Here is a 49477-nt window from a genome sequence, read left to right as displayed (position 1 = left end):
TCTGGGGGTGAGCCTGACGGGGGCGGTCGCCGAGGGCGTGCGGCTGTCGGTGGGCTACACCGGCGACGTCCGCCCGGGCGCCACCGCCCAGGTGTTCACCGCAGGCCTCCAGGCCGCGTGGTGAGGGCCTCTTGAGCCACGCTCCCCGTCGCGGCCGGGTCGCTCCCGGCACCCGTGCCGAGCCCGCAGCATCACGCCGCGCACGCCGGCGTGGTCGGCGCGCTTCCGCCGCCTCGCCATCCGCTCCGGGCGGCGCGACGATCTCCGCGCGCCTTCGCCCATCCCGTCTGCGCCCTCGTCCGCCGGACCCGGGCCAGAGGGTCGTGTGGCCGACTCTGCGTCAGAGGCGTCGGTGAGGAGCCAACTCGAGAGCGGACGCGCCGCGAACCGGCGTGGCAGTCTGATCCGTCGCGGCCGAGTAGGTTTCAGCCGTCCCCTTCTGCTTACGCTTCGCGGCGTAGAGGGCCGCGTCGGCGTGGCGCAGCAGCACGTCGCGGTCCTGTCCGGCCTCTCGTGACCGCGCGAGGCCGATCGTTCCCGTCACCCGCGCGATCTGACCCTGCCCTTTCACGACCATCTCGAGGTCGTGCAGGAGGCGCCGCACCATCGCCTGCACGCCCGCGCCATCGCAGCCGGCAGGCACCAGGATCGCGAATTCGTCGCCCCCCAACCGTGCCGGGAAGCAACCGGCGTAGCAGGGCGCGCGCAACCGCTCGGCTACGCAACGCAGAACCTCGTCGCCGGCCGCGTGCCCGAGGCGATCGTTCACGCCCTTGAAGCCGTCGAGGTCGATCAGGAGGACAGCCACAGCGTCGTCGGAAGCGCGCGCCTCGCGCAGCCGCGCGTCGAGCGCGCGGTGGAATTCGGCTCGGTTGGCGAGTTGCGTCAGGTCATCGGTGCGCGCCTGATGGCGAAGACGCTGCTCCAAGCTGTGCCGTTCGGTGATGTCCTGGATCAGGCCGATGAGGGCGACGGGCTTACCCTTGACCAATTCGATCTCGCAGGAGCACCGCACGCGCCGGGCATTGCCCTTGGCGGTCACGAAATCGGCGTCCATCTCGAACGGCTCGCCCGTGTCCAGCACGCGCCTGACGGCCGCGCGGAAGAGGGCGCGATCGGGCTCGGGAAAGAAGTTCATGATCGCGCCAATCGGCACACCGCCGCTGACGGGCAGCTCGTGAATGACGAAGACGCCGTCCGACCAGGAGGTCGACCGCGTCTCGATATCGTAGCGGTACGAGCCCATCTCGGCCATGCGCTCCACCTGCTTGAACTGGCGGCGCTCACGCTCCAGGCCCTCGACGGCCATCCGGCGCTCTTCGGCAGCCTCGGCTGCGCGCAGGGCCACGGCGCGCGCCTCGATCAGCGCCTCCGCGACGCAGGCCAGCTCTTCGAGCACCTCTAGGTCTGTCGCCGTCGGCTCGCGGGGCTGTTCGTCGAGGACGCAGAGCGTGCCGATCGTGATCTTGTCGCCGTCGGCTTGCCGGACGCGGACCGGCACGCCCGCGTAGTAGCGGATGTACGGGGCGTTCGTGACGAAGGGGCTGGCCACGAAGCGAGGGTCGAGGCTGGCATCCGCCACGATCAGCGGAGCCTCCGTCTCGAACACGACGGGGCAGAACGCCTGGGCACGCGGCGTCTCGGCCGCCAAGGGACCGCAACGCGCCTTGAACCACTGGCGCTCCGGGTCGATCAGGGTGATCGAGGACATGCCGGTGCCGAGCATGCGCTGCGCGAGCCTGGCGAGTGCGTCGAACTCGCGCTCCGGCGGCGTGTCGAGGAGGGCGATCTCGGTCAGCGCCTGCTGGCGGAGTGCCTCGCGCTGGGTATTCGATATGGTCCCCTGCAGCACTGTTCGACCTCGCCGGAGCCAAGAGGGTATCCGGGGGATACGACGAGAAGGTTTAATCGAGGGTGCGATGGCCTGACCTTTCGTCGAGGCCCGGCTTCGTCCTGGGACTGGCGCTGTCCGGCACGCGCGCAGGGGCCGCTCTCACCGCTCTTCTCCCGCGAGCCGGCTGGCAGCTTCCGAGCGGGGGCGATCCGGCAGCGACCCGGGGTAGCCGTTCCGACGAACATGGCCCCTCCCGGGGGAAACAGCCGAGTGTCCGGCGATGCGGGCTTCGGCCGGCGCTGGGGCCTCCCGGGCCTGGATCGCTGACCCGTGCGGGAAGCCGCGCGGCGGCGCGCGCGCGTCAGGTGGCTGCCCGCAGGGTGATCCGCGTCAGCTCCGACGGACGCCCGAGCCGGAGGGCGAAGCCGGGCCAGAGCCCGGTGCCGTTGCTGACGTAGAGCCGCATGGCCCCGACCCGGTACGCCCCCGAGACGAACCCGGAATTGCCGCGCGCCACCAGCCGGTCCAGGCCGCGGATCATGCCGCCGTGGGTGTGGCCGGAGAGTTGGAGCGCGACGCCGCGCGCCGCGGCCCGCGCGGCGTTGGCCGGCTGGTGGTCCAGCAGAACGATCGGCGCGCCCGGCGGTGCGCCCGCCAGGGCCGCGTCGAGGTCGGGCCCCGGATGTCCCGTGGCGGGCGCGGAGCGGTCGGTGACGCCGGCCAGCACCAGCGCGTCGCCCCCGCGCCTCAGGATCGTGTGGGCGTTGGCGAGGACGCGGATCCCCAGGCCCGCGAGATGGCGCATCCAGGCGTCGTGGTCGAAGAAGTACTCGTGGTTGCCGGGCACGGCCCAGACACCGTCGCGCGCGCGCAGGGCCCGCAGCGGCGCGACGTCGTCTCGCCGGGCCTCCAGCGAACCGTCGATGAAGTCGCCGGTCACGACGATCAGGTCGGCCTGGAGGGCGTCGGCCCGCGCGACGACGGCCCGCGCCCAGGCGGCCGGGAACAGGCGACTGATATGCAGGTCGGTCAGGTGCAGGATCGTGTAGCCGTCGAGGCCGGGGCGCAGGTCCGCGATCGCGACCGGGACGTCCTTCAGGGGCGGCACGCGCACGGCCTGCCACACGGCGAGGGCCGAGAGGCCGGCGGCCGTCGAGGCCACCGCGATGCGCCAGGCGGTCGGGATCGCCCAGCCGCCCCCGGGCAGCGCCAGCGAGATCAGCGCGACGGCATCGAGGGCGAGCTGCATCACCGCCGCCAGCGCGATCGCACCGAACGCCCAGTTGAACAGGATCACGATCGGGCGCGGGAATTCGGGCGCGAAGACCGACCCGGAGGAGAGGCGGCTCCACAGGTGGTACTGGGAGGCGACCAGGAGGAGCCCGGCGAGGCCGAGCCTGAGCGCGAGCGGCACCGGCTGGGGCCACACCACCCGCGCGATGACGTAGGCCGCGGGCAGGCTGGGGATGAGGCGGATCATGGGCGGCTACATGGACCGGGCGACGGCCGAAAGGCAAAGCTCGCGCCGAGCCGCCCGGTGCGCGGCGGCACATGCGGTCGCCTCGCGTGAGTCGGGAGGTGCCCTCGGCCGGCCCGTCGCCCGCCCCGCCTTCCCCCCACCGCGCCCGGAGATTGTCGGCGTCAGCGCGCGCCCGGATCGAACCAGGCGCGCAGGGGATCCAGGGTGGTCTCGTGCGCCAGCGGAGGCGACGCGCCGTCCGGGGCCGCCATGCCCACGCGGTCGTGCCAGTACGTCGCCAGCCCCACCCGCGCCGTGCCCACGAGGTCGAAGGCCGAGCCCGCGACGAACAGGCAGCGCGCCGGCTCGACCCCGAGGGCCTGCAGTCCCAGCCGGTAGGGACGCGGATCGGGCTTGTAGAACCCGGCGCGCTCCGCCGTGACGACCGCGTCGAGCTCGACCCCCAGGCAGCCGGCGGCGATGCGACCCAGACGTTCGGAGCAGTTGGTCACGACGCCGAGCCGCACGGAGCGCGCCGCGAGCGCCTGCAGGGTCTCCGTCACGCCGGGCCAGGGCCGGAGCTCGCCGTAGCGGTCCTCGAGGTCCGCCGCGAGGCGGCGCGGCAGGCCCACCGCCGCGGCGGCCTCGGCGACGAGATCCTCGTAGGGCCGGTACGCCCCCGTCCGGTAGGTGATCCGCAGGTACTCCGCCCGCCACCGGCGGCCGGCTTCCGTGCTGCCGGCGACCGAGTCCCACAGGGACCAGCTGTCGAGCAGGGCCGTCAGGAGGTCGAACAGGACGGCGTCGAACCGATGGGCTGTCATGATGGGCTTCTCCTTCCGTATCGGGCGCCGCATCGGGCGGCGTCGGTGCCGGGGGCCTCGGGCCGCGCCGAGAAGGGCGGCGGTCACGCGCCTCGCGGTGTCCGGGATGGCTCCCGCCGCGTCCGGCGCCGCCGGGCGCTCGCGAGGCGCCCGATCCGCGACGTCACGGTCGGCGCCGCCTACCAGCCATTGATGCGCGGCCAGACGGCGGCGACCCGCCCGTCGGCGTCGAGGACGTGATAGCGGTCGTACTGGGCGCCCGTCGCGCAGGCGTGGTTCGGCAGGACGCGCACACGGTCGCCGATGGCCAGGTCGGGGAGGGCGGCGCGGGAGCCCGGGCGCAGGGCGAGGATGCCGTGCTCCTGGTTGGCGTCGGCGACGATCAGGTCCGGGTAGGGGCGGCCGGCGCGGTCGCAGACCACGCCGTAGCCCTGATCGACCGCCTGCCGGGCCGTGCCCCGGTCGCGCGACAGCGCCATCCAGCCGGCATCGGTGATGATCCAGCCCTTGTCGCGGCGGTGCCCGATCACGGTGGCGAGCACGCTCACCGCGATGTCGTCGACCGCGACGGAGCCGACGCCGGCCTGGAACAGGTCGCCGAACATGAACACGCCGGCACGGACCTCGGTGATCCCGTCGAGGTTCCGGGCGTAGCGCGCGGTCGGCGTAGAGCCGACGCTCACCACCGGGCACGGCAGGCCCGCCGCGCGCAGGAGGGTGGCCGCCGTCACCGCCGCCGCGCGCTCGCCCTCCGCCGCCGCGGCGAGATCCTCGGGATCGCTGAGGCCGTAGCTGTCGCCGGCGTGGAGCAGCACGCCGCGCAGGTCCGCCCCCGCGCCGAGCGCGCGCCCGATCGCCACCAGCAGCGCCGCGTCGGCCGGCTTCACGCCTGAGCGATGCCCGTCGGCGTCGACCTCGATCAGGACCGGCAGACGGTCGCCGGTCCGCGCGGCCCAGGCGGCGACCGCGTCCGCCTGCTCGATCGAGTCGAGCACCACGGCGAGGTCCGCACCCCAGCGGCGCCGGACCGCTCCGACGCGGTCGAGCTTCTGCGGGGCGATGCCGACGCCGTAGATCATGTCCCGGACCCCGCCCTCGGCGAAGTACTCGGCCTCGCGCAGGGTCGAGACGATCGCCGGGCCGGCCGGACCGGTCATCGCCAGGCGGGCGACGTCGATCGACTTCGCCGTCTTCAGGTGCGGCCGGAAGGCGACGCCCAGCCGGTCCAGGTGCGCCCGCAGCCCCGCGAGGTTCGCGCGCAGCCGCGCCTCGTCCAGGAGAAGGCACGGTGTCTGAAGAGGACCCGACGCCCCGTCGGCCTCCGCTGACGGCACCTGCGCCCCGACTCCGGTGTCCGGCATGTCCACGCCTCCCTGTCTCGCTGCCGGGTGACAGATCATGCCGGACCGGCAGACGCCATTAATCTGTTCGGCATTCTGGATTAAGGTCGGCCTTAATGCTCGACACCGACGATCTCCGCTTCTTCGTCGCGGTCGCGGCCAGCCCGTCCCTGGCCGCCGCGGCGCGCAGCCTGAACGTGTCGCCCCCCGCCGTGACGCAGCGGCTGCGCAGCCTGGAGAAGCGGCTGCGGGTCCATCTGGTGGACCGGTCCGGCCGCGGCCTCACGCTGACCGACGAGGGGGAGCTGCTGGCCGAGCGCGGTCGCGACCTCCTCGGCGCCTTCGACGATCTCGCCGACGCCCTGGCCGAGCGCGTCGGCGCGGTGACCGGACATCTGCGCGTCGTCGCCCCGCTCGGCTTCGGGCGCCGCTACGTGGCCCCGGTCGTGACGGCGTTCCGGCTGCGGCATCCGGGCGTGCGGATCGACCTGCTACTCTCGGATCGCCTGGGCCGCATCCCGTCCGAGACCTGGGACCTCGCGATCCACGTCGGTGAGATCAGGGAGGCGACCCCGAGCCTGACCGTGCGCGCCCTCGCGCCGAACGACCGGATCCTCTGCGCGGCGCCCGCCTACCTGGCCCGGCATCCGGCCCCGCGCGTGCCGGCCGACCTGCGGGATCACACCTGCATCGCGCTGCGCGAGAACGACGAGGACGTGACGCTCTGGCGCTTCCGCGCGGCGGAGGGCGCCGAGGTCCGCGTCAGGGTGGATGCGGCCTTGGTCAGCAACGACGGCGACGTGGTGCGGGGCTGGGCCCTCGCGGGCCTCGGCGTGATCGTGCGCTCGGAATGGGATGTCGCCGACGACCTGCGCGCGGGGCGGCTGGCGCGCCTGCTCGAAGGCTACGCCCTGCCGTCGGCGCCGGTCGTCGCCCTGCTCGGCTCGGAACGGCGGTCGCGCGCGGCCCGGACGGAGCGGTTCCTCGAGGCGCTCCGGCGCTCGTTCGATCCGCTCCCGTGGCGCCCGCCCGCGGGGCCGGGCGCGGCCGCCGGGGATGCGGGGCCTTGAGGTGCCCCGGCCGCGCGCCGTCCGGCCCCGAACGCTCCGCCCGGCGACGCCCGATCCCGCTCAGCTCCGGATCTCGATCGGCGTGCCGACCTCGACCCGCGCGTAGATCGCGCGGGCCTCGGCGTTGGTCACGCCCACGCATCCATCCGTCCAGTCGATCAGACGATGCAGGCGGCCGACCCAGGAGAAGCCGTTCCTCAGACCGTGGATCATGATGTCCCCGCCGGGCGGCACGCCGGCCGCGGACGCCGCGGCGCGGTCGGCGGCGTCCGGATAGGAGATCCGCAGCGCGAGGTGGGCGATGCTGTCCGGGTTCTTGCCCGCGATGCGGTAGCGGCCCTCGGGTGTTCGGCCGTCGCCCTCCATCGCCTTCGGGCCGACCGGCGCGAAGGCCAGCGAGACGCGGTAGACCGCCAGGACGCGTCCGCCGCGCAGCAGCGTCAGGCGCCGCTGCGCCTTCTCCACGCGGACGAGATCCGCGCGCTCGGCTTGCGGCACCAGGCCGGGGGCCGCGGAGCCCGCGGGACCGTCGGCCGTCCCGAAGAGGAGGGCGAGCGGCGCGACGCAGAGGATCGGTCCGACGAGGTGGCGGCGTCTCATCGGCCGATCCTACGGGGCAGGCGCTTCACGGCCAAACGACCGGGCCCGGATCGCCGCCGGTCAGGGTCGATCCCGGAGTCAGGCGGCCCATCGCAGGGCGTCGCGGCCGGCGTGCTTCGCCTCGTACAGAGCGCTGTCGGCCCGCTGAGCCAGCGCTTCGTAGCCCTCGCCCACGCGCGCGACGGCCAAGCCCATGCTCAGGCTGACCGGCGCTTCGGTCCCGGCACCGGTCGAGAACGGCAAGGCGCGTGCGCTCGCGCGGATCCGCTCGCACACCGCCCTGGCGCGCTCGAGGTCGCTCTCGCGGAGAAGGATCACGAACTCGTCGCCGCCGAGGCGCGCGACCAGATCCCCCGGGCGGATCTGCGACGCGAGCAGCAATCCGAGAGTCTCGAGCGCGCGATCGCCCGCCGGATGCCCCCAGCGGTCGTTGATCTGCTTGAAGTGATCGATGTCGATCGCGATCAGGCTGACGGGCGGGAGTGCCCTGACGGGCAGGATGGTCTCGATCTGATGCTCGAAGCCCGCACGGTTGAGCAGTCCTGTCAGGGAATCGGTGAAGGCGCTCCTCGTCATCTCCCGATCGTGCGCGGCCAGCTCGGCCGTCAGCCGCGCCCGCGCGGAGACCTCCGCCGCGACGGGCAGGCATGTCAGCAGGATGAAGGCCAGGAACGCCTGGAACGCCTGCGCCTGCGTGACGGCGTCGGCCGCGATCAGGACCATCGGCCCGCGACCGTACATCGTGGCGACGCCTCCGATGACGGCCACGACCATCACGGCCGCGGTGACACCCAGGCGGCCCAGCCGGAAAGCGATCAGGATGAGAGGCGGGAAGATCAGGAACAGCAAGGGGCGGCTGGTGCAGAAGAAGGTCGCGTACGCGACCGAGCCTGCGAGGACGAGCAAGGCGGCCGCTTCGAGCCGGTCCCGCCAGCTCCGCTCCGCGAGCGCACGCGCGTAATCGCCTCGGAACAGTGAGAGCAGGAAGGGCGTGAAGACGATGAGTCCCAGGCCGTCGCTCGCGACCCAGGTGCCGAACGAGCGCAACAGGGGCTCGCCGAAGACGAGATGCGCCGTCAAGCCTCCCAGGACGCCGCTCGCGGCCGGTGCCAGCAATCCCGCGATCGCGAGGAACCGCAGGGCGGATCTCGTGGATTGCAGCAGGGCGTCCTGCTCGTAGGTCCTTCGCAGGAGACGGACGGCCAACATCACCTCGGCGAGGTTGGCGAGACTGTACAGGAAGGGGCCGAGCACAGTGCCACGCGTCAGGACATTGGCCGCGATGTTCGCGGCCAATCCGGCGCTCAGCACCGTGCCCGACCGGACCCTGTCATGGGAGAGCAGCAGGGCGACCAGAATGGCATTGGCCGGCCATAGGGCAGCGATGTCGTGTCCGCTCCTGGCCAGGCTCAGTGTCGAAGCTGCGGTGCAGAAATAGAGAAACGCTGTCGTCAACCATAGATAGAGTGCCGGCTTCTCGTCGCTCTCGTCGTCGGATCGCTCTCGGATCATGGTCTCGATAGACATGAAAATTTATAACGAACAGATAATATTGTGCAACTATTGGTATGCTACTCGTCTATAATACAACTGCTGGGGATGGAGACAGCAATCGTCATGATCGGCGATCGGCGCAGCGAGCATTGCGCCGACTCGCATGATCGGAGATCGGAGCCGTTACGGGGTGCCGCTGAGGCGTCCGTCGCGCGGTTGACCGCGCGTCCCCGCGGCGGACCCGGTCTCGCGCGGGAGCGGCGGGCGTGCCGCTTCACGCCTGCCGTCCGCGATCCCGCCGGACCGAGCCGGCGCCGTCGAGTCCGTGGAGGTCGAGGGTCAGGGCAGCCGCCGGGGCGTCGGCGGGCCTCTCGTCCGAAGAGGCCCGCCTCGCAAGCAAAGGTGGCTAAAAGGCCGGCATTAACCAAAGCTTAATTATCTGAGGAGGGCCGCTCCGGCTGCCTAGCTCCGCAACGCCGGCTGAGATACGGTTAAGGATCACTTAACGGATCCGAATACGATGGCGTCTATTACAGGTCTCGCCAAAGACTTGGTGCCATACCCTGGTCCTGTGCCGCTGCGACGGCGTCCGACGGCCGCGCGGCGGCCGAGCGAGAAGCGGATCGCGCCGACCGTCTCGTCTCCCGACCACGGCCTTTCCGAACTCGCTCAGATCGAAGTCAATCTCGAAACCGACACCAGCACCCTGTGGGCCTTCATGCGCCCGCAGGGCCGCCCGTGCCAGAATCCCGAGATGCTGGCCGACTTCAGCCGCCTGCAGGATGGCATCGAGCGCGGTTTCGGCAACGGCAGCCTCGCCCTGAACTACTTTGTATTCGGTTCACGATTTCCCGGCGTGTTCAGTCTCGGCGGTGATCTGAGCCTGTTCGCGAGCAAGATCCGCGCGGGCGACGAGGCCGCGCTGGTCGGTTACGGCAACGCGTGCGTCGATGTTCTTCATCGCAACATGAACGCGCTGAACCTGCCGATCATCACGATCGGCCTCGTTCAGGGCGACGCGCTGGGCGGGGGGTTCGAGGGCCTGCTCTCGTTCGACGTGATCATCGCCGAGAAGGGCACCAAGTTCGGCTTCCCGGAGATCCTCTTCGGGCTCTTCCCCGGTATGGGGGCCTACAGCTTCCTCGCCCGGCGTCTGGGGACCATCAGGGCTCAGGAGATGATCCTCGATGGGAGAACCTACACCGCGGAGGAGATGCACGAACTGGGGATCGTTCACGTCCTCGCCGAGCGCGGCCAGGGCGAGGCGGCCGTGCGCGCGTACATCGCCGGCAACCACCGGCGCCGCAACGGGCAGCAGGCGATCTATCGAGCCGCCCGGGAGGTCAATCGCATATCGTTGGAGGAGCTGAGAAAGATCGTCTCGGTCTGGGCGGCCGCCGCGATGAATCTCACGGACAGGGATCTGAGCATCATGGAGCGGCTCGTCCTGGCGCAGGACAGGCTCAGGGGAAAAGCCCAGGCCGCTCAGGCCCGCACGGTGACCGCGCGGGGGCTGGCGGCGTCAGCTCGCTAGCTTCGTCACGGGCTCCGCGGCCGCGAGCATGGCCCGGATCTGGGGTGCGGCGACCGGACGACTGAACACGTAGCCCTGGATCAGATCGCAGCCCTCGGCCCGGAGGATGGAGAGCTGCGTCTCCGTCTCGACGCCCTCGACGACGATGGCCATCCCGATGCTCCTACCCATCCCGACGATCGCCCGGATGATCGCGGTCGACTCGGCTTTCCTGTCCAGGTCCCACACGAACGACCGGTCGATCTTCAGCTTGTCGAAGGCGAAGTTTCTCAGGGAGCTCAGGGACGAGTAACCGGTTCCGAAATCGTCGATCGACAGGCGGATCCCGAGCTGACGGAGCGTGTGGATGGTCTCGACGATCTTGTGCGTCGCGCCCAGCGTCACGCTCTCCGTGATCTCGAGCTCCAGGCGATGCGCCGGGAGGCCGGAGCGGTTCAGCGCGCCGATGACGTGGAAGGCCAGCTGGGGATCACCGAACTGACGCGGCGACATGTTGACCGCGACGCTCACGGTCGACGGCCAGTTCCGGGCCTCGCGGCACGCTTCGTTCAGAACCCAGTCGCCCAGCTGGACGATGAGCCCCGTGTCCTCGGCCACCGGGATGAAGTCCGACGGCGGGATGTAGCCGGAGACGGGGTGCTGCCACCGTAGCAGGGCCTCGCAGCTCACGATCGCCCCGGTGCTCGCGTCGACGATCGGCTGATAGTGCAGCTCCAGTTCGCCGTTGGTCAGGGCGGCCCGAAGATCGGACTCGAGGGCGTGCCGCGCGCGCGTGGCCGCTTCCATCTCGTGCTGGAAGATCTTGAACCCGCTCCTGCCGGCCCCCTTGATGGCGTAGAGGGCGATATCGGCGCATTTCAGCAGCCTGTCCTCGTCGTTGGCATGGAACGGGGCGATCGCGATGCCGATCGAGGCGCCGACCGTGACGTGAGTGCCGTCGATATCGAAAGGTCGTTCGAGCTCGTGCAGGACGCGCTGCGCGAGATCCTCCGCGACGGCCGGCGACGTGACGGATTGCTGGACGATGACGAACTCGTCGCCGCCGAGGCGGGCGACCGATCCGGACAGCGCCCCGATCCCGCGCAGCCGGTCCGCCACCATCTGCAACAATCTGTCTCCGGCCGGATGCCCCAGCGTGTCGTTGATGACCTTGAAGTGGTCGAGATCGAGCAGATGGACCGCGAAATCGCCCTTGCTGCTGGCGCTGGCTTTCAGCGCCTGGGAGACCTTGGCCTTGAAGCTGCTGCGATTGAGCAGGCCCGTCAGATCGTCGTAACGCGCCATCTGCTGGATGCGGGCTTCGCTCCGACGCCGCTCGGTGATGTCCTCGAAGATGATCACGTAGCCCTTCTCGGCGGTCCGCCGCTGCATCAGGGAGACCACGCGATCGTCGGGCAGGATCAGGACCAGGTTTCCCGACCTCAACGCGTTCGACGCCGCCGAGAATGTCGAGAGCGTCGCGCCGCGCCCCGCGGTTCGCTCATCGATGATGGCGCGGCTCAATGCGTACAGCGATTTGGCCGTCGAATTGGTATGGATGCGGTTCGAGGGAATGCCCGATATCGAGAGGAACTGGTCGTTCCAGACCTGGAGCCGGCCGCGCGCGTCGAACATGCACAGCCCGTGCGACATGTTGCGCAACGCGATGTCGAAGAGATTGGCCTGGGCCTGGAATTTCTCGGCGAGCGCCTCCTTCTCGCGCGTCGTCACCAGGGCCGACACGATGATCTCGCGCGTGCTGAGCGTGATGTCGATCATGCCGTAGGCGAACAGGAGCGAGAGGATGCCGAGCGAGGCCCGCTCGCCGTCGCCGGACACGAGCAGACCCGCCGACAGCGGCATCGCCGACAGGAGCACCTGCGCGATGGCCAGCAGGGGGCGGCCCGCATTGCGGCCCGAGATGCCCGCGGCGTAACCGATCGTGAACGTGGGGGTGATGACCTGGAGCGCGAGGTTGGACGACCGCGTCGTGATGAGGAACGACAGGATGCCGAGCGACGCGGCGTAGGCGAACGCGCCGAGGGAGAAGTAGGTCTCCCAGAGCTCGTAACGATCGTGCTTCTGCGGCCCCTTCGTCAGGTAGATCCGAGCGAGCACGATGCGGGTGAGGCCGATCAGGCCGACCGCGAACGCGGTCACCGTGATCGCGCGATCGTCGGACCAGAACGCCGCGGCCGTGGCGACGATCGTCCCGGACGCGGCGCCGACCGCGAGCGAAGCGAAGGGCTGATACAGCCCGTCGACGAGCGAGCGCTTCACGCCGCGCGCGAGGAGGGCATCTTCAGCGAGTGCGGCCCGCAGCTTGGAATACAGTCCCAACGCGGCGTCTCGCTACTTTGCTCTCGTCGAGGGGGTCATCATTGTAGCAGTTCAATCCCAGGTTATATCCGCATATTAGCGGCCTGGAATTTCAGAAATATTGAAAACCGTGGTTAACGGCGCGCGCGGGGCAAAACTCTGCTTCGAATATTTGTCTCCTGTGCGCAAATGTTCGGTGATCTCCGTCGTTCGCGAGGCCGAATATCGGCGCTGCGCCGGGCAGTCCGGCGCATGTATGGACGGGACGGGCGCGGAGGGTTCACTCATATCCCGTCGGGCGTTGCGCCGCGGACACCCCATATCCGGAGCTGTCGTCTTGCTCGGCCGCGTTCGGCGCGAAGACGTCGGCCTGTTCGTCAGACGTCGCGGCGATCGCGCGATCCTGCCCCGGCGGCATCGTGGCACCGCCGATCCCGTTGCGCGCTCAACGTCCGCATCGGCGCCCGGATGATGTCGTCTCGTCGGGGACTTTCACGCTCCCGGGCGCGCGACATCGCTGTCCGCCGTACGCGACCGCCACCGTTGCGTGTGAGCCGCTTCCCCGGCGCGATCGCGCTCGCGGAGCCTGGGCCACCCGCGCGTGGACGCCGGCGGGTGCGGCGCGCCGCCGGCGACCGGCTCAGCCGATCCCGAGGCCGCGGATGAGCAGGACGGCGATGGCCAGCAGCACGCCGAGCGAGGCGGTGACCGCCATCGTCACCCGGCCGCCGACCTGGGCCAGCACGCGTACGTCCACCCCGAGGCCGAGCGCGGCCATCGACACGATGGTGAGGAAGCCGGCGAGGCGGGAGATCGGCGCGACCCAGGCGTTCGGGATCAGCCCGAGCGAGCGCAGGCTCGCCAGGGCCAGGAAGCCGAGGATGAACCACGGGACCAGCTTGAAGAAGCCGGGCCGGCGCCGGGCGCTCCCGGGGGCGCTCCCCGCACGGGGCTTGGCGCTCGCTCCCGCCGCCGGCAGGCGCGGGGCGAGGAGCGAGAGGGCCAGCACCACCGGCCCGAGCATCAGCACCCGGACCAGCTTGACCAGCGTGCCCACCTGCGTGGCGAGCGGGCCCACCGGCACGGTCGCGGCCAGCACCTGCGGCACCGCGTAGACGGTCAGGCCCGCGAGCACGCCGTACTGGTGCTCGCTGAAGCCGACGAGCGGCACGAACAGCGGCAGGCCCAGCACCATCAGCACGCCCAGCACCGCCGTGAAGGCGATGGCCGCCGCCACGTCCCGGCTGTCCGCCCCGATCACCGGCGCCACCGCGGCGATCGCCGAGTTGCCGCAGATGGCGTTGCCGCAGGCGATCAGCAGCGCCATGCGCACCGGCAGGCCCAGGGCGCGGCAGAGCGCGCAGCTCGCCAGGATGGTCAGCGTCACCGCCCCGACGATGCCGGCCAGCAGCGCCGGGCCCGAGGCGACGATCGCCCCGAGGCTGACCGCGGCGCCGAGCAGCGTGACGGCCACTTCCAGCACCTGCTTGGCCGAGAAGGCGATCCCGGCCTTGAAGCGCGCGCCCGGCACCCAGGCGGTCCGCACGGCCGTCCCCAGCAGGATGGCCAGCACCAGGGCCTCGACGTAGGGATGGCCGGTCAGGTGCTCCTCGCCGGCCTGCAGAGCCTGCGCCACCGCGGTGATGCCCAGGCACAGGAGCAGGCCCGGGAGCAGGGTGCCGGCCGCCCCGGCCCAGGCGGAGGCCCCCCGCGACCCGGTCGGCGCGGCCTCGGACCGGTCCGGCACGGCGGTTCTGACGATCATCGCGCGGCCTCCTGCCCGGTCTCGGCGCTCAGTAGGCCGCGCCGAGATAGCCGGCGATGGCCCGGGCCTGGTCCTCCGTGATCGGCGCCCGGTAGACCTTGATCATCTTGGCGACCTCGGCGTCCCAGAACGCCTGCCCCTTCCGGGGCGGCTGCATGGCGACGTAGTCGGCCGAGTGGCAGGTCAGGCAGTTCTCCTGCGCGGCCTGGAAGCCGGCCGCGTGCGCGGCATCCGGGGCCGGCCGGAACTGCGCCGTCGGCTCCGGCAGCGCGTAGGTCTCGGGCGCGGCCAGCGCGGGTGTCGCGGCCAGCGCGGCGGCGATCGCGACGACCGACGCGCGGAGCGGGCGGGTGCTGAACATGCCGATCCTCCCTCTAGGCCGCGCGCACGCGGGTCGTCTCGACGACGTTGCGCATGTAGCCGGCGGGGTTCCAGCGCGGCTCCATCGGCTGGGTCGCGCCGTCGTTGCCCGTGGCCCGCACGCGCAGGGCGTGGGCGCCCGGCGCGAGATCGACCTCCGCGGTCCAGGTGCGGAAGGCGTAGGGGCCGAGATCCTGGCCGAGCCGGGCCGCGCTCCAGGTCCGGCCGTCGTCGGCCGAGACCGCGACGTCCCGGATGCCCGAGCCGCCGTCGAACGCGATGCCCCGCAGGGCGACCGGACCCGCCTTCACCGGCGCGCCGTCGGTCAGGTTCGTCAGGAAGGAGCGGACGTTGAGGCGGCCGATCGGGACGGTCCTGTCCGGCGCCTTGCCGGGCTCGGTGCAGGCGCAGGCATTGTCGGGGATGCGGTAGGCCGTCTTCATCCAGAAGCCCTCGAAGGGGTGATCGAGGACGGCGATGCTGTCGAGGTGCTTGACCCAGTAGGTGCCGTAGTAGCCCGGCACCACGAGGCGGAGCGGGAAGCCGTTGAGCCAGGGCAGGTCCTGCCCGTTCATGCCCCAGGCGAGCAGCACCGCGCCGTCCCGGGCGTGGTCGAGGGTCAGCGCCTTGGCGAAGTCCGGCGTCTCGGGCAGGACCGGCCCGTCGAGGCCGTTGAAGGCGACCTGCACGGCGCCCGCCTTCACGCCGGCGCGGTCGAGCACCGTCTTGAGCGGCACGCCGGTCCAGCGGGCGCAGCCCATGGCGCCGTTGGCGAGCTGGCCGCCGGCGATGCGCGGCTCGAAGAAGCCGCGGGAATTGCCCGAGCACTGGTTGACCGCGACGATCTCGGTCTGCGGCATCGCCTTGAGGTCGGCGAGCGACAGGGAGAGCGGGCGCTCGACCTGCCCGGTCACGGCGACGCGGAAGGCCTGCGGGTCGATCTCGGTCGGGATGTCGGCGAGGTGGTAGCGGACGAAGAACGCGTCGTTCGGCGTGATCGCGCCCCCGTCGAAGACCGCGAACGGCGTCTCCAGCTGCGGCGGGCGCGCGGTCATCTGCAGGAGCGGCCGCTTGCCCGGATAGGCCACGAGCGGCCGCTCGCCGTTGCCGAAGGGCAGCGTCGCGCCGTCGGCCGCCCGTGCGCGCGGCACGCCTCCGAGCGCGGCGAGGGCGCCGAGGGCGCTCAGCCGCATGAAGTCCCGTCTTCCGCGATCCGTCATCGCGCGCTCCCCGTTCAGGCTGTGGCAGCGGAGGTCCAGTTCGGCGCGCCCCGCCTTCGACTGCGGGGCGGCGCGTCGGGGGGATCCCGGTCAGCGAAGGACCGAGAGGTAGTGGATGTCCTGCGTCAGGCAGGTCGAGAGGCGCCACTCGACCGGCCGCTCCTCGAGGTCGATGGCGACGCGGTCGATCTCGAGGGCGGGGGTTCCGGCGGGCACCTGGAGCAGCTCCGCCTCGCGGGGCCCGATCGCCACGGCCTTCAGGCGCTCGTTGGCGGTGGCGATCGTGATGCCGTAGCGGGTGGCGTAGAGGCTGTAGAGGGTGTTGGGCAGCTCGATCTGGGCGATGCCCGGGAACAGGCCGGCGGGCACGCTGATCGTCTCGACCACGCACAGCTTGGCGTCGACGGCGCGTACGCGCTCGATCCGGACCACGCGGGCGGACCGCACGAGGTCGAGCCGCCCGCGCTCGTCGGCGCTGGCGGCCGCCTCCGCGATCCCGGTGACCCGGCTCGTGGGCATGCCGGTGCCGTCGCCGTCCGGCCGCAGCTTCAGGAAGCGGAAGACGCTCTGCTTGTCGTCGTGGTCGGCCACGAACGTCCCGCGGCCCTGGCGGCGCACCAGCAGGCTGTCGGCGGTGAGCGCGTCGAGGGCCTTGCGCACCGTCCCCTGGCTGACGCCCAGCTCGGCGGCGAGCTGCCCCTCGCTCGGCAGGATCTGGCCGGGCTGCCAGACCGCGTCGGCCAGGCGCTTCAGCAGCGTGTCGTAGACCTGCCGGTAGAGCGGGCGGAAGCCGACCGCGCCGGCGCGCCCCGAACCTGCCTGCCCTTCGCCTGACCGTTCCATCGCGTGACGACGCAGAGCCCCATCCGTGGGTAGAGCGTCGAAGGTTGTGTCCAGCACCTCTCCCTCCTCTCGCTTACGTCGCCCTGCCGACGGGAGCAATCACGGGTTCTTCCTCCGCACAGGCGTTACGCCTCACAGCGCCCGGATCTCGGCCACGAGGGCTTCGGCCACGTCGAGGCCCGCCTCGGCGGCCCGGCGGCGGAGCCCGAGCCGGCGGCGGCCGGGGAGCCGGGCGCCGTCCTGCGCCTCGATCGCGCCGGCCAGCGCCGCGAAGCGCTCCGGCGCGTCCGGGCTGAGCGCCGCCGCGTCGAGGGCGAGGATCAGCTGTCCGGTCCCCGGCGGGTCGCCCGCGGCGTCGAGGAACGAGGAGACTTCGCCGGCGAAGCGCGCGCCGACGAGGCCGGCGGCGAGCAGCTCGACCATCAGGGCGAGCGCCGTGCCTTTGGCGTCGCCCAGCGGCACCATGGTGCCGTCGAGGGCGGCCTCGGCGTCGGTCGTCGGGCGTCCCTCCACGTCGAGGGCCCAGCCCTCGGGGATCGGCTCGCCGCGCTTGGCCGCCCCGACGATGTTGGCGCGGGCCACCTTCGACAGGGCGAGGTCGACCACGATCGGCGCGCGGCCCGGCAGCGGGCAGGCGAAGGCCAGCGGGTTGGTGCCGAACACCGCCTGCCGCCCGCCCCAGGGCGCCATCGCGGCGGGCGTGTTGGCGAACAGCAGGGCGACGCAGCCCTGCTCGGCCAGTCGCTCCACCGGGCGTCCGGCCGCGCCGCAATGGTGCGAGCGGCGGATGCCCGCCGCCGCCACGCCCTGCTGGCGCGCGACGCCCGGCAGCGCCTCCAGGGCGAGATCGATCGCCGGGTAGGCGAAGCCGTGGGCGGCGTCGATCGCGAGCAGGCCCGGCCGCGGGCGCGACGCAAGCGGGACCGCGTCGCCCACGACCTTCCCGGCCCGGACCTGCGCGGCATAGGGCGCGACCCGCGACAGGCCGTGGCCCTTGAGCCCGTCCGCCTCGGCGCCGACCAGGGCGCGGGCGACGCTCCGGGCCGCGGCCTCGGCCGTGCCGCAGCGGACGAGGGCGTCGGCGGCGAGGGCCTCGGCCTCCGACAGGGTCAGGTTCGGCATCGGCTCAGCGCTCCGTGAGATGGCGTCGCACGGCCGCGGCGGTGACGGCGGAGACGCGCACGTTCGACTCCTGCGTCACCCCGGCGATGTGCGGGGTCAGGATCAGGTTCGGCACGTCGGCGAAGACGGCGCCCGCCGCCGCGTCGAGGGGCTCCCGGTCGAACACGTCCAGCGCCGCGCCGCCGAGATGGCCGGAGCGCAGGGCTTGCGCCACGGCCGCCTCGTCCACCACCCCGCCCCTTGCCGCGTTGATCAGGATCGCGCCCGCAGGCATCCGGGCCAGCGCTGCCGCGTCGATCAACCCGCGGGTCTGATCGGTGAGCGGCACGTGCAGCGAGAGCACGTCGCTCTGCGCGATCAGCGCGTCGAGCGCCTGGCTCTGCACGGGGCCGGTGGCCGGGTTCCAGGCCGGGTCGCCCGCGGCCACGAAGGGGTCGTGGGCGGCGACCGTCATGCCGAGGGCCGCCGCCCTCCGGGCAGTCTCGCGGGCGATCGACCCGAAGCCGACGAGGCCGAGGCGCTTGCCGGCGATCTCGCGGCCCATCAGGGCGTTGCGCGGCCACGTCCCGGCCGCCACGCGGGCCGTGGCCCCGTAGGCGCCGCGCAGGAGCAGCAGCGCGGTGGCGACCACGTACTCGGCGACCGCGCCGTCGTTGGCGCCGGTGGCCGGGTAGACCGCGATGCCCCGATCCCGGCAGGCCGGGACGTCGATGTTGTCGAGGCCGACGCCGAGGCGGCCCACCACCTTGAGGTCGCGGGCGGCGTCGAGCAGGGGGCCGCGGACCTGGGTCCGGTTGCGCACGATCAGGGCGTCGGCCCGGGCCACGGCGGCGGCGAGGTCTCCGGGCCGGTCGACGAGGCCGGGATCGTACTGCACGTCGAGGCCGGCGAGCTCGGCCGCGATCGCGGCCTCGTCCATGAACTCGCTGATGATGACCTTGGGCATGGAGGATCCTTCTCAGGTCGCCGGCACGGCAGCGGGGAGGGGGCGGCGCAAGGCCGCCGCCGGCTCGCGGGCGGGGATCGCGTCCGCCGCCTCGTCCTCGTCGTCGAGGAGGTCGAGGTTCGGGGTGATGCGGCCGTCGAGCACCGCCCGGGCGTGCGCGAGGTCGATCTTGCCCTCCCAGCGGGCGATCACGAGGGTCGCCACCATGTTGCCGACCGCGTTGGTCACGCAGCGCAGCTCGTTCAGGATGCGGTCCACCCCGATGATCAGGGCGATGCCCGCCACCGGCAGGAGCTGCGAGGCCTGGAGCGTCGCGGCGAGCACGAACAGGATGGCGCCGGCCACGCCCGCCACGCCCTTCGAGGTCACCAGCGCGATGGCGAGGATGCCGAGCTCCTGCTCCCAGGTCAGCGGCACGTTGAGGGCCTGGGCGATGAAGCCGATCGCCATGGTCAGGTAGATGCACGAGCCGTCCATGTTGAAGGACAGGCCGGCGGGCATCACGAGGCCGGTGACGCTCTTGTCGACCCCGAGGCCGTTGAGCTTGGCCATGATCCGCGGCAGCACCGATTCCGAGCTCGTGGTGCCGAGCAGGATGAACAGCTCCTCCCGGCTGTAGCGGAACAGCTTCCACAGGCTCAGGCCGACGTAGAAGCGCATCACGCCGCCGAGGAAGACCGCGATGAACACGATGAAGGTCAGGTAGAGGGAGACGATCAGCATCCCGTACTGGGCGAGGATGCCGAGCCCGAACTTGCCGATGGTGAACGCCATCGCCCCGAAGGCGCCGATCGGCGCGAAGTGCATGATCAGGCCGACGACCTTCATCAGCACGTCGCCGAAGGCGTGGACCACCTTGAGCGGGAACTCGCCGCGCCGGCCCAGCATCGCGAGCCCCATGCCGACCAGCACCGAGAAGAACATCACCTGGATCAGGTCGCCCTTGGCGAAGGCGTCGACCGCGCTGTGGGGGATGATGTTGGCGACGATCTCCATCGGCGACTGCGCGTGGGCCTTGCCGGCGATGCCGGCCACGAGCTTGGCGTCGAGGCTGTCGACCGTGGCGTTCACGCCGTCGCCCGGCCGCAGCAGGTTGACGAACAGGAGGCCCGCGGCGAGCGCCACCGTCGTGGCGACCTCGAAGTACAGGATGGTCTTCAGGCCCATCCGGCCGACGCTCTTCATGTCGCCGACATGCGCGATGCCGACCACGACCGTGCAGAAGATCACGGGGGCGACGATCATCTTGATCAGGTTGATGAACATGTCGCCGAGGATCTTGCAGCCCACCGCGAAATCGGGCGCGACCACGCCGACGCCGATGCCCAGCGCGATGCCGAGCAGGACCTGGCCGTAGATCGACCGAAGCAGCCTCATGCGTTCCTCCAGAATGACGGGACGGAGGCCGCCGCGGTTTCCCCCGCGGTCGTGCGCTCCGGCGTGGTCCTGACCCCGTGGCGTCGGGGCCGCGCCCGCGGACCGGATCGCGGTCCGCGGGCGCGGGACTTGTGCGTCAGGCGCTGCGGTAGAGCTTCGTCATCACGAATTCCCGGTGGCCGAGGGACTCGGCCGCCGTGAGCCGGCCGTTGGCGGTGCGCACCACCATGTCGATGAGCGCGTCGCCGGCCTGCGGGATCGTCATCTCACGGGTGAGCACACCCGAGACGTCGACGTCGATATGCTCGCCCATGGTCCGCACGGTCCGGGGATTGCCGGTGATCTTGATCACCGGGACGATCGGGTTGCCGATGACGTTGCCCTGGCCGGTCGGGAAGGTGTGCACCACGTAGCCGGCCGCCGCCATCAGGGTGACGCACTCGGCCGCCGCCGAGGACGTGTCCATGAAGTACAGGCCGGGCCCCTTGGCGGGCGCCTCCGCGGGCTGCAGCGCGTCGATGAAGCGGCACTCGTGGCCGATCTTCTCGAGGTTGCCGAGCGCCTTCTCCTCGATCGTGGTGAGGCCGCCCGCGATGTTGCCCTTGGTCGGCTGCGAGTCCGAGAGATCGTCGGTCTTGTGCGCCTCGATCACGTCGTCCTGGTAGGCCTTCCACATCGTGTACCACTTGTCGGAGACTTCCGGGCTGATCGCCCGCTCGCGACAGAGGTGCTCGGCGCCGGTGATCTCCGAGGTCTCGCCGAACACTCCGTAGATCCCGTGCGGGATCAGCTTGTCGTACATGTTGCCGACGGTGGGGCAGGAGGCGAGGCCGGTGGTGGTGTCGGACTCGCCACACTTGGTCGAGACCCAGAGGTCGGCGATCGGGCATTCCTCGCGCTGGAGCTCGGTGGCCCACTGCACGAAGCGCTTGGCCTGGTAGCTCGCCCTGGCGACGATCGCGATGTCGCCGTGGCCCTCGATGCCGAAGCCGACGACCGGCTTGCCGGTCCTGGCGATGCCCTCGACCACGCGGTTGGTCCACTGGTCCTCGATGCCGATCACCACGACGGCGGCGACGTTCGGGTTCGAGCCGATGCCGATCAGGGTGCGGAAGTGGAGGTCCAGGTCCTCGCCGAACTGGAGCCGGCCGTAGGCGTGGGGCAGCGCCATCGTGCCCTTCACGTTGTTGGCGACCGCCTCGCAGGCGGCGTTGGACAGGTCGTCCAGCGGCAGGAGCACGACGTGGTTGCGCACGCCGACCCGGCCGTTCTCCCGGCGCCAGCCCATGAAGGTGGCGGAGGTGTAGTTCTCCGAGGCGCGCCGGGTCGCGAGCGCCTTGGTGGCGAACTGATCGGGCGCACCGCCGACGAAGGGGGTGGCGATCTCGTGTTCGAGCTGAGCGGCTTCCTTGAACATCGTCACCTCACCAGCGCTTCGTCTTGACGTTGTGGACGTGGACGTGCTCGCCCTTGGCGACGTCCTTGATGACCTTGCCGATGTCCTGGCCGTACTTGATCGCCGTGTCGCCGGCCTTCAGGTCGGTGAGCGCGACCTTGTGGCCGATCGGGATGTCGTGGCGGACATGGACCTCGAAGGTGCTGTCGTTCTCGGTGACCACCCCGAAGGCGTCGGTGCTCGCGCTCAGGCCCTCGATCACCGCGACGGCGACGTTGTCCTGGGGGGAATGGGCGAGAAGATGCGGCTTGCGGCGCCCTTCGCGATGCCCTTCGCCGGACGCGGCGTGGCTGCTCATGCGGTCCTCCTGATCTGCGTCGTCGGCTTCTCGGCGGCGACTAGTCTTATATAAGACCAATGAGGTGTCCGGCGTCAACGGGTGATCGAGGGGTGCGGGTGATTTCACTGGTTCGGGGACGGCACCGAGCGCCTCCATCCTACTCTGTGGCTGTGGGAGGTCGCGGGCCGAATCCGGATGGGCAGCCCTGGCGCGCCGCAGAGGCATGCGCCTTGCCCAGTCGGACAGGTCTTATATAAGATACATGGAAAGAGAGCCCGCCCCGGCGGGACGTGGGCCGGGAGGACGAGAATGGCGGGTGTGCGCGCGGATGGCATCGGCCGGGCCGGGCGCCCCCGGTGAACGAGACGCTCCTCCTCGTCCTCTGCGTCGGCTGCGCCGGCGTGATCTCGGGCCTGACGGGCTTCGCCTTCGCGCTGATCGCCTCCGGCACGCTGCTGTCGATCCGCACGCCCGTGGAGGCGACCGCCCTGGTGCTCGTCTGCAGCATCCTCTCGCAGGTGATCTCGATCCTGCGCCTGCGGACCTGGCCGCCGCGGGGCACCGCCTTCGCGATGATCCTGCCGGGTCTCGTCGGCGCGCCGATCGGCATCCACCTGCTGCACGATCTCGATCCGCGCTTCATCAAGGTCGCGATCGGCGCCTTCCTGGTCCTCTACAGCGGCGGCGTCGCCCTGCTGCGCGCCGATTACCGGGTCGGCTTCGGCAATCGCTGGAGTGACGGCGCGATCGGCTTCCTGGGCGGCGTGCTGGGCGGCATCGCGGGCCTGTCCGGAGCCCTGCCGACGGCCTGGAGCCTCGTGCGCGGCTGGGATCCGCGCACCCAGCGGGCGGTCTACCAGTCCTTCACCCTGGTGATGCAGGTCTGGGCCCTGACGATCCTCGTCTATCTCGATCCGCTGCCGCCCGAGCTCCTCGGCGACCTCGCCCTGGCGCTGCCGGTGGTGCTGGTGAGCGTGCTCGCCGGGCTCTCGCTGTTCGCCCGGATCGACCAGCGCCGCTTCCGCACGCTCGTCCTCGCGCTGCTCGCCGCGATCGGCCTGACCACGACGGCCCTGGCGCTGCCCGGCCTGCTGCAGAACTGAACGCGGCCGGTGGGGCGTCAGCTGCCCGCCTTGTCGTGGACGCCCGCGAAGAACAGGTCCTTCCAGCTCTCCGGCCGGCGACGGATCGTGCCGGTGCGGGCCATGAAGTCGGCGACCTTTCCGACCGCCCGGGGCGTCGCCGTGAAGGAGACCTGCGGGTCCTTCAGGATCTCGGTGATCAGCCCGACATCGCTCCCGTCCCGGGCGAGCCGCACGTAGGCGCGCGCCGCCTCCGACGGATCGGCCGTGATCGCGGCGAGCGCCTCGTCCAGGGCGGCGCCGAAGGCCGCGACGACCCGCGGGTTGGCGCCCGCGAAGGCCGAGGACGCCCAGACGACGTTGAAGGTCGAGGGTTCGCCCAGCACGTCGAAGCTGTTCAGCACCGTCCGGATGCCGGGCCGGCGCAGCTCCAGCTCCTGGATCGGCGCGGCGGTGAAGTGGGCTGTCACCTCGCTGCCCCCGAGGAGCGCCGCCATGCCGTCGGGATGGGAGAGGGTGACGGTGAGCCGGTCGAGGTCGGTGCGGCGGCCTGCGCCGAGCTCCTTCTCGGCAGCCATCTGCAGGAACATCGCCTGGACCGAGACCTTCACGGCGGGGAGCGCGATCTTGTCCCGGTCGGTGAAGTCGGCGAGCCGGTGCACCTTCGGATTGCTGGTGTTCATCAGGAGCGGCATGCTGTTCATCGCCGCCACGCCCTTCACCGCCATGGCGGTGCCCTCGGTCTTCGACCAGAGCAGCACGAGGGGCGGCACGCCGCCGGCCGCGAACTGGATCGTCCCGGAGAGCAGGGCGTCGTTCATCGCCGCCCCACCCGCGAGGGTGAGGTAGCGCGCCTGGAGCCCCGCCACGCCGCGGGCGGCCGCGGCCTTCTGGAGCAGGCCCTGCTCCTCCATCAGCATCAGCGGCAGGTGGCCGAGGCTCGGCTGGCGGGCGATCGCCACCGCGCCGACCTCGTCGGCCCGCCCCGGGACGGGACTCGCCAGGAGCGCCGCGGCCCCCGCCAGAACGTCGCGTCTGCGCATGATTCCCCTCCATGAGCCCAAGGTCCGCGACCGTCGCGCCGGCGCACGTGGCGGGCGCGACCTGCCCCCTCTCCCGAGCGGGAGAGGGTTGGGGTGAGGGATGAGAAGGTTCAGGATTAAGCCCGCCCTCGAACCGCCTACGGGGCGCGCCTCGTCCGGATAGGTCTCATCCCTCACCCTGTCCCTCTCCCGCCCGGGAGAGGGGACCCGCGCCTCATTCGGCAAGACGGCGTCGCCGTCATGTATCGTGCTCGCCCCCTCAGCCGGGGCGGCGGATCACCGGCGCCGCCACGCTCGCGATCATCACGTTGATGCAGGCCGGCAGGCCGCTGGCCTGGGCCGCCTCCAGCGCCGCCGGAAGTTCGGCCGCCTCGGTCACCAGCGCCCCGAAGCCGCCGAGGGCCTGGACGACCGCGTCGTAGCGGGTCGGGAGCAGGTCGCAGTGGCGCGTCCGCTCGGGGCCGTAGCTGCGCAGCTGGATCTGGTGCTCGGCGTTCCAGCGCGCGTCGTTGCCGACCACCGCGATGAACGGGATCCGGTAGCGCGCGGCGGTGTCGAACTCGGCCATGTGGAAGCCGAAGGTGCCGTCGCCCAGCACCGCGACCACCGGGGCGCCGGGCCGCTCCAGTGCGGCGGCTATCGCGAAGGGGATCGACGCGCCGATCGTGCCCGAGACGCCGTTGATCAGCCGGCGCCCGCCGCGGACCAGGGCCTGGGGCCATTGCCCGATCTCGCCGCCGTCGCAGATCAGCGTGCCGTCGGGGTGGCGTTCCAGGAAGGCGTCGACCGCCCGGCACAGCTCCACCGGGTGCAGGCGCTGACCCGTCCCGTGGAAATCCGCCCAGGCGGGCGGCCGGTAGGCGAGGGCGGCCCGCGCCTCCCGGTGCCAGGCGTCCCGGCGGGGGAGGGCGGTGGCGCGCGCGGTCAGCGCCGCCAGCACCGGCCGCGGATCGGCGAGCCCCGAGACCGCGAGGCGGTCGGCCGGCGCGCGGGCCAGCAGCGCCGGATCGGGATCGACGACGGCGAAGCGGCAGTCGGGCGCGAGGGCGGGCGCCGCGCCGAAGCGCAGGGTGAAGTCGAGCGGCTTGCCGAGGAGCACGAGGAGATCGGTCCGCGCCAGGACCTCGGCGAAGGCGCCGAGCGCCGGATCGTTGACCCCGCGCGGGCTCTCCATGCCGACGACCGGAAGGCCGAGGGTTTCCTCAAGCGTTGCCATGGCAGCCCGGCCGGAGGCGTCGCACAGCGCCGGGCCGCAGGCGATCAGCGGCCGTTCCGCCCCCGCGAGAGCGGCGAGGAGGTCGGCCACGAGATCCGGCGCCGGCTCGGCGGACCGGATGGCGGCCGCTGCGCGGTCCGGGATCCGCACCGAGGCGGCGGGGACGGCCGCCTCCAGCAGGTCGACCGGCAGGCTGAGATGGACCGGGCCGGGCCGCCCCTCCCGGGCGATCCGGAAGGCCCGGGCGAGGTCCGGCCCGAGGGCGGCGACCGACCCGGCGGTCCAGGCAGCCTTGGTCATCGGCCGGGCGATGTCGGCCTGGGCCAGTTCCTGGAAGGCGCCGCGCCCGAGCTCCGACAGGCCCGCATGGCCCGAGAGCAGCAGCACGGGCGACTCGGCCGCGAGCGCCGTGGTGAGCGCCGCCGCGCCGTTGGTGTGGCCCTGCCCACCGGTCACCAGGGCGACGCCGACCTCGCCGGTCAGCCGGCCCCAGGCGTCGGCCATGTGGACGCAGGCCGCCTCCTGGCGGGTGTGGACGAGGCCGATCCCGGTCTCCAGCAGGGCGTCGAAGACCGGCATGATGTGGTTGCCCGACAGGGTGAAGATCCGGGTGACGCCGAGCGCCTCCAAGGTCCGGGCCACGATGTCGGCGCCGCGCAGGGTCTGCATGGACGGGCTCTCCTCAGGCGGCGGCGTCGAGGAGCGAGCCGCCGGGCCGCACATGCGTGAAGTGCACCGGCTCCATCGCGAGGTCGAGCGCCCCGCCGCGCTGGCGCACCACGGTGAAGTGCGAGGTCGCGAGGTCCGAGGCCTCCGGGAAATCCTCGCGGAAATGGGCGCCGCGGCTGTCGGTGCGGGCGAGCGCCGCCCGGGCGACCGCCTGCGAGACCAGCACGAGGTTCTCGAGGTTCAGCCGGTCCATCCAGGTGAGCGCGTAGCGGCGGTCGCCGTCCGGCGCGCCGGCCCGGGCGACCGCGTCGGAGAGCCCGTCGAGGGTGGCGAGCGCCCGGGTCAGCCCGGCCGCGTCCCGCAGGATGCCGACATCGGCCCACATCGTCTCGTAGAGCGCCTCGCGGATCTCCGGCAGCGACTCCGCCGGCCGGCCGAGCGGGCCGTAGGCGCGGGCGAGGCCCGCCTCGATGGCGGCGGGATCCGGCTCGGCGAGGCGGCCCTCGCGCGTCACGGCCCGCGCCATGGACTGGCCGGCCAGCCCCCCGAACACCGTGGAGTTCGCGACGCCGTTGCCACCCAGACGGTTCGCCCCGTGGACGCCGCCGGTATCCTCGCCGGCAGCGTAAAGGCGCGGCAGCGCGGTGGTGCAATCGACCGCGAACTGGAGGCCGCCCATCATGTAGTGGGCCGTGGGGATGACCTCGACGAGCCCGCCCGCGAGGTCGAAGCCGCAATCGGCGCAGCGCTCGACCATGCCCTTGAACCGGCGGCGCACGTCCTCGGGGCCGAGATGGCTCATCTGGATGTGGACGCCCCCGCTCGGCGTGGCGAAGCCCTCGCGCAGCCGCCGCATGATCGAGCGGCTGACCACGTCCCGGGTCGCGCGCTCGGCCCGCGGGTCGTAGGCCTCCATGAAGCGCTGGCCGGTGGAGTCGAGGAGCCAGCCGCCGGCCCCGCGCAGGCCCTCCTCCAGCACCGTCCCGGTCATGCGGGTGCCGGCGCCGGCGAGCAGCCCGGTCGGGTGGAACTGCACCATCTCCATGTCGCGCAACGGCAGCCCGGCGCGCAGAGCCATGGCGAGCCCGTCGCAGGACTTGTCGCCGGACGGCGTGTGGTACTTGTACATGGTCGGCCCGCCGCCGGTGGCGAGCAGCACGGCCTTCGCCCGCACCAGCTTCGGCTCGCCGGTGCGCATGTCTAGCATCAGCACGCCCGCCAGCCCCGATTCGTCCCGGGCCGGGATCAGCTCCAGGGCGCGATGGTCCTCCAGGCGGCGCACGTCCCGGCGCCAGACCTGCTCGGACAGGCGGTTGATGATCTCGATGCCGGTGAGGTCGCCCTTGTGCACCGTCCGGTCGAAGGTCTGGCCGGCGAAGGCCTTCTGGTGGACGCTGCCGTCCGGGTTGCGGTCGAAGAAGCAGCCGAGCTCGGTCTCCAGCTCGCGGATCCGCACCTGCGCCTCGGTGACGAGCGTCCAGGCGAGTCCCTGGTCGTTCAGCCACTTGCCGCCCTCGATCGTGTCCATGAAGTGCCGCTCGACCGAGTCGCCCGGCGCCAGCGCCACGTTGTAGCCGCCCTGGACCATGCGGGTGCAGCCGCATTTCCCCAGCAGACCCTTCACCGCGACGGTGACGTCGAGGTCCGGCGCGACCTTCTTGGCGTGGAGCGCCGCGAACAGCCCGGCCCCGCCGGAGCCGAGGATCAGGATGTCGGTCTCGACCTGTTCGGGGCTCATCGGGCGTCCTCGAGGGAGGCGATGACGGCGTCGCGCCGGGCGGCCACGTCGCGCTGCACGTCGGCGAAGAGCGAGCCGCCGTGCGAATCCATGCCGACCAGCAGCGGCCCGAAATCGCGGATCGCGAACTGCCACAGGCTCTCGGGATGGAGATCGTCGAGGTCGACGTCCACGATGGTCTCGATCCAGGTGGTCTCCAGCGCCGCCGCGCCGCCGACGATTGCCAGGTAGGCGCCGCCGCGCCGCGCGAAGGCGTCGAGGGTCGCCGGCCCCATGCCGCCCTTGCCGACGATGAGGCGCACGCCCTCGCGCTCCATCAGCGCGTCGGTGAAGCGCTCCATGCGCATCGACGTGGTGGTGCCGATGCAGAACGGCGCGAAGCCGACCGGCGCCGCGTTGGAGACCGGGACGCGGTGGACGTTCGGCGCGGTGTGGATCACCGCGTGGCCGTCGAGGTCGAGCCGGGTGCGGCGGTCCCGGTCGAACATGTGGATCAGGGTCGCGTCGCGGATGCCGAACAGCCAGCGCCGCAGGGTGACGGTGTCGCCGATCCGGAGCGCCCGGATCTCGGCCTCAGTGGCCGGCATGTCGAGGACGTGGTGGGCCACGGTCTGCTCCTCAATCGAACGCGATGCCGCCGGGCGTGAGCGTCGCGCGGGCGCGGCGGGCCGAGTGGCACTGGATGTTCACGGCGACCGGGTTCTGGGTGATGTGGGTCGCGGCGAGCTCGACATGGACGGCGAAGCTCGTCGACCGGCCCCCGAGCCCCTGCGGGCCGATGCCGAGCTCGTTCACGGCCCGCGACAGCTCGGCCTCGATCCGGGCGCCTTCGGGATCGGCGCAGACTGAGCGCAGCGGCCGGGTCGCCGCCACCTTGGCGAGGTGCATGCACAGGTCGGAGGTGCCGCCGAGCCCGACGCCCACGATGGTCGGCGGGCAGACCCGGCCGCCGAGCTCGATCACCCGGTCGATGACGAAGCGCTTGGCCGCGCCGATCCCGTCCGAGGGCAGCAGCATCTGCAGGAACGATCCGTTCTCGGAGCCCGAGCCCTTCGGGATCATCTCCACCGCCACGGTCTCGGGCCGGTCGTCGAAGTCGACGTGGATGATCGGCACGCGGATGCCGCAGGAGGTCTGCTCGTTCCTGCGGGTGATCGGGTGGACCACCGAGGAGCGCAGGGAGAAGTCCTTGGTCGCCCGCTCGCAGCCGCGCCGGATCGCGGCCTTGAGCGCGGCGCCGTCGAAGCCCACGTCGGCGCCGATCACGACGTTGTAGATCGGGATGCCGGTATCCTGGCAGAGGATGTTCTTGGTGCGCTCCGCGACCGCGACGTTCTCCACCATCGTGTCGAGGATGGCGCGGCCGGTGGCGCTGGTCTCGGCCCGCTGCAGGTCGGCGAAGCCCGCCTTGATGTCGGGGGGCAGGATCTTCAGGGCGCGGACGTAGAGGTCGCGGCAGACCTCCTCGAATTCGCGGATGTCGAGATCCATGGCGGGTCTCCGCTGGTGACGGTCGGGGGATCAGGCCCCGCTCAGGAGGAACAGCAGGCCGACCGCGAAGGCGGCCGCGAGACAGCCCGCCACGACGCGGGCATTGCGCTCGCGGAAGCGCAGCCACTCGATGGCGAGCACGCGCAACCCCAGCGCCATGTGGACGGCGAGCGCGCAGACGAGTCCCCATTCGGCCGTGCGGACGAAGCCGTTATGGGTGAGGCCGAGGAAGCTCTCCAGCCGGTCGGCACCCTGGAGCGCGGTGCCGAGCGCGATGAAGTGCATCGGCAGGAACAGCGCCAGGGCGATCCCCGAGAGCCGGTGGATCAGCGCGGCGGCGAAGCCGGGCCGGCGCAGGGACGCGCGGGTGATGCCGGCCCGCCCGGCCGTGCCCGGGGCGGTCCTCATGCCGCGTACACCGCGAGTGCCGCCCGCAGGCCCAGCCCGGCGAGCAGGGCCGAGAGGGCGATCATGGAGACGTCGAGGGAGCGGCCGCGCCAGCCGGTCCACTCGCGCAGGACGCTGCGCAGGCCGATCGGCGCGTGGATCGCGGCCGCCAGAACGAAGACCGCGTAGAACAGCAGGAAGGCGAGGTTACCCTGCGTCCGGCCCAGGATCTCGCCGGCCGTGAGCCCGCCGCGCACCGCGTAGAGGATCGTGCCGAGATGGACCGCGACCGTGACCGCCAGGATCGCCGCGGTGCCGCGCTGGGCGAGGTACAGGAGCGGGCTCATCCGCGCCTCCAGAACCGGCGCAGCGCCGCCTTGCCGGTCTCGCGCTTGAGGCCCGCGATCGAGAAGGTCGGGCTCAGGCCCTTCGGGCAATGCTCGGTGCAGCTCATGTGGCTGTGGCAGGAATGGCAGCCGGCATCGCCCGCCACCGCGGCGAGCCGATCCCGGTCGCGGTCGCGCACGTCGTTGACCAGCGTCCAGGCCCGGTTGAGGGCCGCCGGCCCGAGATAGTCGGGGTTCCACGTCACCAGATCGCAGGCGGCGTAGCAGACGCCGCAATTGATGCACTCGATGCCGGCATCGACCTCCCGGCGCGCGGCGGATTCCGGTTCCACGACCGCGAAATCCTCGGGCGGGTTCTCGCCCGGCTCGAAGAAGCCGTGGGCCCGGCGCCACTTCTCGAAGAAGGGCTCCATGTCGACCGCGAGGTCCTTCACCACCGGCAGGTTGCGCAGGGGCTCCAGCAGAAGCTCTCCGTCGGGTGCCACGGCGGCGACTCGGGTCCGGCAGGTCCAGCGCGGGCGCCCGTTCACCGTCATGCCGCAGGAGCCGCACATGCCGACCCGGCAGGCGAACCGGTAGGCGAGGGTGGGGTCCTGGTCGCGCTGGATCTCGGTGACGACGTCGAGCACCGTCTGGTTGGCCCGGCGCGGCACCGCGTAGTCCGCGACGGTCTCTCCGCGCCGGACATGCACCCGCAGCGTCTCGCCTGCGCCCGGGTCGACGGCCGCGTGGCCGACGGGAGCCGTCACCGGTTGGCCTCCTTCGGGGCGCCGGCAGCGTTCGGATCGGGGAAGAACAGCTCGCTCTCGCTGTCGGCCTTGGCCGAGACCAGCCCGGCCCGGTTCATGTACGCGAGGTAGGCGAGCATCCGCTCCGGCTTGGTGGTCCAGGCGTTCTGCGGCGCGCGGATGATGGCCACGGCCTCCTCGGGCGAGATCTTCGCCCCCTCGGCCTTGATCCACAGGGCGGCGGCCCGGGCCGGGTCGTCGCGGATCAGCGCGAGGCTCTCCTCCAGCGCCGCCCGGAAGGCCGCCGTGACCTTGGGGTTCTCGGTGACGAAGCGGTTGGTCGCCCAGACGAGGTTAAAGGTGTGGGGGCCGCCCATCACGTCGTAGCTGTCGAGCACCTTGCGGGCGCGCGGGTCCTTCAGTTCCATCTCCTGGAAGGGCGGAGAGCCGAAATGGGCGGTGATCTCGGAGCGGCCGCCCATCATGGCGGTCTGCGCGTCCGGGTGCCCCATCGAGACGGTGAGCGGGTCGAGCTTGGCCTGCTGGCCCGGCCCGAAGGCCTTCTCGGCGGCCATCTGCAGGGTGATGGCCTGGATCGAGGTTTTCGCGGTCGGCAGGGCGATCTTGTCCTGGGGTCCGAAATCCGTGATCGACTTCACCGCCGGGTTGATGGTGACCAGCCAGAGCGGCATCGCGTTCAGCGCCGCCACGCCCTTGACCTTGAGATTGCCCTGCGTCCGGCCCCAGATCGTCAGGAACGGGCCGACGCCGCCGGAGGCGAGATCGAGGTTGCCGGAGAGCAGGGCCTCGTTCATCCCCGAGCCGCCGGTGAAGCGCAGCCACTCGGCCTTGACGTCGAGCCCGCGCTGCTTGGCCTGCTTCTCGAGCAGGCCCTCCTCCTCCATCACGGTGAGCGGCAGGTAGGAGATCCCGAACTGCTTGGCGAGCCGCACGGTCGAGACCTCGGCCCGGGCGGCGCCGAGCGCCCCCCATAGGACCGCGACCGTCCCGACGAGCCGGATGATGCTCCGTGCCGTCATGGCGCTCCTCACCTGTCCGCGCGCCGATCTTGCGAAGTCCGCGACCTCGTCGGCGTCGGATCGAGGATACGCCCCCGGGAAGGTCTGTCAATATTCATGTGTCATATATATGACCTGAGTACCGAGCCCCCGGTGGCTGCACCGAGACGCCCCGTGCGCGAGGGGACCGGCGGCGGATGGGCGGAGTGCGACCGACTCTCGCGGACGCTCTCGTCGGGATGATCGTCGACTTGGCACGCGTCAGAGTCGGCCCTTGTCTCGGGCTACCCGCCCCGCTGCGGGCGTCGGCGCAGATTTGAGGTCATTTATAAGACTTGCGCGCCGCCGCCGGCCGCCGCGACGTCGCTCACGCGAGGGCCGGCCGGAATGCGGCCCGCGGCCGGCACCGCGCAACCCGACCCACGGCGGAAGCCGGATCCGCCCGCGTCAGTCTTCCAGTGGCCGAAACCCGCTCGACGCGGGCTCCGCCGCCACGGCGCAGGTGTGGTCCTGCACGACCTCGCCGTTGGAGGCCTTGCCGAAGCGGCTGGTCACCAGACCGTCTAGGAGCACGAAGCCCGGCTTCGCGCCCGAAAACTCGGCGCCCACGACGGCCAGGGCGTGCTCGCCCATGGCCGAGCGCGCCCCGTCGTCGCGCGCCAGCAGGTCGAACGGGTCCGCGGTGCCGAGATCCTCGCCGAGCACGCGCATCGCCCTGTACGGGCGACCCACCAGCGGCTCCGCGAGAGGCGCCCAGCGATCCCCGATCGTGGGTGCGAGGCGGCGGAGGGTGTCGCGGACATCCCGGCGGACGCAGTCGATGTGGATGTGCAGCTGCCCCTGGGTCCGCCGCAGCCGCGAATTCACCGCGAGACTGACGTCCCGCCGGTCGAGCGGATGGCCGAGACGCTCCTCCACGAAGGTTCGGGCGCGCCACGCCTTGGCGAAGTAGTTCGTCGTGCCGGGCTGGAGGAGCACGGGGCTCTCGATGCCGGTGATGCGCGCCGTCGGGATCAGGAGGAACTGCGCCCGCCCGCGAAGGTCTTTGAGGATGGCGTATCCCTTCTCGACCCCGCCCTCCAGGTCGACCAGGCTGCACGGTGCGGGGCCCTGTCCGCGCAACGCGTGGGGGACGCACGCGCCGTGCACGATCGCCCACAGGGCTCCGCCCTTCCCGAGGAGGTTGGGCACGAGGGCGACGGCCAGCCAGACGGCCGTCGCCGCGAGGACGAGCAGGATGCCCAGCGATCGCCGCGACAGCCCGGTCCTCGCGCGCCCCGTCGAGCCGCGCGGTGACACGGTGCCCGGCCGGCCGCGGACGGCGTCACGCACCTGACGGGTGAGCCCGACCGCGGCTCTGCGCAAATCCATGACGTGACCCGGTAGCCCGTTGCCGCGAAGCGCCGGGGCCGCCGACGCCGGAACCGTCTTACAGATCGCCTGCCGCCTGAGCGATCTCTGTCCCGCTACGGATGCAACGCCGGACGGATCGTGCGGAACGCGGGCGCCGCCGCGGGGGCCGGCACCGGGCGCGGTGACGCGGCCGCGCTTTTCGCGCTCCGGAACCCGCGCAGCCCCTTCTCGGACACCTATCCGATGGGCCATGCCTTGAGAGGCCTCGTCATCGGCGCCGGACTGGGACATGCCTGTCCGCACCCCGATGCCGTCGGCGGCCGCAACCGATCCGGCGGCGCTCCGCCGGGAACGCGGCGCCAACGACAGGGGTGGGACGACGCGCGCGAGGACTTGCTCGACGCGCGCTCCGAGAGCCGGGAGCCCGGCGACCGCTGAGACAGACCGGACGGCCGGGGCAACCCGGGCCGCCCACGCGAGGAGACGACCATGACCGACGAACCGCACGGCTTCGACCGCGGCCTGACCAATTACGGCGACCGCGACTTCGCCCGCTACCTGCGCCGCTCTTTCGCGCGCTCGATGGGCATCTCGGTCGGCCTGCTGAACAAGCCGGTGGTCGGCATCGCCATGACGCCGTCGGGCTTCAACAACTGCCACCGGGGCATGCCGGAGCTGGTGGAGGCGGTCTCCCGCGGCGTGCTGGCGGCCGGCGCCCTGCCGCGGCCGTTCCCGACCGTGTCGCTCGGCGAGGTTTTCCTCAACCCGACCAGCATGATGTACCGCAACCTCATGGCCATGGACACCGAGGAGATGATCGGCGCCCAGCCGATGGACGCGGTGGTGCTGATCGGCGGCTGCGACAAGACCGTGCCGGCCCAGCTCATGGGCGCGGCCTCCGCCGACCTGCCGGCGATCCAGATCGTCACCGGCCCGATGTCGACCGGCCGTCACCGGGGCCAGCGGCTCGGCGCCTGCACGGATTGCCGGGGCTTCTGGGCCAAGTACCGGGCCGGCACCGTCGACGCCGAGGAGATCGCCGAGGTCGAGGGTCGGCTCTCCGTCACGGCCGGCACCTGCGCGGTGATGGGCACGGCCTCGACCATGGCGTGCATCGCCGAGGCGCTCGGCATGTCGCTGCCGGGCACCGCCGCGATCCCGGCGGTGCATTCCGACCGGCTGGTGGCCGCCGAGGAGACCGGCCGCGCGGCGGTGCGGCTGATCGAGACGCGGATCCGCCCCTCCCAGGTGATCACGCAGAAGTCGGTCGAGAACGCGATCCGCGTGCTGATGGCGGTGTCGGGCTCGACCAACGCCATCGTGCACCTCACCGCCATCGCCGGGCGGCTCGGCATCCGGATCTCGCCCGAGCGCTTCAACCAGATCTCCGACGAGACGCCGGTGCTGGTCGACCTGAAGCCCGTGGGGCAGGGCTACATGGAGGATTTCCACGCCGCCGGCGGCATGGGCGCGCTCCTGCGCGAACTGCGCCCGCTCCTGCATCTCGACACCGTGGACGTAGAGGGCCGGACGCTCGCCGAGCGCCTGGACGAGCCGGAGTCCTGGGTCGACCGCGCGGTCATCCGCACCGCGGCGGATCCCGTGTCGCCGGTCGGCGGCCTCGTGGCCCTGTCCGGCAGCCTCGCGCCCGACGGGGCGATCTTCAAGCGCGCGGCGGCGACGCCCGACCTGTTCGAGTCGGAGGGCCGGGCGGTGGTGTTCACCGGCCTGGAGGACCTGTCGGCGCGCATCGACGACCCCGCGCTCGACGTGGCGCCCGGCGACATCCTCGTCCTGCAGAATGCCGGCCCGCACGCGGCCGGCATGCCGGAGGCGGGCTACCTGCCGATCCCCAAGAAGCTGGCGCAGGCGGGCGTGAAGGACATGGTGCGCATCTCCGACGCGCGGATGTCGGGCACGGCCTTCGGGTCGATCGTCCTCCACGTGGCCCCGGAGGCCGCGGTGGGCGGGCCGCTGGCCGCGGTGCGCGACGGCGACCGCATCCGCCTGTCGATCCGGGACAAGCGCGTCGATCTCCTGGTCGCGGAGGACGAGATCGCCCGCCGGCTCGCCGACCACCAACCGCCGCCGGTTCCGGCCCGGGGCTACAAGGCGCTCTACCGGCGCAGCGTCACGCAGGCTCCGGAGGGCTGCGACTTCGACTTCCTCGCCAAGGCGGAGGGCTGACGGCCCGCAACCCTCCGTCCGGACGCGCCGGACGGCCGTGACGGACACCGTCGATCCGAAACCCGCGGCCCGCCCGGCGGGCCGCGCGCGCCGTCGCGGCATCTGGGGCCGTCGCATCGCCCGTCCCCGTCCCGGCGGTGAGGCGGCCCGAGCCGGGTGCCGCCTCGGACCGGCTCAGCCCGGGATCGTGGAGCGCGCCGCCTCGAGCAGTTCACCGGCCAGGGCCTCGTCGTCGACGCCCCGGGCCAGCACCACCGCCCCCACCATGGTCGACAGCGCGATCAGGGCGCGCTGCCGGCGGCGTTCCTTCGACGCTCTGGGCAGCCTGTCCGCGATGAGACCGGCGAGCCCCTTGACCCCCTGGGTGAACCGCGCCCGCAGGGCGCTTCCGGGCGGCTCACGCCCGACGTCGTTCACCAGCGCCGCGACGGGGCAGCCTCTCCCCGGCGTGCGGACATGCCCCAGGGAGAGGTAATTCTCGATGAAGGCGTCGAGGTTGGCCCGGTACTCGGCGCTGATCGCCGCGTCGAACGCCTCCGCGGCGAGGGCATCCTTGTTGGCGAACTGACCGTAGAAGCCGCCATGGGTCAGGCCCGCGGCCGCCATGATGTCGACGACGCCGATACCGTGTAGGCCGCGCTCCCGGAACAGGGCCGAGGCGACCTCGACCACGCGCTGGCGGTTCAGCTTGGCTTGCTCCTGCGAGACCCTCGGCATCGTACCGTCCTCCGCTCCGCCTCCTCACATAGATGCGAGATGTCATTTATTGAAGGGACGGCGAGCCGCGGATGCCCGAGGCCGGGCGGAGAGCGGCGTCGCGGTCGCGCCGCGGCGGCCGTTCAGGGCTGCCGACCGGCCCGCGCGAGGGGGCGAAGCGCGGGCCGGTCGACGCACCGCGCGCCCGGGACCCGAGCGCGCGATCGCGGGATGCCCCGAGCGGGGCATCGGTGGGGGGCGGCCGGGTCAGGGCTCGGCCGGCACGGGCACCGGTGCGGGGCCGGGTGCGGTCCGCGGCGCGTGCGCGTCCCGCGCCACCCGGAACCAGAGGGCGTAGAGTGCCGGCAGGAACAGCAGGGTCAGCAGGGTCCCGACGCCGACGCCGCCGATGAGCACGTAGGCCAGCGCCCCCCAGAACACCGAGTGGGTCAGCGGGACGAAGGCGAGCATCGCGGCAGCGGCCGTCAGGATCACCGGTCGGGCCCGCCGCACCGTCGACTCGACGATGGCCTCGTAGTCCGACAGGCCCGCCGCGCGGTCGTGGTGGATCTGGTCCACCAGGATCAGCGTGTTGCGCATCAGGATGCCGGACAGCGCGATCAAGCCGAGGATCGCGTTGAAGCCGAAGGGCTGGTGGAAGACGAGCAGCGTCGGGACCGCCCCGACGAGGCCGAGCGGCGCGGTCGCGAACACCATGAACATCGTGGTGAACGAGCGGACCTGCAGCATGATGACCGTCAGGGTCACGATCAGCATCAGCGGGAAGACCGTGACGAGCGCCTTCATCGCCTTCTCGCTCTCCTCCACCGAGCCGGCCGTGTCGATGCGGTAGCCGGGCGGCAGCCTCGCCTTGATGGCCGCGAGTTCGGGGACGATCTGCGCATGGATGTCCGGCGGCTGCTTGCCGTCGATCACGTCGCCCTGCACGCGGATGTAGGTCTCGCGGTTGTAGCGCTTGAGCACCGCGTCCTCGTTGCGGCTCTCCAGGTGCGCGACCTGGGAGAGCGGCACCTGCCGCCCGTCCCGCGTGGCCAGCGTCAGGTCGCCGATGTCGCCGAGCGAGCGGCGCTCGGGGCCGGGGCTGCGCAGGAGCACGTCCACGGAGCGGAGGTTCTCGCGGACCTGGGTCGCCGGCGTGCCGTTGAGGTAGCTCTGCAGCTGCTGGCCGGCCTCCTTCGGCGTCAGGCCGATCAGGCGCAGGCGCTCCTGGTCGAGGGCGAGGTGCAGGGTCGGCGTCCTGTCGCCCCAGTCGAGGTGGACGAGGCGCATGTTGGGGTTGGCCATCATCACGTCGCGCACCTCCGCGGCGATGCCCCGGATGACGGTGAGGTCGGGCCCGACCACCCGGAAGGCGACGGGGAAGCGCACCGGCGGCCCGAACACGATCTGCAGCACCCGCACCCGCGCCTCGGGGAAGCGGCCGTCGTCCACGAGCTTGCGCACCTTGCCGCGCAGCACGTCGCGGGCGTGGGAATCCGCGGTCTGGACGACGATCTGCGCGAAGGCGGGGTCCGGCAGCTCCGGGTCGAACGAGAGCACGAAGCGCGGCATGCCCTGGCCGATATAGCTCGTGATCTCGCCCGCCTCGGGCAGCGCGCGCACGGCCGCCTCGACCTTCCGGATGCTGGCCTCGGTGGTCGCGAAGGCGGACCCGGTCGGCAGCGTCACCTCGACGATGAGCTCGGAGCGCTCCGAGTTCGGGAAGAACTGCTTCTCGACCTTGCCCATGCCGACCGCGGCCACCGCGAACAGCGCAACGGTGATGCCGGCGGCCATCCACTTGTGGTCGACCGAGAGCCGCACGACCCGGCGCAGGCGCTGGTAGTTCCGCGTGGCGTAGATCGCGGCGTGGCCGCCCTCGACCGTCTTGATGTTCGGCAGGAGCTTGACGCCGAGGTAGGGCGTGAAGGTCACGGCCACGACCCACGAGACGATCAGCGAGTATGCCACCACCCAGAAGATGTTGCCGGCATACTCGCCCGCCGTGGAGGCGGCGAAGCCCACCGGCAGGAAGCCCGCGATGGTGACGAGCGTGCCGGTCAGCATCGGCGCGGCGGTGGCGCTCCAGGCATGGGTCGCCGCCGAGACCCGGTCGGCGCCCTCCTCCATGCGCACCACCATCATCTCGATGGCGATGATGGCGTCGTCGACGAGGAGGCCCAGTGAGATGATGAGCGCGCCGAGCGTGATGCGGTCGAAGTCGCGGCCGGTGATCATCATCACCACGAACACGGCCGAGAGGGTGAGCGGCACCGCCAGCGCCACCACGATGCCGACCCGGAAGCCGAGCGCCACGAGGCTGACGAAGATCACCACCGAGAGCGCTGTGAAGAACTTCACCATGAACTCGTGGATGGCGTCGTCGATCACCCTCGCCTGGTCGGTGATCTTCGTGAAGGTGATGCCGGTCGGGAGATCGCGATGGATCGCGACCTCCTCGGCGTTCAGCGCCTCGCCCAGGCTGAGTCCGTTGAAGCCCGGCTTCATCACGAGGCCGAGCACCAGGGCCGGCGCGCCGTCGTTGCGGATCGCGAAGGTCTTCGGGTCCTCGTAGCCGCGTTTCACCTCGGCGATGTCGCCGAGCTTGAGGCTGCGGTCGCCGGCCGCCACCGGCAGGTCGCGGATCGCGTCGAGGCCGTCGATGGCGCCGTCGAGGCGCAGGTAGACCCGCGGGCCGTCGGCCTCGACGAAGCCGGCCGGCGTCACGTCGTTCTGGTTGGCGAGCGCCGCCAGGAGCTGCTGGCCGGTGATGCCCAGGGTCGCGAGGCGCTGGTAGGAGACCTCGACGAAGATCTTCTGCGCCTGCTCGCCGAGGATGTTGATCTTCTCGACGCCGGGCACGCGCAGCAGCCGCTGGCGCAGCTCCTCGGCGCGGAGCACGAGATTCCGGTGCGGCAGCCCCTGGGCCTGGAGCGCGTAGAGGGCGAAGTAGACGTCCGAGAACTCGTCGTTGAACAGCGGCCCGAGCACGCCGCGCGGCAGGCCGGAGGCCTGGTCGGAGAGCTTCTTGCGCGCTTGGTAGAATTCCGACTGGAGCCGGGCCGGTGGCATGCTGTCCTTGAAGAAGACCTTCATCAGCATCAGGCCGGGGCGGACGGTCGTCTCGACGCGGTCGTAGTAAACGAGCTCCTGCAGCCGCTTCTCCAGCGGGTCGGCGACCTGCCGCTGCATCTCGTCGGTGGTCGCGCCGGGCCAGGCGGCCGAGACCGCCATGGTCTTGACCGTGAAGGTCGGGTCCTCGGCGCGCCCGAGCTTCTCGAAGGCGAAGATCCCGGCCGCGGTGACGGCGAGCAGGAGGAACAGCGTGACGGCGCGCTCGCGCACCGCCAGGGCCGAGAGGTTGAAGCCGGAGGCGTTCATCGACCGGCCTCCACGACGCTGGCGTCGGCCTGACGGACCTTCTCGCCCGCTCTCAGCAGATGGGCGCCGAGCGCGACGATCCGGTCACCGGGCGTCAGGCCCGAGGCGACTTCCGCGGTCTCCTCCGACAGGCGCGCGACGGTGACGGGCTGCGCCGCGACGGTCTGGGTCTCGGCGTCGTAGCGCCAGACGGCCGAGCCGCCGCCCTGGTCGAACAGGGCCCCCAGCGGCACGGACACCGAAGCCCGCGCCTGTCCCTGGGCAGGGATCAGCTGGAGCGTCACGGTCGCCCCGAGGGGCGCGGTCTCGCCCCCGCCCGACAGGATGTAGCGGGCGCGGTAGGTGCGGGTCGCCGGATCGGCCGTGGCCGACAATTCCCGGAGCTTGGCCGGGTAGGTCGTCTCGCCCTCGGCGTAGAGGGTGGCCGACGCCGTGCCCTTCGCGCGTTGCCGGCTCCCCTCCGGCAGGAACACCTCCGCCTCGCGCGCGCCGTCGCGGGCGAGCTTCACCACCGTCTGCCCGGCGGCGACGACTTGGCCCGGCTCGGTCGGCACCTCCATCACGACCCCGTCGGCATCGGCCTGGAGCTCGGAATAGCCGGCCTGGTTGGCGATCTGGCTCGCCTGCGCCTCGGCGTTGGCGAACTGGGCGATGGCCGCGTCGGCGGCCGCCTTGTTCTGGTCGTAGGTCTGCTTGGAGGTCCACCCGTCGCCGACGAGCTTGCGGCTGCGCTCCTCGTCGGCCCTGGCCTTGATCATCTGCGCGCGGGCCGCCTCGACCGAGGCGCGGGCCGCGTTGAGCGCCAGGGTGAAGTCGGTCCGGTCGAGCCGCATCAGGGGCTGGCCGAGGCGCACGTGGTCGCCCGGGTCGACGAGGCGCTCGAAGATCTTGCCGCCGACCCGGAAGCCGAGGTTGCTCTCGGTGCGCGCCCGGATCACGCCGGTGTAGCGCGCCACCGCCGCCGAGGCGGGCGCGACCGCGACGGTCTGCACCAGCGGCGGCTCCGGCGTGACGGCGGTCTCGGCCGGCGAGCATGCCGCGAGTGCCAAGCCGGCGAACCCGATCACCCATCGCGCGTCCATCACCGAGCCCCGTCGCAGCCGATCGACTGAAAAATTATGATCATCATTTATTATGGCGCGATACCGCCGTCAATGGCACCTGCGGCCAGCACCGGCCGAGGCCTGACGCGCGCCGTCCCCTCCGGCTCCGATCCGGCGGCCGTCCGATCCCCCTTGAAGAGAGCGGGGTCTGCCGGCATCTCACGATCATGCCCGATGTCGCGCTCGACGAAGCCAGCCTCGCCCGCTTTCTCGATGCCTTCTACGGGCGCGTGCGCGGCGATGCGCTGATCGGACCCGTCTTCGCGGCCGCGATCCCCGACCCGGACTGGCCGCGGCACATGGAGACCGTCCGGGCGTTCTGGTCCTCGGTCCTCTTCAAGTCAGGCCGGTACAAGGGCAACCCGTTCGGCAAGCATCTCGCGCTGGGCCGCCTCGAGCCCGAGCACTTCGCGCGGTGGCTCGAGCTGTTCGGGGAGACGGCCTCCGCCCATTTCCCGCCCGAACCTGCCGCCCTCCTGATCGAGCGCGCGCACCGCATCGGCGACAGCCTGAAGGCGGGCCTGTTCTTCCGGCCAGACATCTCGCCCGTCCGCGCGGCGGGATCGGCCGCGCCGTGACCCGCGGGGAAGGCGCACGCGTGAGACGCGCGCGGAGCCGCGACCGGCGGGACGGCTCGAGATCCCGGGGGCGGGTCCGGAGCCCTCAGAGCGCGGCCGGACTCGTGCGCGCCCGACGGCAGTGGATCAGCCACAGCACGATCGCCACGTTGACGGCGTTCCAGGCCAGCCCGTTGACGAACGCCGCACGGTAGGAGCCGGTGGCGTCGAAGATCGCCCCCGTGAGCCAGCCGCCGAGCGCCATGCCGGCCAGCGTCGCCATCAGCACCGCACCGATCCGCGCCCCGGCCTCCTCGGCCGGGAGGTACTCGCGCACGATGATCGCGTAGGCCGGCACGATGCCGCCCTGGAACAGCCCGAACAGGGCCGAGATCACGTAGAGCGAGGTCAGGTCGTCGAACGCGAGGTAGAGCGCGAGCGCCGCCGCCTGCAGCAGCGCACCGGCCAGCAGCGTCGCGAGACCGCCGATCCGGTCGGCGACGAAGCCCGACGCGACCCGGCTGACGATGCCGAAGCCGAGCATCAGCGACAGCATCTGCGCGCCGCGGGCGACGCCGTACCCGAGATCGCTGCAGTACGCCACGATGTGGACCTGCGGCATCGCCATCGCCACGCAGCACGCGGTGCCGGCCACGACGAGGAGGCCCTGCAGCGCCGCGGGCGACAGCGTCGTCACGGCCTGCGGACCGGCCGCGCGCGTCGCCGAGGCCCGTGGCGGCCGGCCCCGCATCAGCAGCGCGAGGGGCAGCATGGCGACGAGGCAGAACAGGCCGATGCCGGCCTGCGTCGCGCGCCAGCCGAACGCGTGGACCGCGCGCTCCACCACCGGCGGCCAGAGCGTGCCCGCGAGGTAATTGCCGGACGCGCACAGCGCGACGGCGAGCCCTCGCCGGCGCCAGAACCAGCGCGACACGTCGGCCATCAGCGGTCCGAAGGCGACCGAGCTGCCGAGCGCCCCGACGAGCACGCCGTGCACGAGGGCGAACTGCCAGAGGTTCGTCGCGAGGGCGCTGAGCCCGTAGCCGAGGGCCAGGCAGACGGTGCCGAGGACCAGCGGGGGCACGATGCCGATGCGGTCCGCGAGCCGGCCCATCACGAGGCCGCCGACCGCGAAGCCGAGCATCGTGAGGGTATAGGGCAGGGCGGCCGCCGCCCGATCGACCCCGAACTCGGCCTGAACCGCGGGCAGCACGACGACGACCGACCACATGCCGACGCCCCCGACCGTGCCGAGCGCCGTCGCCGCGGCGAGCCGACGCCAGGCGCGGCCCGAATCGGCAATCCCATCCTCAGCCATTCCGGCGCACATCGATCTCCGTCCGTGCGGCGCGTTTCACACGAATGCGCCTCCGTCGCCAGCACCGAGCCCGCCCGTCGGCGCGGGCCTTCGGGACACCGCTCGCTCGCCGACGCGCGCCTCACCCGGCCCTGCCGCGGCGCGCGATCGGTGCTAGAGGTGCCGCCGCGCTCGCCGGCGATGCCGGCTCGGGCCGGGGCGACCATCGGTCGGCCGATGTCGGGCCTCGATGGCGCCCGTCCACCGACCACCCGTACGAGAGGGCTGACGCCACGATGCGAACGATCGTTTATGCCGATGGCGGTTGCGACCCGAACCCCGGGCCGGGGGGGTGGGGCGTCGTCATCGCGGCCCCGGACGGCACGATCGAGCTGTGCGGCGGGGAGCCCGGCACCACGACCAACAACCGGATGGAACTGACGGCCGCGATCAAGGGCCTCGAGCATTTCCCCGCCGGGGCCGCGATCGAGATGCGGTGCGACAGCCAGTACGTCGTCAAGTCGGTGACCGAGTGGATGCGCGGCTGGAAGGCGCGGGGTTGGCGCTCGACGACGGGTGACGTGAAGAACGTCGATCTCATGAAGCGCCTCGACGAACTGAACGCGGCGCGCGACGTGAAGTGGACCTGGGTCCGGGGGCATGCCGGCGACCGCCTCAACGAGCGCGCCGACGCGCTCGTCCACAGGGGGCGTCGCGAAGCGAAGCTCGGCAAGCTCGAGTCGCGGAGCAGCGCCGCGCCCGTACCGGCCCCGACCGCCGCACCCGCGCCGTCGAGCCGGGGCGCCGACCTGCGGATCGACCTCGCGCTCGGCCTCCAGGTCGCTCGGGCCGCGAAGGCGGCGGGTGTCACGCCCGACGCACTCGTCGACGATGCGATCCGGTTCTACCTGGAGATCGGGCCGAGCGAGGTCGCACGCCTGCGATCAGGCCGGCCCTAGCGGGCGAGGCCGCGCGCGGCGACGCCGGGTCGCCGTTCCGCGATCTCCGGGACGGGGCTCGGCCTACTCGCAGACCTCGATCCGCCGAACGTGCTCGTACCCGTACGGGTCGATGTACGCGCGGCGCTCGAAGTGGCAGGCGCCGTACGGGTCGGGCGCGGCGTAGACGGGGCGACCCGGGTAGTACCCGCTGTTGGCGGACGCGATGGCGCTGCCGGCCACGACGCCGCCGAGGATGCCCAGCGCCACGGCGCCGCCGACGCCGATGCCGCGCGCCTGAGCGGCCGGCGGGGTGGCGCAGAGTGCCAGGGCGACCAGCGCGGCCGCACCGCCGGTCCGCAGAAACGTTTGACGCATGGTGTCCTCCCATTCCTCGATGCGGACACCATGAGCCCGCGACCGCCGGATCTCGGTGCTGATCGGCACCCCGAGTTCAGGGCCCGCCGCGCGCGACGCGGTGCCGGGCGATCCGGCGCTGTCATCGATCCTGTTCGGAGCTGTGGTAGCTACCCGGACCGGCCGCGCGGCCTCGTGGACCGCGCGGCGCTCGTGAACGGGACCGCCATGCGCTTCTCTGCCCTCGTCGTCGGTTTGTGCCTGACCTCCTTCCCGATCGGTGCGGCACTGGCACAACCGGCCCCGAAGCCCGCGCCCACGACCGCGCCGGATCCGGCCCTGCTGAAGGTTGCCCGGGAGACCGTCGCGCAGATGCAGGGTGATCGCGCCGCGACGCTCGGCTCGATGGCGGCCCCCATGATCGGCATGATGCAGCAGATCGGGATCAAGGAGCCCGACAAGGCGCAGGTGCTGGTGCAGGAGGTCGTCATGCCGACGCTCACGGCACACTACGACGAACTGCTCGACATCCAGGCGCGCGGTTTCGCCACCGTGCTGAACAAGGACGAGCTGCAGGCCATCGCCGCCTTCTACGCGACCCCCGCCGGGAAGCGCCTCGCGGCGGCCCAGCCGCAGCTCGCTCAGATCCAGCTCGCGGGCATGCAGCAATGGATCCAGTCGGTGATGCCAGAGATGCAGGGCAAGCTGACGACGGCCATCCAGGCCCACGGCTGGGCGCCGGGCGGACCGGCGAAGCCGCGCTGAGCCTCCCCGGGCCGCGACGCCGTCCGAGCGGAGCGGCGCCCTGCTTCGAAGGCGTCGATAGGCCGGACACGATGCGGGGCGCCGGGACGGCGTACCCGGACGCTCGGTCAGCGCGGCGGGCCTGAACGGTCAGCCGATGGCCCAGAACAGCGGCAGCGCGCCCGCGAGGAACAGGGCCGAGGAGACGAGCACGGCGAGGCGCTCGCGATGGTGCAGGACGAAGGCGTGCGGGCTGGCGAACATGGCTGGGTCGGATCGGTGGTGAGGGCATCACGCTCGCTCCTGAACCTTGACGGATCGAGGGCGCTTCGCGCTGTCCACAGGTGATGGCCGATCTCTGTCGCTGCCGCGCCACATCCTTTTGTATGTGCTCGGGCGCACCTCCCGGACGGCTCTTCTGGCATATTGAATTCAGCAGGCCGTCTTTCCCCCCTCGGCGGCCCGATCCAGCGGCGCAGCGACCCCACGGGTCGCTGCGCCGTTGTCGTTGTGGCCCGGGCTCGGCGCGAGGCCCCCGGCCCGGTGCCGCGCTGGAACGCCTCGGCCGCGGCGACGCGCGATCCGCGAGGGATTCGGATCGGGAACCGCGACACCGTGAAGGTCCGGATCGGACCGGTGGTCGCCCGCCGTCAGGGCCCGATGCGCCGCACGGGCGGCGCATCCTCCCGGGTCTCCTGCGCTGAGGGCGTCCAGAGGATGGACCGGTCGACGGCGCGGATGTCGCGATGGCCGCACAGGGCCATCGTCATGTCGAGTTCCGTGCGGATGATCTCCAGGGAGCGGGCGACGCCGGCCTGGCCGTAGGCGCCGAGCCCGTAGAGGAAGGCGCGGCCGATGAACACGCCCTTCGCGCCCAGGGCGACGGCCTTCAGCACGTCCTGGCCCGAGCGGATCCCGCCGTCCATCAGCACCTCGACGCGCCGGCCGACCGCGTCCGCGATCCCGGGAAGCGCGGCGATGGACGAGGGGGCGCCGTCGAGCTGCCGCCCGCCATGGTTCGAGACGATGAGCGCGTCGGCCCCGGTCGCGGTCGCCCTCTCGGCATCCTCGACGTCCAGGATGCCCTTCAGGATCAGGGGACCCTGCCACCGGTCGCGGATCCGCCGCACGTCGTCCCAGTCCAGGCGCGGGTCGAACTGGTCCGCCGTCCAGGCCGAGATGGAGCGGGTATCCCGCACGCCGTCCACGTGCCCCACGATGTTGCGGAAGGTCCGGCGCTGCGTGCGCAGCATGGACCAGCACCAGCGGGGCTTGGTCAGGAGATCGAGGACCGTGCCCGGCGTCAGCCGCGGCGGGGCCGACAGGCCGTTGCGGATGTCCTTGTGGCGCTGCCCGAGGATCTGGAGGTCCAGCGTCAGGACCAGGGCCGAGCAGCCCGCCGCCTTCGCGCGGTCGATGAGGCGGTCGTTGAAGCTGCGGTCGCGCATGAAGTAGAGCTGAAACCAGAACGGCTTGCTGACGTTCTCCGCGACGTCCTCGATGCTGCAGATGCTCATCGTCGACAGCGTGAACGGCACCCCCGCCGCCTCCGCCGCCCGTGCCGCCAGGATCTCGCCGTCGGCGTGCTGCATGCCCGTGAGCCCCGTCGGCGCCAGGGCGACGGGCATCGCGACGGCCTGACCGGCCATCGTCGTGGCGAGGGTACGGTCGGTCATGTCGACCGCGACGCGCTGGCGGAGCTTGATGCCGGCGAACTCGGCCTCGTTCGCGCGGTAGGTCGACTCCGTCCACGAACCGGAATCGCAGTAATCGTAGAACATCCGCGGCACCCGCCGCTTCGCGACCCGCCGCAGATCCTCGACCGTCGTGATGATGGGCGCCATGGGAGGTTCGGCCTCGCGACTGGATGACGGGGCCGGTCGCGGTTGAGGCGGGCTCGCGCCCGCTCGTACGCCGCGCGCGCTTCAGGCCGCGATGCCCCGTGCTGGAAGCTCGACGGTGCAACGGTTCGCTGGAAAACGGAAGCGCCTCCTCGCCGAATGCGCCGGTCGCGTCAGGCCTCTCCCGCGCGTACACCGATCCTATAGCGCCTGTTGCGCTCGCCCGCGCCGCAGAGGAACGCCGGATCTCTGCCTGAAAGTACACATTCCGGATCGCGCCTGTTCGGATCTTCGTGTTCCGAGCGCGCGTCAGGACAGAATGAATGCGGGCGGAGCCTCGCCGTCATCGTCTTCGCCTTCGCCGCACCGCAGCGAAAGCGGTCGAGTGACGATCCGAGAGCTTCTTCTCATCGAAGCTGAGCGTCGAAGGTTTGCAGGATAGACATCGGCGCGCGGAATAGGGACCATCGTCGCCAACGCCGGGCCCGAGCATCGGCGGTGGGACGGATACGCCAATGAGGACGACGCGCCGCGTTTTCTTGACGGGGGCCGCATCCGCAGTCGCGGGCGGCCTGGCGCCGGGGGTGGTCCGCTCGGCCTGCGCTCAGGGCGCCGGGTCGACCGTCCGGATCGGCATGGTGCTCCCGGTGACGGGGCCCGGCGCGGATGCCGGCCGCTACGCGCTCGCCGGGGCCAAGATCGCCCTGGAGACGGTCAACAAGGCCGGCGGCGTGCTCGGCAAGCCCCTGGAGATCGTCACGGAGGACGATCAGACCACCAATCCCGGCGCGGTCTTCGCCTTCTCGAAACTGGCGTCGCAGGGCGACCTCGTCGGCTTCCTCGGCTCGATCCGCTCGACCCAGAACCACGCGATGGCGCCCGACATCCTGAAGACGGGGAAACCCGTCTGTTTCGGCGGCACCGACCCGGTCCTGACGCAGCTCGGCAATCCCTGGCTGTTCCGCTTCCGCCCCAACGACACCTTCTCGGCCCGGGTGATCGCCGAGCACGGCGTCAACGGGCTGGGCAAGAAGAAGTGGGCGATCATCCACTCCACCGACGCCTTCGGGACCAGCGGCGCCAAGGCGCTGACCGAGAGCCTCGCCAAGGGCGGTGCCACGGTCGCCCTCGACCAGGGCTACACCAACCAGAGCCAGGACTTCACGCCGGTCGTGCTGGCGATCCGTCAGTCGGGCGCCGACGTGATCGGCTCGTACTTCACCTTCGAGAACGACATCGGCATCTTCGCCCGGCAGCTGCGCCAGCTCGGCGTCACCGCGCCCTGGGTCGGCTCGCCCTCGATCACCAACGTCACCGCCCTGAAGCTCGCCGGGCCGTCCCTCTACGGCACCTACGGCGTGGCCGACTACGCCGAGGAGTCGGGCGACGCCGCGCGCGCCTACGGCAAGGCCTACCGGGCCGCGATGAAGATCGCGCCCGACAACCAGTCCTCCTGGACCTTCGACGCGGTCACGGTGCTCGCCAAGGCGATCAACGCGGCGGGCAAGACCGACCCGCAGGCGGTCCGCGAGGCGATCCTGGCGGTGCGCGGCCACGAGGGCGCCGAGGGAACCTACAACTTCGACAAGAACGGCGACGGCCTGCACGGCTACAACGTCGTGCGCAACGACAAGGGCAACATCGTCTTCGACCGGCGGATCGACTTCTACCAAGGGTGAGCCGGCCGACGTGTTCGGGGTGCGTGAACGACATCCGGAGGAGGAGGCGAGAGTGCGGACCGCATGGACCTGATCCTGCAGCTCCTCTTCACCGGGATCGGCATCGGCTCCGTCTACGCCCTGGTGGCGCTCGGCTTCGTGCTGATCTTCCGCGCCACCAACGTGGTGAACTTCGCGCAGGGCGAGTTCTCGATGGTGGCGGCCTTCCTGATGGTGGTCTTCGCCGTCGACCTCCAGTGGCCCTACTGGCTCTCCCTCCTCCTGACTCTCGGCGGGATGGCGCTGCTCGGCGCCCTGTTCAATCTCGGCGTCTACTACCCGCTGCGGCACCGCAGCTACCTGCCGGTGATCATCTCGACCATCGGCGCCTCGATCTTCCTGGCGAACACGACGCTCGCCCTCTACGGGCCGCAGCCGCAGGTGCTCCCGCCCGTCTTCGAGACGCAAGGGTTCCTGCTCGGGCCGGTCTTCCTCGACAGCCAGTACCTGCTGATCATCGCGGTGACGGCGGCCCTGGTTGCGTTCCAGTACTGGTTCTTCGAGCACACTCTGGTCGGCAAGAAGCTTCAGGCGACGTCCCAGGACAAGGAGATGGCCGCCCTCCTGGGTATCCCGGTGGCCGGCATGATCATGCTGACCTTCGTGTACAGCGCGGTGCTCGGCGGCATCGCCGGCATCCTGGTGGCGCCGGTGCTGTTCGTGTCGATCCAGATGGGGGCCACGATCGCCCTCAAGGCCTTCGCGGCGACGATCATCGGCGGCTTCGGCGATGTCACCGGGGCGATCATCGGCGGCCTCGCGCTCGGCATCATCGAGACCTTCGGGGCGGCCTACATCTCGGTCCCCTACAAGGACGCCTTCGCGTTCCTGGTGCTGGTGGTGTTCCTGGTCGTGCGCCCGCAGGGCCTGTTCGGCGAGCGCGTGGCGGAGAAGGCATGAGCGGTCGCCCCTCCACCGTCGCCGGCCCGGCCGCAGCGGCTCCCGCGCCCCCGCCCCGCCGCCTGCCCCTCGGGAGCCTCGCCTACGCGGTCCTGGCCGCCGCCCTGGTGACGCTGGCCGCCACGACGCCGCTCAGCGGCTACGCCCTCAACATCCTGATGCAGGCGGCGACCTACGCCATCGCGGTGATCGGCCTCACCGTGGTGCTCGGCCTGTGCGGGCAGATCAACCTCGCCCAGGCCACCTTCTTCGGGATCGGTGCCTACGCGGTCGGGCTCGGCACGGTCGACGGGGGCCTGAACTTCTGGATCTGCCTGCTCACCGGCCTCGGTCTCGCGGTCGTGCTGGGCGCCGCGCTCGGCGCCTCCACGCTGCGGCTCGGCGGCCACTACCTCGCCATGGTGACGATCTCGTTCCAGCAGATCCTGACGCTGGTCCTCACCAACTGGATCCCCGTCACGCACGGGCCGGACGGCGTGCCGAACATCCGCCGCCCGGCCCTGTTCGCGGACGGGCAGAGCTACCTCGCCCTGTGCGTGCTGGTGCTGGCCGTCGTCGGCTGGCTCGTCTGGCACATGCCGCGGACGCGGCTCGGGCGCGCCATGCGGGCGGTGCGCGACAACGAGCTCGCGGCGGGGGTCTCGGGCATCGACATCTACCGCACCAAGGTCGCGGCCTTCGCGCTCGGGGCGCTGCTGGCGGGGCTCGGCGGCGGGCTGTTCGCCGGCAGCTTCACCTATATCAGCCCGGACCAGTTCGCCTTCGCCGAGTCGATCGTGTTCCTGACGATGGCGCTGCTCGGCGGCGTCGGCTCGCCGGTGGGCGCCGTGATCGGCACGGCCCTGCTGATCCTGATCCCGGAA

42 protein-coding genes (1 of these 42 running past the window's edge) are annotated in these 49477 nt (G+C 71.8%); 10 read left to right on the top strand and 32 right to left on the bottom strand.

Annotated elements, in window-relative coordinates:
* Window positions 1-340: 340 nt before the first annotated feature.
* From ACLBX8_RS11625 to ACLBX8_RS11610, 4 genes are all read right to left on the bottom strand, one after another.
* A complete protein-coding gene (locus ACLBX8_RS11625; RefSeq protein ID WP_447699373.1) occupies window positions 341-1837 on the bottom strand; it encodes a diguanylate cyclase domain-containing protein in 1497 nt (498 codons plus the stop codon).
* Window positions 1838-2195: 358 nt separating this feature from the next.
* Window positions 2196-3314 (bottom strand): metallophosphoesterase, encoded by a 1119-nt coding sequence (locus ACLBX8_RS11620; protein WP_447699210.1) that lies wholly within the window; start codon window positions 3312-3314, stop codon window positions 2196-2198.
* 161 nt (window positions 3315-3475) lie between these two features.
* Entirely contained in the window at window positions 3476-4117 is a 642-nt protein-coding gene (locus tag ACLBX8_RS11615) for an HAD-IA family hydrolase (protein ID WP_056530626.1), read from the bottom strand.
* Between the two features lie 179 nt (window positions 4118-4296).
* The gene (locus ACLBX8_RS11610) at window positions 4297-5478 is read right to left on the bottom strand and encodes an alanine racemase (RefSeq protein ID WP_447715128.1); all 1182 of its coding nucleotides are present in this window, start codon (window positions 5476-5478) and stop codon (window positions 4297-4299) included.
* Window positions 5479-5573: 95 nt separating this feature from the next.
* On the opposite strand from ACLBX8_RS11610, the gene ACLBX8_RS11605 reads away from it, so the two are divergent.
* Window positions 5574-6527, top strand: a complete 954-nt coding sequence (locus ACLBX8_RS11605; protein ID WP_020094934.1) for a LysR family transcriptional regulator — start codon at window positions 5574-5576, stop codon at window positions 6525-6527.
* A 60-nt stretch (window positions 6528-6587) separates the two neighbouring features.
* Here ACLBX8_RS11605 and ACLBX8_RS11600 read toward each other — a convergent pair whose 3' ends face one another.
* Both ACLBX8_RS11600 and ACLBX8_RS11595 read right to left on the bottom strand, forming a co-directional pair.
* The gene (locus ACLBX8_RS11600) at window positions 6588-7127 is read right to left on the bottom strand and encodes a L,D-transpeptidase family protein (protein ID WP_447715127.1); all 540 of its coding nucleotides are present in this window, start codon (window positions 7125-7127) and stop codon (window positions 6588-6590) included.
* A 78-nt stretch (window positions 7128-7205) separates the two neighbouring features.
* Window positions 7206-8654, bottom strand: coding sequence for a diguanylate cyclase domain-containing protein (locus ACLBX8_RS11595; RefSeq protein ID WP_447715126.1), 1449 nt, complete (start codon window positions 8652-8654; stop codon window positions 7206-7208).
* A 487-nt stretch (window positions 8655-9141) separates the two neighbouring features.
* Here ACLBX8_RS11595 and ACLBX8_RS11590 point away from each other — a divergent pair, with 487 nt between their 5' ends.
* A complete protein-coding gene (locus ACLBX8_RS11590) occupies window positions 9142-10155 on the top strand; it encodes a crotonase/enoyl-CoA hydratase family protein (RefSeq protein ID WP_447699214.1) in 1014 nt (337 codons plus the stop codon).
* Here the strand turns inward: ACLBX8_RS11590 and ACLBX8_RS11585 are convergent.
* The 10 genes from ACLBX8_RS11585 to ACLBX8_RS11540 all read right to left on the bottom strand — a co-directional run bounded on the left by ACLBX8_RS11585 (window position 10144) and on the right by ACLBX8_RS11540 (window position 21840).
* Window positions 10144-12474, bottom strand: a complete 2331-nt coding sequence (locus tag ACLBX8_RS11585; protein ID WP_091978490.1) for a putative bifunctional diguanylate cyclase/phosphodiesterase — start codon at window positions 12472-12474, stop codon at window positions 10144-10146. The two genes, ACLBX8_RS11590 and ACLBX8_RS11585, sit on opposite strands and share 12 nt — an antisense overlap.
* A gap of 619 nt (window positions 12475-13093) precedes the next feature.
* A complete protein-coding gene (locus ACLBX8_RS11580) occupies window positions 13094-14218 on the bottom strand; it encodes a YeiH family protein (RefSeq protein WP_447715125.1) in 1125 nt (374 codons plus the stop codon).
* A gap of 28 nt (window positions 14219-14246) precedes the next feature.
* Window positions 14247-14579 carry a SorB family sulfite dehydrogenase c-type cytochrome subunit gene (gene sorB, locus ACLBX8_RS11575; RefSeq protein ID WP_091928611.1) on the bottom strand — a complete coding sequence of 111 codons (333 nt, stop codon included), beginning with the start codon at window positions 14577-14579 and terminating at the stop codon, window positions 14247-14249.
* A gap of 13 nt (window positions 14580-14592) precedes the next feature.
* Window positions 14593-15798 carry a SorA family sulfite dehydrogenase catalytic subunit gene (gene sorA, locus ACLBX8_RS11570; RefSeq protein ID WP_447715124.1) on the bottom strand — a complete coding sequence of 402 codons (1206 nt, stop codon included), beginning with the start codon at window positions 15796-15798 and terminating at the stop codon, window positions 14593-14595.
* Between the two features lie 90 nt (window positions 15799-15888).
* A complete protein-coding gene (locus ACLBX8_RS11565) occupies window positions 15889-16698 on the bottom strand; it encodes a GntR family transcriptional regulator (protein ID WP_447699218.1) in 810 nt (269 codons plus the stop codon).
* 75 nt (window positions 16699-16773) lie between these two features.
* The gene (locus tag ACLBX8_RS11560) at window positions 16774-17763 is read right to left on the bottom strand and encodes an Ldh family oxidoreductase (protein ID WP_447715123.1); all 990 of its coding nucleotides are present in this window, start codon (window positions 17761-17763) and stop codon (window positions 16774-16776) included.
* Window positions 17764-17767: 4 nt separating this feature from the next.
* Window positions 17768-18709: a hydroxyacid dehydrogenase gene (locus tag ACLBX8_RS11555; protein WP_447699220.1), complete on the bottom strand. Its 942-nt coding sequence runs from the start codon at window positions 18707-18709 to the stop codon at window positions 17768-17770.
* A 12-nt stretch (window positions 18710-18721) separates the two neighbouring features.
* The gene (locus ACLBX8_RS11550) at window positions 18722-20086 is read right to left on the bottom strand and encodes a C4-dicarboxylate transporter DctA (RefSeq protein ID WP_020094923.1); all 1365 of its coding nucleotides are present in this window, start codon (window positions 20084-20086) and stop codon (window positions 18722-18724) included.
* Window positions 20087-20222: 136 nt separating this feature from the next.
* The gene (locus ACLBX8_RS11545) at window positions 20223-21503 is read right to left on the bottom strand and encodes a UxaA family hydrolase (RefSeq protein ID WP_447699221.1); all 1281 of its coding nucleotides are present in this window, start codon (window positions 21501-21503) and stop codon (window positions 20223-20225) included.
* A gap of 7 nt (window positions 21504-21510) precedes the next feature.
* Entirely contained in the window at window positions 21511-21840 is a 330-nt protein-coding gene (locus tag ACLBX8_RS11540; RefSeq protein WP_447683116.1) for a UxaA family hydrolase, read from the bottom strand.
* 338 nt (window positions 21841-22178) lie between these two features.
* Here ACLBX8_RS11540 and ACLBX8_RS11535 point away from each other — a divergent pair, with 338 nt between their 5' ends.
* A complete protein-coding gene (locus ACLBX8_RS11535) occupies window positions 22179-22925 on the top strand; it encodes a sulfite exporter TauE/SafE family protein (RefSeq protein WP_020094920.1) in 747 nt (248 codons plus the stop codon).
* A 17-nt stretch (window positions 22926-22942) separates the two neighbouring features.
* On the opposite strand, the gene ACLBX8_RS11530 is transcribed toward ACLBX8_RS11535, so the two are convergent.
* From ACLBX8_RS11530 to ACLBX8_RS11485, 10 genes are all read right to left on the bottom strand, one after another.
* On the bottom strand, window positions 22943-23947 hold the full coding sequence (locus ACLBX8_RS11530) for an ABC transporter substrate-binding protein (RefSeq protein ID WP_447683117.1): 1005 nt from the start codon (window positions 23945-23947) through the stop codon (window positions 22943-22945).
* 259 nt (window positions 23948-24206) lie between these two features.
* Window positions 24207-25832, bottom strand: coding sequence for a thiamine pyrophosphate-binding protein (locus ACLBX8_RS11525; RefSeq protein WP_447699222.1), 1626 nt, complete (start codon window positions 25830-25832; stop codon window positions 24207-24209).
* 13 nt (window positions 25833-25845) lie between these two features.
* Window positions 25846-27570 (bottom strand): L-aspartate oxidase, encoded by a 1725-nt coding sequence (locus ACLBX8_RS11520; RefSeq protein WP_447699223.1) that lies wholly within the window; start codon window positions 27568-27570, stop codon window positions 25846-25848.
* The gene (locus ACLBX8_RS11515) at window positions 27567-28178 is read right to left on the bottom strand and encodes a fumarate hydratase C-terminal domain-containing protein (protein ID WP_447683120.1); all 612 of its coding nucleotides are present in this window, start codon (window positions 28176-28178) and stop codon (window positions 27567-27569) included. The genes ACLBX8_RS11520 and ACLBX8_RS11515 overlap by 4 nt, the downstream gene beginning before the upstream one ends.
* Window positions 28179-28188: 10 nt before the next feature.
* The gene (locus tag ACLBX8_RS11510; RefSeq protein ID WP_447699224.1) at window positions 28189-29061 is read right to left on the bottom strand and encodes a fumarate hydratase; all 873 of its coding nucleotides are present in this window, start codon (window positions 29059-29061) and stop codon (window positions 28189-28191) included.
* A gap of 30 nt (window positions 29062-29091) precedes the next feature.
* Window positions 29092-29469 (bottom strand): succinate dehydrogenase, cytochrome b556 subunit, encoded by a 378-nt coding sequence (locus ACLBX8_RS11505; RefSeq protein ID WP_447699225.1) that lies wholly within the window; start codon window positions 29467-29469, stop codon window positions 29092-29094.
* Entirely contained in the window at window positions 29466-29795 is a 330-nt protein-coding gene (locus ACLBX8_RS11500; RefSeq protein ID WP_447699226.1) for a succinate dehydrogenase, read from the bottom strand. Before ACLBX8_RS11500 ends, ACLBX8_RS11505 begins: the two co-directional genes overlap by 4 nt.
* Window positions 29792-30544 (bottom strand): succinate dehydrogenase/fumarate reductase iron-sulfur subunit, encoded by a 753-nt coding sequence (locus ACLBX8_RS11495; protein ID WP_020094912.1) that lies wholly within the window; start codon window positions 30542-30544, stop codon window positions 29792-29794. The genes ACLBX8_RS11500 and ACLBX8_RS11495 overlap by 4 nt, the downstream gene beginning before the upstream one ends.
* Window positions 30541-31563: an ABC transporter substrate-binding protein gene (locus ACLBX8_RS11490; RefSeq protein ID WP_447699227.1), complete on the bottom strand. Its 1023-nt coding sequence runs from the start codon at window positions 31561-31563 to the stop codon at window positions 30541-30543. The genes ACLBX8_RS11495 and ACLBX8_RS11490 overlap by 4 nt, the downstream gene beginning before the upstream one ends.
* Window positions 31564-31989: 426 nt before the next feature.
* A complete protein-coding gene (locus tag ACLBX8_RS11485; RefSeq protein WP_447699228.1) occupies window positions 31990-32913 on the bottom strand; it encodes a CDP-diacylglycerol diphosphatase in 924 nt (307 codons plus the stop codon).
* A 471-nt stretch (window positions 32914-33384) separates the two neighbouring features.
* Between ACLBX8_RS11485 and ACLBX8_RS11480 the strand changes: the two genes are divergently transcribed.
* On the top strand, window positions 33385-35082 hold the full coding sequence (locus ACLBX8_RS11480; RefSeq protein WP_447699229.1) for an IlvD/Edd family dehydratase: 1698 nt from the start codon (window positions 33385-33387) through the stop codon (window positions 35080-35082).
* A 174-nt stretch (window positions 35083-35256) separates the two neighbouring features.
* Here ACLBX8_RS11480 and ACLBX8_RS11475 read toward each other — a convergent pair whose 3' ends face one another.
* The 3 genes from ACLBX8_RS11475 to ACLBX8_RS11465 form a co-directional block, all read right to left on the bottom strand.
* Entirely contained in the window at window positions 35257-35799 is a 543-nt protein-coding gene (locus tag ACLBX8_RS11475; RefSeq protein WP_447699230.1) for a TetR family transcriptional regulator, read from the bottom strand.
* Between the two features lie 246 nt (window positions 35800-36045).
* Entirely contained in the window at window positions 36046-39159 is a 3114-nt protein-coding gene (locus ACLBX8_RS11470) for an efflux RND transporter permease subunit (protein ID WP_447699231.1), read from the bottom strand.
* Window positions 39156-40241 carry an efflux RND transporter periplasmic adaptor subunit gene (locus ACLBX8_RS11465; RefSeq protein WP_091978509.1) on the bottom strand — a complete coding sequence of 362 codons (1086 nt, stop codon included), beginning with the start codon at window positions 40239-40241 and terminating at the stop codon, window positions 39156-39158. Before ACLBX8_RS11465 ends, ACLBX8_RS11470 begins: the two co-directional genes overlap by 4 nt.
* Before the next feature lie 188 nt (window positions 40242-40429).
* Here ACLBX8_RS11465 and ACLBX8_RS11460 point away from each other — a divergent pair, with 188 nt between their 5' ends.
* Window positions 40430-40840: a group III truncated hemoglobin gene (locus ACLBX8_RS11460; protein WP_447699232.1), complete on the top strand. Its 411-nt coding sequence runs from the start codon at window positions 40430-40432 to the stop codon at window positions 40838-40840.
* A gap of 85 nt (window positions 40841-40925) precedes the next feature.
* Here the strand turns inward: ACLBX8_RS11460 and ACLBX8_RS11455 are convergent, their stop codons facing one another.
* Window positions 40926-42137: an MFS transporter gene (locus tag ACLBX8_RS11455; protein ID WP_447699233.1), complete on the bottom strand. Its 1212-nt coding sequence runs from the start codon at window positions 42135-42137 to the stop codon at window positions 40926-40928.
* Window positions 42138-42412: 275 nt separating this feature from the next.
* Between ACLBX8_RS11455 and ACLBX8_RS11450 the strand changes: the two genes are divergently transcribed.
* The gene (locus ACLBX8_RS11450) at window positions 42413-43075 is read left to right on the top strand and encodes a ribonuclease H family protein (protein ID WP_447699234.1); all 663 of its coding nucleotides are present in this window, start codon (window positions 42413-42415) and stop codon (window positions 43073-43075) included.
* 63 nt (window positions 43076-43138) lie between these two features.
* On the opposite strand, the gene ACLBX8_RS11445 is transcribed toward ACLBX8_RS11450, so the two are convergent.
* Window positions 43139-43432 (bottom strand): hypothetical protein, encoded by a 294-nt coding sequence (locus ACLBX8_RS11445; protein ID WP_056530937.1) that lies wholly within the window; start codon window positions 43430-43432, stop codon window positions 43139-43141.
* Window positions 43433-43639: 207 nt separating this feature from the next.
* On the opposite strand from ACLBX8_RS11445, the gene ACLBX8_RS11440 reads away from it, so the two are divergent.
* Window positions 43640-44176: a DUF2059 domain-containing protein gene (locus ACLBX8_RS11440; protein WP_100251818.1), complete on the top strand. Its 537-nt coding sequence runs from the start codon at window positions 43640-43642 to the stop codon at window positions 44174-44176.
* Between the two features lie 629 nt (window positions 44177-44805).
* Here the strand turns inward: ACLBX8_RS11440 and ACLBX8_RS11435 are convergent.
* Window positions 44806-45999: an alpha-hydroxy acid oxidase gene (locus ACLBX8_RS11435; RefSeq protein WP_056530545.1), complete on the bottom strand. Its 1194-nt coding sequence runs from the start codon at window positions 45997-45999 to the stop codon at window positions 44806-44808.
* Window positions 46000-46511: 512 nt separating this feature from the next.
* Here ACLBX8_RS11435 and ACLBX8_RS11430 point away from each other — a divergent pair.
* The 3 genes from ACLBX8_RS11430 to ACLBX8_RS11420 all read left to right on the top strand — a co-directional run.
* Entirely contained in the window at window positions 46512-47675 is a 1164-nt protein-coding gene (locus ACLBX8_RS11430) for an ABC transporter substrate-binding protein (RefSeq protein WP_447699235.1), read from the top strand.
* A 63-nt stretch (window positions 47676-47738) separates the two neighbouring features.
* On the top strand, window positions 47739-48614 hold the full coding sequence (locus ACLBX8_RS11425; protein ID WP_012329745.1) for a branched-chain amino acid ABC transporter permease: 876 nt from the start codon (window positions 47739-47741) through the stop codon (window positions 48612-48614).
* A protein-coding gene (locus ACLBX8_RS11420; RefSeq protein ID WP_447699236.1) for a branched-chain amino acid ABC transporter ATP-binding protein/permease crosses the window boundary here: on the top strand, window positions 48611-49477 show its start. 969 nt of this gene lie beyond the right edge of the window; the window shows 867 of its 1836 coding nt (coding positions 1-867); it begins with the start codon at window positions 48611-48613; its stop codon lies beyond the right edge, outside the window. Before ACLBX8_RS11425 ends, ACLBX8_RS11420 begins: the two co-directional genes overlap by 4 nt.

The organism is Methylobacterium sp. D48H, assembly GCF_053345715.1.
The sequence above is the reverse complement of the archived record's forward strand: the minus strand, read 5'-3'. Positions and strand labels throughout refer to the sequence as shown.

What these genes read in the sequence shown, in the direction of transcription:
- ACLBX8_RS11555 (WP_447699220.1), bottom strand. Translation starts at nt 18,709, where the DNA reads ATGCCCAAGGTCATCATCAGCGAGTTCATGGACGAGGCCGCGATCGCG.
- ACLBX8_RS11595 (WP_447715126.1), bottom strand. Translation starts at nt 8,654, where the DNA reads ATGTCTATCGAGACCATGATCCGAGAGCGATCCGACGACGAGAGCGAC.
- ACLBX8_RS11450 (WP_447699234.1), top strand. Translation starts at nt 42,413, where the DNA reads ATGCGAACGATCGTTTATGCCGATGGCGGTTGCGACCCGAACCCCGGG.
- ACLBX8_RS11505 (WP_447699225.1), bottom strand. Translation starts at nt 29,469, where the DNA reads ATGAGGACCGCCCCGGGCACGGCCGGGCGGGCCGGCATCACCCGCGCG.
- ACLBX8_RS11485 (WP_447699228.1), bottom strand. Translation starts at nt 32,913, where the DNA reads ATGGATTTGCGCAGAGCCGCGGTCGGGCTCACCCGTCAGGTGCGTGAC.
- ACLBX8_RS11560 (WP_447715123.1), bottom strand. Translation starts at nt 17,763, where the DNA reads ATGCCGAACCTGACCCTGTCGGAGGCCGAGGCCCTCGCCGCCGACGCC.
- ACLBX8_RS11580 (WP_447715125.1), bottom strand. Translation starts at nt 14,218, where the DNA reads ATGATCGTCAGAACCGCCGTGCCGGACCGGTCCGAGGCCGCGCCGACC.
- ACLBX8_RS11610 (WP_447715128.1), bottom strand. Translation starts at nt 5,478, where the DNA reads ATGCCGGACACCGGAGTCGGGGCGCAGGTGCCGTCAGCGGAGGCCGAC.
- ACLBX8_RS11425 (WP_012329745.1), top strand. Translation starts at nt 47,739, where the DNA reads ATGGACCTGATCCTGCAGCTCCTCTTCACCGGGATCGGCATCGGCTCC.
- ACLBX8_RS11460 (WP_447699232.1), top strand. Translation starts at nt 40,430, where the DNA reads ATGCCCGATGTCGCGCTCGACGAAGCCAGCCTCGCCCGCTTTCTCGAT.
- ACLBX8_RS11435 (WP_056530545.1), bottom strand. Translation starts at nt 45,999, where the DNA reads ATGGCGCCCATCATCACGACGGTCGAGGATCTGCGGCGGGTCGCGAAG.
- ACLBX8_RS11455 (WP_447699233.1), bottom strand. Translation starts at nt 42,137, where the DNA reads ATGGCTGAGGATGGGATTGCCGATTCGGGCCGCGCCTGGCGTCGGCTC.
- ACLBX8_RS11480 (WP_447699229.1), top strand. Translation starts at nt 33,385, where the DNA reads ATGACCGACGAACCGCACGGCTTCGACCGCGGCCTGACCAATTACGGC.
- ACLBX8_RS11440 (WP_100251818.1), top strand. Translation starts at nt 43,640, where the DNA reads ATGCGCTTCTCTGCCCTCGTCGTCGGTTTGTGCCTGACCTCCTTCCCG.
- ACLBX8_RS11445 (WP_056530937.1), bottom strand. Translation starts at nt 43,432, where the DNA reads ATGCGTCAAACGTTTCTGCGGACCGGCGGTGCGGCCGCGCTGGTCGCC.
- ACLBX8_RS11620 (WP_447699210.1), bottom strand. Translation starts at nt 3,314, where the DNA reads ATGATCCGCCTCATCCCCAGCCTGCCCGCGGCCTACGTCATCGCGCGG.
- ACLBX8_RS11430 (WP_447699235.1), top strand. Translation starts at nt 46,512, where the DNA reads ATGAGGACGACGCGCCGCGTTTTCTTGACGGGGGCCGCATCCGCAGTC.
- ACLBX8_RS11520 (WP_447699223.1), bottom strand. Translation starts at nt 27,570, where the DNA reads ATGAGCCCCGAACAGGTCGAGACCGACATCCTGATCCTCGGCTCCGGC.
- ACLBX8_RS11545 (WP_447699221.1), bottom strand. Translation starts at nt 21,503, where the DNA reads ATGTTCAAGGAAGCCGCTCAGCTCGAACACGAGATCGCCACCCCCTTC.
- ACLBX8_RS11475 (WP_447699230.1), bottom strand. Translation starts at nt 35,799, where the DNA reads ATGCCGAGGGTCTCGCAGGAGCAAGCCAAGCTGAACCGCCAGCGCGTG.
- ACLBX8_RS11605 (WP_020094934.1), top strand. Translation starts at nt 5,574, where the DNA reads ATGCTCGACACCGACGATCTCCGCTTCTTCGTCGCGGTCGCGGCCAGC.
- ACLBX8_RS11550 (WP_020094923.1), bottom strand. Translation starts at nt 20,086, where the DNA reads ATGAGGCTGCTTCGGTCGATCTACGGCCAGGTCCTGCTCGGCATCGCG.
- ACLBX8_RS11540 (WP_447683116.1), bottom strand. Translation starts at nt 21,840, where the DNA reads ATGAGCAGCCACGCCGCGTCCGGCGAAGGGCATCGCGAAGGGCGCCGC.
- ACLBX8_RS11510 (WP_447699224.1), bottom strand. Translation starts at nt 29,061, where the DNA reads ATGGATCTCGACATCCGCGAATTCGAGGAGGTCTGCCGCGACCTCTAC.
- ACLBX8_RS11600 (WP_447715127.1), bottom strand. Translation starts at nt 7,127, where the DNA reads ATGAGACGCCGCCACCTCGTCGGACCGATCCTCTGCGTCGCGCCGCTC.
- sorB (WP_091928611.1), bottom strand. Translation starts at nt 14,579, where the DNA reads ATGTTCAGCACCCGCCCGCTCCGCGCGTCGGTCGTCGCGATCGCCGCC.
- ACLBX8_RS11590 (WP_447699214.1), top strand. Translation starts at nt 9,142, where the DNA reads ATGGCGTCTATTACAGGTCTCGCCAAAGACTTGGTGCCATACCCTGGT.
- ACLBX8_RS11530 (WP_447683117.1), bottom strand. Translation starts at nt 23,947, where the DNA reads ATGCGCAGACGCGACGTTCTGGCGGGGGCCGCGGCGCTCCTGGCGAGT.
- sorA (WP_447715124.1), bottom strand. Translation starts at nt 15,798, where the DNA reads ATGACGGATCGCGGAAGACGGGACTTCATGCGGCTGAGCGCCCTCGGC.
- ACLBX8_RS11525 (WP_447699222.1), bottom strand. Translation starts at nt 25,832, where the DNA reads ATGCAGACCCTGCGCGGCGCCGACATCGTGGCCCGGACCTTGGAGGCG.
- ACLBX8_RS11470 (WP_447699231.1), bottom strand. Translation starts at nt 39,159, where the DNA reads ATGAACGCCTCCGGCTTCAACCTCTCGGCCCTGGCGGTGCGCGAGCGC.
- ACLBX8_RS11500 (WP_447699226.1), bottom strand. Translation starts at nt 29,795, where the DNA reads ATGAGCCCGCTCCTGTACCTCGCCCAGCGCGGCACCGCGGCGATCCTG.
- ACLBX8_RS11615 (WP_056530626.1), bottom strand. Translation starts at nt 4,117, where the DNA reads ATGACAGCCCATCGGTTCGACGCCGTCCTGTTCGACCTCCTGACGGCC.
- ACLBX8_RS11465 (WP_091978509.1), bottom strand. Translation starts at nt 40,241, where the DNA reads ATGGACGCGCGATGGGTGATCGGGTTCGCCGGCTTGGCACTCGCGGCA.
- ACLBX8_RS11490 (WP_447699227.1), bottom strand. Translation starts at nt 31,563, where the DNA reads ATGACGGCACGGAGCATCATCCGGCTCGTCGGGACGGTCGCGGTCCTA.